The organism is Pontibacter populi, assembly GCF_040278685.1.
In the GTDB taxonomy this organism is placed as follows: domain Bacteria; phylum Bacteroidota; class Bacteroidia; order Cytophagales; family Hymenobacteraceae; genus Pontibacter; species Pontibacter populi.
In genome coordinates, this window is the sequence record NZ_JBEOKT010000009.1 from 57,672 (window position 1) to 115,342 (window position 57,671).

The 57,671-nt window shown below is 45.4% G+C and carries 49 protein-coding genes and 1 tRNA gene (2 of these 50 cut by a window edge); 25 read left to right on the forward strand and 25 right to left on the reverse strand.

Translation table 11 applies throughout. From position 1 onward, the window contains the following. Together ABS362_RS11565 and ABS362_RS11570 are read right to left on the reverse strand one after the other, a co-directional pair. A protein-coding gene (locus tag ABS362_RS11565; protein WP_350412637.1) for an LptF/LptG family permease crosses the window boundary here: on the reverse strand, nt 1-207 show its beginning. Its footprint begins 1,212 nt before the window's first position; 207 of the gene's 1,419 nt are visible here — the first part of the coding sequence; the start codon lies at nt 205-207; its stop codon lies beyond the left edge, outside the window. Between the two features lie 104 nt (nt 208-311). Continuing rightward, complete coding sequence (locus tag ABS362_RS11570; RefSeq protein WP_350412732.1) at nt 312-713, reverse strand: START-like domain-containing protein; 402 nt, start codon at nt 711-713, stop codon at nt 312-314. 139 nt (nt 714-852) lie between these two features. Here ABS362_RS11570 and ABS362_RS11575 point away from each other — a divergent pair. Then, nucleotides 853-926: transfer RNA gene (locus ABS362_RS11575), tRNA-Met, on the forward strand. Nucleotides 927-1,104: 178 nt separating this feature from the next. On the opposite strand, the gene ABS362_RS11580 is transcribed toward ABS362_RS11575, so the two are convergent. Then, complete coding sequence (locus ABS362_RS11580) at nt 1,105-1,560, reverse strand: YybH family protein (protein ID WP_350412638.1); 456 nt, start codon at nt 1,558-1,560, stop codon at nt 1,105-1,107. Between the two features lie 118 nt (nt 1,561-1,678). Beyond that, complete coding sequence (locus ABS362_RS11585; protein ID WP_350412639.1) at nt 1,679-2,203, reverse strand: YMGG-like glycine zipper-containing protein; 525 nt, start codon at nt 2,201-2,203, stop codon at nt 1,679-1,681. A 153-nt stretch (nt 2,204-2,356) separates the two neighbouring features. Between ABS362_RS11585 and ABS362_RS11590 the strand changes: the two genes are divergently transcribed. From ABS362_RS11590 to ABS362_RS11620, 7 genes are all read left to right on the forward strand, one after another. Continuing rightward, entirely contained in the window at nt 2,357-7,777 is a 5,421-nt protein-coding gene (locus ABS362_RS11590) for an alpha-2-macroglobulin family protein (protein WP_350412640.1), read from the forward strand. Between the two features lie 24 nt (nt 7,778-7,801). Next, the gene (gene pbpC / locus ABS362_RS11595) at nt 7,802-10,150 is read left to right on the forward strand and encodes a penicillin-binding protein 1C (RefSeq protein ID WP_350412641.1); all 2,349 of its coding nucleotides are present in this window, start codon (nt 7,802-7,804) and stop codon (nt 10,148-10,150) included. A gap of 48 nt (nt 10,151-10,198) precedes the next feature. Continuing rightward, entirely contained in the window at nt 10,199-11,338 is a 1,140-nt protein-coding gene (locus ABS362_RS11600; protein ID WP_350412642.1) for a putative sensor domain DACNV-containing protein, read from the forward strand. A 23-nt stretch (nt 11,339-11,361) separates the two neighbouring features. Beyond that, entirely contained in the window at nt 11,362-11,910 is a 549-nt protein-coding gene (locus tag ABS362_RS11605; protein WP_350412643.1) for a GreA/GreB family elongation factor, read from the forward strand. A 64-nt stretch (nt 11,911-11,974) separates the two neighbouring features. Continuing rightward, complete coding sequence (locus ABS362_RS11610; RefSeq protein WP_350412644.1) at nt 11,975-12,652, forward strand: response regulator transcription factor; 678 nt, start codon at nt 11,975-11,977, stop codon at nt 12,650-12,652. Next, complete coding sequence (locus ABS362_RS11615) at nt 12,649-13,923, forward strand: sensor histidine kinase (RefSeq protein WP_350412645.1); 1,275 nt, start codon at nt 12,649-12,651, stop codon at nt 13,921-13,923. The genes ABS362_RS11610 and ABS362_RS11615 overlap by 4 nt, the downstream gene beginning before the upstream one ends. A 75-nt stretch (nt 13,924-13,998) precedes the next feature. After that, nucleotides 13,999-15,270 (forward strand): SdiA-regulated domain-containing protein, encoded by a 1,272-nt coding sequence (locus ABS362_RS11620; RefSeq protein WP_350412646.1) that lies wholly within the window; start codon nt 13,999-14,001, stop codon nt 15,268-15,270. A 294-nt stretch (nt 15,271-15,564) separates the two neighbouring features. Here ABS362_RS11620 and rplT read toward each other — a convergent pair whose 3' ends face one another. The 8 genes from rplT to ABS362_RS11660 all read right to left on the reverse strand — a co-directional run bounded on the left by rplT (nt 15,565) and on the right by ABS362_RS11660 (nt 25,509). Continuing rightward, a complete protein-coding gene (rplT, locus tag ABS362_RS11625) occupies nt 15,565-15,909 on the reverse strand; it encodes a 50S ribosomal protein L20 (protein ID WP_350412647.1) in 345 nt (114 codons plus the stop codon). 96 nt (nt 15,910-16,005) lie between these two features. Then, entirely contained in the window at nt 16,006-16,200 is a 195-nt protein-coding gene (rpmI, locus tag ABS362_RS11630; protein WP_350412648.1) for a 50S ribosomal protein L35, read from the reverse strand. Nucleotides 16,201-16,223: 23 nt separating this feature from the next. Beyond that, nucleotides 16,224-16,748 carry a translation initiation factor IF-3 gene (gene infC, locus ABS362_RS11635; protein WP_350412649.1) on the reverse strand — a complete coding sequence of 175 codons (525 nt, stop codon included), beginning with the start codon at nt 16,746-16,748 and terminating at the stop codon, nt 16,224-16,226. A gap of 121 nt (nt 16,749-16,869) precedes the next feature. After that, on the reverse strand, nt 16,870-18,807 hold the full coding sequence (gene thrS, locus ABS362_RS11640; protein WP_350412650.1) for a threonine--tRNA ligase: 1,938 nt from the start codon (nt 18,805-18,807) through the stop codon (nt 16,870-16,872). A 31-nt stretch (nt 18,808-18,838) separates the two neighbouring features. Beyond that, nucleotides 18,839-19,954, reverse strand: a complete 1,116-nt coding sequence (locus ABS362_RS11645; RefSeq protein ID WP_350412651.1) for a tetratricopeptide repeat protein — start codon at nt 19,952-19,954, stop codon at nt 18,839-18,841. 112 nt (nt 19,955-20,066) lie between these two features. Next, nucleotides 20,067-20,846 carry a tetratricopeptide repeat protein gene (locus ABS362_RS11650; protein WP_350412652.1) on the reverse strand — a complete coding sequence of 260 codons (780 nt, stop codon included), beginning with the start codon at nt 20,844-20,846 and terminating at the stop codon, nt 20,067-20,069. Between the two features lie 54 nt (nt 20,847-20,900). After that, on the reverse strand, nt 20,901-23,654 hold the full coding sequence (locus tag ABS362_RS11655) for a DNA gyrase/topoisomerase IV subunit A (RefSeq protein ID WP_350412653.1): 2,754 nt from the start codon (nt 23,652-23,654) through the stop codon (nt 20,901-20,903). Beyond that, entirely contained in the window at nt 23,647-25,509 is a 1,863-nt protein-coding gene (locus tag ABS362_RS11660; protein ID WP_350412654.1) for a DNA topoisomerase IV subunit B, read from the reverse strand. Before ABS362_RS11660 ends, ABS362_RS11655 begins: the two co-directional genes overlap by 8 nt. 335 nt (nt 25,510-25,844) lie before the next feature. Here ABS362_RS11660 and ABS362_RS11665 point away from each other — a divergent pair, with 335 nt between their 5' ends. The 3 genes from ABS362_RS11665 to fbaA all read left to right on the forward strand — a co-directional run bounded on the left by ABS362_RS11665 (nt 25,845) and on the right by fbaA (nt 29,901). Next, nucleotides 25,845-26,999: an AI-2E family transporter gene (locus tag ABS362_RS11665; RefSeq protein WP_350412655.1), complete on the forward strand. Its 1,155-nt coding sequence runs from the start codon at nt 25,845-25,847 to the stop codon at nt 26,997-26,999. Between the two features lie 60 nt (nt 27,000-27,059). Further along, nucleotides 27,060-28,565, forward strand: a complete 1,506-nt coding sequence (locus tag ABS362_RS11670; protein ID WP_350412656.1) for an exonuclease domain-containing protein — start codon at nt 27,060-27,062, stop codon at nt 28,563-28,565. A 265-nt stretch (nt 28,566-28,830) separates the two neighbouring features. After that, a complete protein-coding gene (gene fbaA, locus ABS362_RS11675; protein WP_350412657.1) occupies nt 28,831-29,901 on the forward strand; it encodes a class II fructose-bisphosphate aldolase in 1,071 nt (356 codons plus the stop codon). 94 nt (nt 29,902-29,995) lie between these two features. Here fbaA and ABS362_RS11680 read toward each other — a convergent pair whose 3' ends face one another. The 3 genes from ABS362_RS11680 to ABS362_RS11690 form a co-directional block, all read right to left on the reverse strand. After that, a complete protein-coding gene (locus tag ABS362_RS11680) occupies nt 29,996-32,395 on the reverse strand; it encodes a glycoside hydrolase family 65 protein (protein ID WP_350412658.1) in 2,400 nt (799 codons plus the stop codon). Next, entirely contained in the window at nt 32,388-33,977 is a 1,590-nt protein-coding gene (gene otsB, locus ABS362_RS11685) for a trehalose-phosphatase (RefSeq protein WP_350412659.1), read from the reverse strand. The genes ABS362_RS11680 and otsB overlap by 8 nt, the downstream gene beginning before the upstream one ends. Before the next feature lie 156 nt (nt 33,978-34,133). Next, a complete protein-coding gene (locus tag ABS362_RS11690; RefSeq protein WP_350412660.1) occupies nt 34,134-34,319 on the reverse strand; it encodes a hypothetical protein in 186 nt (61 codons plus the stop codon). Between the two features lie 194 nt (nt 34,320-34,513). Here ABS362_RS11690 and pgi point away from each other — a divergent pair, with 194 nt between their 5' ends. Beyond that, on the forward strand, nt 34,514-36,163 hold the full coding sequence (pgi, locus tag ABS362_RS11695) for a glucose-6-phosphate isomerase (protein WP_350412661.1): 1,650 nt from the start codon (nt 34,514-34,516) through the stop codon (nt 36,161-36,163). Between the two features lie 10 nt (nt 36,164-36,173). After that, complete coding sequence (locus ABS362_RS11700) at nt 36,174-37,754, forward strand: hypothetical protein (protein ID WP_350412662.1); 1,581 nt, start codon at nt 36,174-36,176, stop codon at nt 37,752-37,754. Between the two features lie 254 nt (nt 37,755-38,008). Here ABS362_RS11700 and ABS362_RS11705 read toward each other — a convergent pair whose 3' ends face one another. Continuing rightward, a complete protein-coding gene (locus ABS362_RS11705) occupies nt 38,009-39,073 on the reverse strand; it encodes a DNA topoisomerase IB (RefSeq protein ID WP_350412663.1) in 1,065 nt (354 codons plus the stop codon). Nucleotides 39,074-39,200: 127 nt separating this feature from the next. On the opposite strand from ABS362_RS11705, the gene ABS362_RS11710 reads away from it, so the two are divergent. From ABS362_RS11710 to ABS362_RS11730, 5 genes are all read left to right on the forward strand, one after another. Next, the gene (locus tag ABS362_RS11710; RefSeq protein WP_350412664.1) at nt 39,201-39,605 is read left to right on the forward strand and encodes a hypothetical protein; all 405 of its coding nucleotides are present in this window, start codon (nt 39,201-39,203) and stop codon (nt 39,603-39,605) included. 83 nt (nt 39,606-39,688) lie between these two features. Further along, entirely contained in the window at nt 39,689-42,538 is a 2,850-nt protein-coding gene (locus ABS362_RS11715) for a M16 family metallopeptidase (protein ID WP_350412665.1), read from the forward strand. A gap of 183 nt (nt 42,539-42,721) precedes the next feature. Further along, complete coding sequence (locus tag ABS362_RS11720; protein WP_350412666.1) at nt 42,722-43,546, forward strand: M48 family metalloprotease; 825 nt, start codon at nt 42,722-42,724, stop codon at nt 43,544-43,546. Nucleotides 43,547-43,593: 47 nt separating this feature from the next. Beyond that, a complete protein-coding gene (locus ABS362_RS11725; protein ID WP_350412667.1) occupies nt 43,594-44,736 on the forward strand; it encodes an App1 family protein phosphatidate phosphatase in 1,143 nt (380 codons plus the stop codon). Nucleotides 44,737-44,873: 137 nt separating this feature from the next. Continuing rightward, nucleotides 44,874-45,803 (forward strand): toxin-antitoxin system YwqK family antitoxin, encoded by a 930-nt coding sequence (locus tag ABS362_RS11730; RefSeq protein WP_350412668.1) that lies wholly within the window; start codon nt 44,874-44,876, stop codon nt 45,801-45,803. Nucleotides 45,804-45,851: 48 nt separating this feature from the next. Here the strand turns inward: ABS362_RS11730 and ABS362_RS11735 are convergent, their stop codons facing one another. After that, on the reverse strand, nt 45,852-46,337 hold the full coding sequence (locus tag ABS362_RS11735; RefSeq protein WP_350412669.1) for a YybH family protein: 486 nt from the start codon (nt 46,335-46,337) through the stop codon (nt 45,852-45,854). Then, complete coding sequence (gene mtgA, locus ABS362_RS11740; protein ID WP_350412670.1) at nt 46,321-47,058, reverse strand: monofunctional biosynthetic peptidoglycan transglycosylase; 738 nt, start codon at nt 47,056-47,058, stop codon at nt 46,321-46,323. Before mtgA ends, ABS362_RS11735 begins: the two co-directional genes overlap by 17 nt. A gap of 155 nt (nt 47,059-47,213) precedes the next feature. Between mtgA and ABS362_RS11745 the strand changes: the two genes are divergently transcribed. Together ABS362_RS11745 and ABS362_RS11750 are read left to right on the forward strand one after the other, a co-directional pair. Next, nucleotides 47,214-47,849 carry an LON peptidase substrate-binding domain-containing protein gene (locus tag ABS362_RS11745; RefSeq protein WP_350412671.1) on the forward strand — a complete coding sequence of 212 codons (636 nt, stop codon included), beginning with the start codon at nt 47,214-47,216 and terminating at the stop codon, nt 47,847-47,849. A 141-nt stretch (nt 47,850-47,990) separates the two neighbouring features. After that, nucleotides 47,991-49,214: a metallophosphoesterase gene (locus ABS362_RS11750; RefSeq protein ID WP_350412672.1), complete on the forward strand. Its 1,224-nt coding sequence runs from the start codon at nt 47,991-47,993 to the stop codon at nt 49,212-49,214. Between the two features lie 4 nt (nt 49,215-49,218). On the opposite strand, the gene ABS362_RS11755 is transcribed toward ABS362_RS11750, so the two are convergent. The 3 genes from ABS362_RS11755 to ABS362_RS11765 all read right to left on the reverse strand — a co-directional run bounded on the left by ABS362_RS11755 (nt 49,219) and on the right by ABS362_RS11765 (nt 51,410). Continuing rightward, the gene (locus tag ABS362_RS11755; protein ID WP_350412673.1) at nt 49,219-50,124 is read right to left on the reverse strand and encodes a diacylglycerol/lipid kinase family protein; all 906 of its coding nucleotides are present in this window, start codon (nt 50,122-50,124) and stop codon (nt 49,219-49,221) included. A gap of 131 nt (nt 50,125-50,255) precedes the next feature. After that, nucleotides 50,256-50,543, reverse strand: a complete 288-nt coding sequence (locus tag ABS362_RS11760; protein WP_350412674.1) for a hypothetical protein — start codon at nt 50,541-50,543, stop codon at nt 50,256-50,258. Nucleotides 50,544-50,597: 54 nt separating this feature from the next. Continuing rightward, complete coding sequence (locus ABS362_RS11765) at nt 50,598-51,410, reverse strand: M48 family metalloprotease (protein WP_350412675.1); 813 nt, start codon at nt 51,408-51,410, stop codon at nt 50,598-50,600. Nucleotides 51,411-51,654: 244 nt separating this feature from the next. Here ABS362_RS11765 and ABS362_RS11770 point away from each other — a divergent pair, with 244 nt between their 5' ends. Beyond that, a complete protein-coding gene (locus ABS362_RS11770) occupies nt 51,655-51,852 on the forward strand; it encodes a hypothetical protein (protein WP_162426227.1) in 198 nt (65 codons plus the stop codon). An 87-nt stretch (nt 51,853-51,939) separates the two neighbouring features. Here ABS362_RS11770 and ABS362_RS11775 read toward each other — a convergent pair whose 3' ends face one another. Continuing rightward, the gene (locus tag ABS362_RS11775; RefSeq protein ID WP_350412676.1) at nt 51,940-52,749 is read right to left on the reverse strand and encodes a murein L,D-transpeptidase catalytic domain family protein; all 810 of its coding nucleotides are present in this window, start codon (nt 52,747-52,749) and stop codon (nt 51,940-51,942) included. A 250-nt stretch (nt 52,750-52,999) separates the two neighbouring features. On the opposite strand from ABS362_RS11775, the gene ABS362_RS11780 reads away from it, so the two are divergent. After that, the gene (locus tag ABS362_RS11780; RefSeq protein ID WP_350412677.1) at nt 53,000-53,401 is read left to right on the forward strand and encodes a hypothetical protein; all 402 of its coding nucleotides are present in this window, start codon (nt 53,000-53,002) and stop codon (nt 53,399-53,401) included. Between the two features lie 33 nt (nt 53,402-53,434). On the opposite strand, the gene ABS362_RS11785 is transcribed toward ABS362_RS11780, so the two are convergent. Beyond that, entirely contained in the window at nt 53,435-53,827 is a 393-nt protein-coding gene (locus ABS362_RS11785; RefSeq protein WP_350412678.1) for a hypothetical protein, read from the reverse strand. A 311-nt stretch (nt 53,828-54,138) separates the two neighbouring features. Here ABS362_RS11785 and ABS362_RS11790 point away from each other — a divergent pair, with 311 nt between their 5' ends. Then, nucleotides 54,139-54,369: a hypothetical protein gene (locus tag ABS362_RS11790; RefSeq protein ID WP_350412679.1), complete on the forward strand. Its 231-nt coding sequence runs from the start codon at nt 54,139-54,141 to the stop codon at nt 54,367-54,369. Between the two features lie 81 nt (nt 54,370-54,450). Here ABS362_RS11790 and ABS362_RS11795 read toward each other — a convergent pair whose 3' ends face one another. Continuing rightward, nucleotides 54,451-54,909, reverse strand: coding sequence for a DUF4199 domain-containing protein (locus ABS362_RS11795; protein WP_350412680.1), 459 nt, complete (start codon nt 54,907-54,909; stop codon nt 54,451-54,453). Nucleotides 54,910-54,945: 36 nt separating this feature from the next. Further along, entirely contained in the window at nt 54,946-55,413 is a 468-nt protein-coding gene (locus ABS362_RS11800) for a DUF4199 domain-containing protein (protein WP_350412681.1), read from the reverse strand. 330 nt (nt 55,414-55,743) lie between these two features. Here ABS362_RS11800 and ABS362_RS11805 point away from each other — a divergent pair, with 330 nt between their 5' ends. After that, nucleotides 55,744-57,369, forward strand: coding sequence for an ABC-F family ATP-binding cassette domain-containing protein (locus ABS362_RS11805; protein WP_350412682.1), 1,626 nt, complete (start codon nt 55,744-55,746; stop codon nt 57,367-57,369). A 7-nt stretch (nt 57,370-57,376) separates the two neighbouring features. Continuing rightward, a protein-coding gene (locus ABS362_RS11810) for a hypothetical protein (protein WP_350412683.1) crosses the window boundary here: on the forward strand, nt 57,377-57,671 show its beginning. 425 nt of this gene lie beyond the right edge of the window; the window shows 295 of its 720 coding nt (coding positions 1-295); its start codon is at nt 57,377-57,379; its stop codon lies off the right edge, out of view.

Genomic DNA, 57,671 nt, shown 5'->3' on the forward strand with positions numbered 1-57,671 from the left:
CACGGCTAACGGCAATGCCACCGGAGCCATGTTTATGCTGAAATAAAAGAGAAGTTCTCCGAAAACGCTGGCACCAAGATCTTTACCTACCAGTTCGTCGAGGTATTTGAGCATATACTGTGTGAGCAAAATAAACTCTACCACAGCAAAGGTTAATATGAACGGGCCGATGAACGACCGGATAATAAGTTTATCTAATTTCTTCATGAGAGCCAATAACCGATGCGTATTTGCAAGGCACTATGGGTTTATAGTGTAACGCCCATACACCAAAAAACGTGCAAAGATACGCAGCTGAACCAGACAGAACGTTACCCGCCTATTATTTCTCTCAGGTTTTGCATCAGGTGCTCCCAAAGTTCAGCCAATTCCTCGTGATCTTCTTCATCAGAGTAATCCACTACTTTCAGGAACTGTTCCTGAGTCAGTTCACTCGATTCGATTGAAAAGTCAATGTACGATGGGTCTGAAACATGCTGGCGGTTATCATCCAGGAAAAGAAAACGGACAGAACGGTTGGTCCGGTACCCGGTCATTTCAGCATAATGGTTGCTGCCATCCCACACAAAGTTAAATACCTTATTCTCCTCTACTTTTACATCGTCGCAAAACCATTCGGCTAAACCGCTGGCTGTGCTTAGGTAAGGGTACAGTAATCGGGCTGATGCATTTATAGGGTACTCTCCAACAAATTTTGTCTTAGTTGATCTCATCATAGAGCATAATAGTAAGTGATTGAGTAAGTATAGTGTTATTTTTTGATTCTATTAATATATCGAAAATAAAATATTTTTTTTCTGGCTCAGGTATTGTGCGGAATTAAATCTTTTTCCTACTTTTGCATCACAATTCGGCGGGGTAGCTCAGATGGTTAGAGCGCAGGATTCATAACCCTGAGGTCGGCAGTTCGATTCTGCTCCCCGCTACAACAAAAGCCTGCTGGTTTAATCCGGCAGGCTTTTTTGCTTTATCTCCAAACTATAAACTATAGTTAGTGAGGCAACTATACGCGCTATAGTTTTAGCTAACAAGCAGTTCTGTAAAATAAAAAGAGCGATCCCGAATAGTCAGGACCGCTCTTTTTATGTTTTATAGTTTGATGTATTACAGTTTTACCTGTACCGGCATGTCTTCCAGCTGGGCATAGCTAAGTTTCCAGTTACCGTCCTCCCCTTTTTTCCAGAGAAGTATAAAGTTACCTTCGCCTTCGCCACCCGGCTGTCCCGGTGCTTCTGGTTTTACATCTACTGAGAAAGTACCGGCTTCGTACGCTATGTTATTATCTATACCGGAGCTTACAACATTCAGTCTGAGGTCTTCTATTGTCTCAATGGTCTCATTTACCCATTTGTCAGCAACCTCTGACTTACCGCTATAATGAATCTCGCCCTGCACAAAGTCTACGTCTTCGGCCAGCATAGCTTCTACTTTACTTTCATCTTCGCTGTTCCAAGCATCAATAAATTGTTTATTCAGGTCCTGTACCACTTTAACGTCTTCGGTTTTCTGGCAGGATGTGAATAGGAATGCTACGGATAGCATTGCGATTAAGGATCTCATAATTTTAGTTTTTTAGTGTATACTTAAATACAAAAACACATATATATTTTCCGGCTTATACGGATTAAAAAAAAACCAGTCATAAATGACTGGCTTTTTTTATGAGTAGAGGTATTAATTACCAGCTTTTTCTTCTGTATTCAGAAGTATGATATGGTTTATCTTTATCACCGAAATCCGGGTTTGGCAGGAACATGTTCTCTGCTAAATAAGCCATAGAAGTACCATTGTAAGCCATTGCATTTTCATTAGCAACTAGGGCATTTGAAGTTGCAGGAGCTGCTTTAGCCGGAGTGGCTCTTCTGGTAGAAGTAGATGCCATACGGGCATTTGCTGCTCTGTTAGCTGCGGCTGCTCTGTTAGCTGCTGCAATACGCTCTGCTTCTTTTTTCTTCTGCTTGTTGTCGATTATTTTACCAACACCATAACCTGCACCTGCACCAACTGCTGCACCAACTGCACCACCTACTACACGGTTACGCTTATGGATGATTGCACCTGCGGCAGCACCTGTAGCACCACCAATTACGGCTCCTTTAGCCTGTGGGCTCCAGCCTGTACGTTCTTTCGTTTGAGCAGAAGCACTAAAGGCAACTGCAACTATCAATACAAGGCTTAGAGCTAAACTGATTACCTTTTTCATAACATTCAATTTTTGATTTGAAAACTTTATACGCAACTGAAATGGGTAGTTGCAATTCGTGTGCCAGAAATTTAATCTATTCTCTAACATTCTTTTTTCAAGTAAACTTTTTCTATATTTAAGTAAGATTATGGCCTACTTTTTTTCTACTCTATGAAAAAATCACCCTACTCACTCCTGTTATCCTTTAGGTTTATAGTTCTGATTGCGCTGCTATACGGCTGCAAAGGCAAAAGCGACGAATTACTTTTAGAGAGCCGTAACTTTGAACAGGAAATAGCACAGGAACAAAACCTGGTTTTTAAGTTTGATAAAGCGCTGATACCCGATTCGCTCCTGAACCAATGGGATACAATTCCTTATATCACATTCAGGCCTGCTGTGCCAGGGCAGTTTAAATGGACCGCTCCGGATGAACTGGTCTTCTCTCCTGCCCGCCCGTTTGCGCCAAGTACCAATTACCAGGCTGAGCTAACCGATAATCTGCTGCGCCATTCCAGGACCAACTATAAAATACCTAGCGGACAAGGCTTTACTTTTCACACACCTTACCTGGCGCTTACCAAACCAAAAGCTTACTGGACCCTGAACGAAAACAACCCGACTGAACTGGAAGCGAACCTGCTGCTTACCTTTAACTACCCCATAACTATAGCCACCCTGCGCGATAATTTACATGTGTACCAGGGCAAAACCGAACTACCCCTGGAAGTAGTAAGCAGCAACCTCGAAACTATAGTTGTGAAGCTAAAGCAGGTAAACCAGGCAACCGAAGAAGCTATACCTGTTAGACTTGCTATAAACAAAGGTGTAACCATGCCGGGGAGCACTTACCAGACACAGCAAACTATAGAACGCGAGATAAAACTGCCAAGCCGTAAGCAGATGCAAATAAGTGAAGTCGCCACTGCTTTCGAGGAAGGCCAGGAACGCATCTATGTTTTCACGACACAGCCCATAACCAACGACGATCTGCATAGCCTGGTAACTATAAACCCAAGGCGAGAATTTTCTATCGAGCGCCTGGATAACGGGTTGGTAGTGAAAGGAAATTTTTCGGGTGATGAGAACTATACTATAACTATAGATGAAAAGCTTGCCGGAGTAGCAGGAAAGGAACTGGGTAAAAAGTACAGGCACCCGGTTACCTTCCAGACACTGCAGCCAACTGTTGCCTTTGTAAACCAGAAAAGTATTTATCTGAGCAGCCAGGGCGCCCGAGATATAGCGCTTAACCTGGTGCAGGTGCCACGCATCAAAGTAAGCATCGGGAAAGTATATGAGAACAATATTCTGCGCTACCTGCAGGACGGTAAGATGTACGATGGCTACTATGACGAAGAGGCCGAAGAATACTATGAGAGTTCTTATTATGATGTAAACAATACCAACGGCAACACCATTTTTGAGCGCGAATACAATACAAAAGAACTACGCAAGAAAGGCAATACACACCTGCTGCACCTCGACCTGAACGATCTTGATTTTGACAGCCAGTTTAAGGGATTATATGTGATAAACGTTTCGAGTACAGATAAGAAATGGCTCAAAACGTCTAAGATCATATCAGTATCTGATATTGGATTGATTGCGAAGCAAGGGGGAAATGATGTAGTAGTTTTTGCAAACTCTATCCGGGAAGCTAATACGCTGGAGGGAGTTGAGATCCGGTTTATCAGCACCAACAACCAGGTCATCCATAAAGCCACTACCGATAAAGATGGCGTAGCCCGTTTTAGTAATATAGATAAAATGGCGCCTAACTTTATTATGGGGCTGATAACAGCCCGCCTTGGCCAGGACTTCAACTATATGCCATACAGCCAGACACAGGTAAACACGTCCCGTTTTGATGTTGGTGGCAAACGCCTGGGTGAACTGAACTATGATGCTTATATCTATGGCGACCGGGATCTGTACCGTCCCGGCGACACCGTACATGTAAATACTATAGTTCGCACCCCAGCCTGGGAAACCGTAGCCGGATTGCCTGTCAAAATTAAACTGCTGTTACCTAATGGCAAAGAACTCCGCAGTGTGAAGGGCAAGCTTAATAAAGAAGGCGCTTTCGAAACCAGGTTCTTACTTTCTACAGCATCGGTTACGGGCACTTATACTATAGAAGTATACTCCGGCAACGATGTGCTTCTGAATTCCCGCAAAATAGGTGTAGAAGAATTTATGCCCGACAGGCTGAAAGTAACAGCTACGCTTAATAAAACTGCTTTTGTACCGGGCGATAAACTGACCGTGAACCTGACCGCTTTAAACCTGTTTGGTCCGCCTGCTGCCAACCGCAACTATGAAGTACAGCTCAGCCTTAAAAAGAAATACTTCGAGGCGAAGAACTACCCGGACTATAACTTTGAGATCGAAACATCGGGCACAGTAGATATCCAAAACAGCGTGCGCCAGGGCCTGACCGACGCGCAGGGCAAAGGACAGGAAACCTTTGAACTGGCCGGTTACCAGGATGTAGGTTTGCTGGACGGCTCGGTTTATACCACGGTGTTCGATGAGACAGGAAGACCCGTTAACAGGCTGAGCAAATTTGATGTAAGCACACAAAAGGCATTTTACGGAATCCGCAGGTTTGAAGCCTATGTGAGTACCCGCCGCCCGATGAATATCCCGCTGATAGCTCTTGACCGTAACGGAAAACCTGTTGCAGCCACAGCACGTGTGCAGCTGGTACGTTATACCTACGAGTCGGTGATAGAGCGATACTCTGAAAACTATAACTATAAGTCGCAGCGCAAGGAAAACATCGTTCTCAACAAAACTATAACGATACCTGTTGGCGGCGGCAACTTTAACTTTACTCCTGTTTCCTCTGGAGAGTACGAACTGCGAGTAATGCGGCCGGGCGCTTATAACTATGTAGCCCAAGAGTTTTATGCCTATGGCTGGGGCGATACCGAAAGCACCTCTTTTGAAGTGAACACCGAAGGAGAAGTAGACATTGCCCTGGATAAAGAAAGTTATGCGGTTGGCGAGAAAGCAAAAGTACTTTTCAAAGCCCCGTTTGCCGGTAAGATACTGGTAACTGTAGAGCAGGACAAAGTACTGAGCCATTACTACCTTAAAACAGATAAAAAAGCAGCTTCCCTGGAGTTGCCTATAGTTAGTGTGCATTTGCCTACGGTTTATATCACAGCCACGGCACTGCGTCAGGTAAAAGATAACAGGATGCCCTTAACGATTGCCAGGGGATTTAAACCTGTTACTGTAACTGCAAAAAGCACCAAACTGAATGTAGCCATCACGGCACCAGAAGTTTCCCGTTCTAATAAGCTTCAGCAGGTAAAGATCAAAACTGCTCCGAATGCAGAAGTTACGCTTGCTGTGGTAGATGAAGGTATACTACAACTGAAAGACTATAAAACCCCGGACCCGCACGGCTATTTTTACCAGAAACGTGCCCTGGAAACAGAAGCCTATGATCTCTACCCTTACCTATTCCCTGAGTTAAGTAGCCGCTCCAGCGTTGGTGGCGATGGCTATGATCTGGAGAAACGTATCAATCCGCTTACTTCAAAACGTGTTAAACTGGTATCGCTTTGGAGCGGGCATTTAAAGACCAACAGCAACGGCGAAGCTATAGTTAGGGTTAGGATTCCGGAGTTTTCGGGTGCCGTACGAGTAATGGCTGTGGCCTACAAAGGCGGCGCTTTTGGTTCTGCGGAGAAAATGATGCGTGTTTCAGATCCTGTGGTTATCAGCACGGCACTTCCGCGTTTTGTGAGCCCGAAAGATACGCTGCTGGTGCCTGTTACATTGAGTAATACCACCGCTAAAAAAGCAACTGCCAGCAGTGCTATTTCTGTTACAGGACCGTTGCGTATAGTTGGCAGTTCGGCTAAATCAGCAACTATAAATCCTAACTCCGAAATGCAGGTAGTTTACAAACTGGTAGCCACGCCAACTATAGGTCAGGCAAAAGTAACGGTTAACGTAAATGCCCTCAGTGAGAAATTTACCAGCAACACCGATATTACGGTTCGTCCAACAGCACCACTCTCTAAAATAACAGAAGCCGGAACTATAAAAGCTGGCAGCACAACCGAAATCAAACTGGCCCATGATTTTATTCCTTCATCGGCTTCTTCTAAGCTGATCGTAAGCAATTCTCCGCTTGCCCAGTTTACAGATGATATTACGTTTTTACTGCGTTACCCGCACAGTTGCCTGGAACAAATAACTTCCACTGCATTCCCGCTGCTTTACTACACAGACCTGGCAAAATCGTTGCACCAAACCGGAAAGAACAGAACCTACAACCCGAACTACCTGGTGCAGGAAGCGATAACTAAAATAGAGCTGATGCAGCAATACGATGGCGGCTTTACGTACTGGCCTGGAGCCGAAAACACCGATTGGTGGAGCAGTGCCTACGCCACACATTTTCTTCTGGAAGCAAAAAAAGCAGGTTACCCGGTAACGCAACAGGTACTCGACAAAGCACTGACTTACCTGCAGCGCAAAGTAAAAGGTAAAGGTATGGAAGAATACCGCTACTATAATGCCAGCCGCAAGGTCGAAAGTAAGTACATTGCTTCGCGCGAAACTGCCTATTCGCTTTACGTGCTAAGCATTGCCGGCAAACCAGACTGGGCTACTATGAACTACTATAAAGCCCGGCCGGAACTGCTGTCGTTGGATAGCCGATACCTGCTGGCCAGCACTTACGCTATAAACGGCCGCCGCGAAAGCTTTAGCCAGATACTTCCCCGCTCCTTCTCCGGCGAAACCTCTGTTCGTGCGCTGGATGGCAGCTTCTATTCTCCGTTACGAGATCAAGCCATTTCACTGAACAGTCTGATCGAAGCAGATCCGGAAAATCCGCAGGTAACCACGCTGGCAAGGCATCTTTCGGAAGAGTTAAAATCGAAGCGCTGGTACAATACCCAGGAACGTGCTTTTGCCCTAATGGCACTCGGTAAGCTTGCTAGCCGTAGCGCAGGTAATGTCACGGCACAGGTTATTCAGAATGGTAAAGTGATTGGTACTTATAACGGTAAAGACCTGGAGCTGCAGGATAAGTTGAAGGCAGGAACTATAACCCTGAAAGGTACGGGCAAAGGAACACTCTATTATTTCTGGGAGATTGAAGGCATTAGCGAAAGCGGAAACTATAAACAGGAAGACAATTTCATGCAGGTCCGTAAAGCTTTCTTTGACCGTGATGGAAAGCAGATCACGAATAATACCTTTAAGCAAAATGACCTGGTTATAGTTCGGATCGCGCTGCAGTCGCTGGATGGCAGAACGATACCAAACGTAGCTATCACCGATATGCTTCCGGCCGGTTTTGAGATCGAGAACCCGCGTCTGATGTCTGAACGTGAATTCAGCTGGTTACAAAAGCAGGAACCTGCCACGCCAGACTATACCGACATCCGCGATGACCGGATCAATATTTACGCTACAGCCAAATCAAAAGAGCAATACTTCTTCTACCAGGTTCGGGCTGTATCAAAAGGCAATTTCCAGTTAGGTCCGGTGGGTGCCGATGCGATGTATAATGCCGAGTATCATAGTTATAATGGTGCGGGCGTGGTATTGGTTAAATAGAGTTATTTTTTTATTTCGAACGTAGTGAGAAATTTGAAGCACACCAACTATAAACTAAAGCAACTCCTGCACAAAAAAAACAGGTGGCTGCTAGGTACAGCCTTGGTTTTGCTTTTTCCTATAGTTGTGTTTATAGTGCTGAACAAACTTTACCCGCTCACTATAAATGTTTCCTATTCTCCTGTTATCACAGCGTCAGATGGCAGTGTGATCAATGCTTTCCTGAGTAGCGACGACAAATGGCGGATGCAGTTAGAGCCTGACGAAATAATTCCGGTGCTGAAGCAAGCCGTTTTGCTGAAGGAAGATCGCTACTTTTACTATCATCCGGGCGTAAATCCTGCAGCTATAGTTCGGGCTGCATTCAATAACCTGACAACTGGCAAAACAACTTCAGGCGCTTCCACTATAACCATGCAGGTAGCAAGGCTGCTTTACCCGAAAGATAGGACGTATCGCAACAAGCTCATCGAACTATTCAGGGCTGGGCAACTGGAGTGGAACTATAGCAAAGACGAGATCCTGCAACTTTACCTGAACCTGGTTCCTTATGGCGGTAACATCGAAGGCGTAAAAGCAGCATCAATTCTCTACTTTCACCAATCTCCAAAGCAGTTGAGCCTGGCGCAGGCTGTTACCCTAACCGTTATCCCGAACAAGCCTTCGTCGCTTAGAATTGGAGAGCAGAATGCCCGTATAGTTGATTTCCGAAACAAATGGCTGCGTTACTATAAACAGGAACAGGCTTTCCCGGAAACTGCCATACAGGATGCATTGAACGAGCCTCTGGAAGCCACGCGCTTGGAAGCGCCCAAAGTAGCACCGCACTTTGCCTACCGCATGTTCCGGAAATATAAAAGTCAGCCGATCATCAAGACCACTCTTAACCGGCAGGTACAGGAAAAAGTGGAGCAACTGGCTTACAACTATATGCAGCGCTTACGCTACCAGAACATCCATAACGCAGCCGTACTCGTCATCAACAACCAAACAAAAGTGGTGGAAGCGTACCTGGGTTCGGCAGATTTTTCGGAGGTGGCGCATAGTGGGCAGGTAGATGGTGTTCGGGCTATCCGTTCGCCAGGCAGTACACTGAAGCCATTTCTGTATGCCGCTGCTTTCGATAGAGGCCTGATCACACCTAAAACCATCATCAGTGATGTACCCATTGATTACGCCGGATATCGTCCGCAGAATTATTTCGGTAACTATAGCGGCAATGTAACAATTGAACATGCCTTGGCCACTTCGCTGAATGTGCCGGCTGTCAAATTGCTGGACCAGGTGGGTGTACATTCGTTTGTGCAGAAGCTACAACAGGCAGATTTTTCAGAAATGAAAGCAGAAGGCGATCAGTTGGGCTTATCATTAATTTTGGGTGGCTGCGGCGTAAAACTGGAAGAACTAACGGCACTGTATGCTGCTTTTGCCAACCAAGGTAACTATAGCCCGATCCGGTGGCTGCAGCACGACTCAACCATAGTTACCAGACAGGTCTTCTCTCCTGCTTCCAGCTTTATGATCAACCAGATACTAACGCAACTACTGAGACCCGACCTTCCGCATAATGCCCAGAACAGTTCGCACCTACCTAAAATTGCCTGGAAAACCGGCACCTCCTACGGCCGGAAAGACGCCTGGAGCATTGGCTATAATAAGAACTATACGGTGGGTGTATGGGTGGGTAATTTTTCCGGCGAAGGTGTACCCGAACTTAACGGAACAGACTCAGCCACGCCCCTGCTTTTCGATATTTTTAACGCGATCGACTATAACAGTTCCAATAGTTGGTTCTCCCCTCCTAAAACAATTGGCAACCGGGCAGTGTGCACAGAAAGCGGAAAGCCAGGCAATACGTTTTGCAATGACCAGGTGATGGATACTTTCATTCCGGGAATCTCACCGGTTGCCAAATGTTCGCACCTCAAAAAAGTACCCGTTTCAGAAAACGGAAAATATGCCTTCTGCACTACTTGCCAGCCTCAGTCAGGCGTTACTCTGAAATGGTATCCCAACTATGCACCCGAAATCCTGACCTTTTTTGATTCTGAACATATTCCTTACCAACGCATACCTGCGCATAACCCTAACTGCAGCCGCATCTTTCACGACTTTGCACCGGTCATCACATCGCCTACAGCAGAAATGGAATATATACTGGAACAGGAAGAACGCCAGAAACTGATGCTCCACTGCAATGCCCATAACGAGGTCAAACAGGTACACTGGTACATCAACGATAAATTTGTAAAGACTGCTGCAGCCAACGAAAACGTGTTTTTTGAACCGGAAAAAGCCGGTAAGTATAAAATTTCCTGCACCGACGACCAGGGGCGCAATACCAACAGCTATATTTCGGTGCAGTTCCTGTAGCAAACTATAGTTGAGTATACTTGTTAAGCATCAAAGCGTACTATCAGCATGACCTATAAAACGACATACCAGGCAGCTCAGTCCGTGGCAACAACTATAGAACAGCATTTTGCAGCTCAACTTTCAGATGCCCGGCAAGCCAGTTTTCAGAAGCTTGCACCAGCACCTTCAGCTACCAACATAGAGAAGCTTATCGATACGGCTTTCTGGGCAAGCCTGCAGCGTGAAGAAGGTCACGTCATCAAAATATCCCTGGCATTGCTCCCTCCTGAAGTAACCGAACAACCCGTTTTGTTTCAGCAGCGCTTACCCCTAACGGCATCCGTACTAACAAAGCTGGCTCCGGGCGTAGAACGGCCTGGCATCCATATCGGGGTTTGGCAGGAAAACGATGAATTGTACATTTGGGGAACTACCCGAACCATACCAAGTTTAAGTTTTGTGGTAGATGTTTCGGAGCCCGGATTGTTGGTTATAAAGCACCGCCGGCTGGATGGATTTGGAAAGTACGCGAACGTAGCCGTACTGAAAGGCGACCAGATAAAGATCGTAGACGAACAGAGTGCCGCACTGGAAGATTGTCCCGGCTTCCTGACCTCTTTACTGGGTTTCAGGACACCATTTACTGACATTGCAGCTAATGTGCTGGTGCAGCTTGCCGTATCTATGCGGGCACATAAGCGGGGTGGCTCCTTACTGGTTGTACCATCCGATACCGAGAACTGGGAAAAATCCATCATCAAACCGATGCTTTACTCTATTGCCCCATCATTAACCGGGCTTGCACAGTTGGTGCAGCATGAGGACGAAGAAAAAGCCAAAGGAACCTGGCAGGAGGCCTTAAAAAGAGAAGTAGATGCTGTTGCCGGGTTAACCGCTATAGATGGTGCCACGATCATCTCTGATAACTACAACCTGTTGGCTTTTGGAGCTAAAATAGGACGGGCATCGGGAAGCAAACCCGTAGATGAAATGATTGTGACGGAACCTATAGTTGGAAACACCGAAAAACAACTGCACCCGGCACAGAACGGTGGCAGCAGGCATTTGTCGGTTGCCCAGTTCGTGCACGATCAACGCGATGCGCTTGGGCTGGTCGCATCACAGGATGGCCGTTTTACGATCTTTTCGTGGTCGCCGTGCAAGCAAATGGTGCATGCCCACCTTATTGATTCGCTGTTGCTATAGGTTATAGTTTGTAACTCGCTTTTATGGCCTGCGTTCTTACGGGCATGAGCAGAGCATTTGTAAAAGAAGACGACTCCGGGGAAGCCCCGATCATTCCGCCAAGAGCAGCGTTGCCTCCGGGTGTAAGCAACTATGTAACACCGCGAGGCTTAGAGCTGTTACGCAACGAACTTACCGAACTGGAAGCAGCACGCAGCCAGGCCGAAGCTAAACGCGACAACGAAGCCGAACGAACCCGTCAGCTAACCATCCTGAACGGCCGCATGGCAGCCCTCAACTCGCGCATTGCAACCGCAAAAGTGATCGACACAAAAGACCAGCCTGCCGATCAGGTTCGATTTGGTGCTACGGTTACCCTCAAAACTATAAAAGGCAAAAAACCGGGACAGGAAAGAATCTTCACTATAGTTGGCGTGGATGAAGCATCGGTTGAAGAAGGCCGGATAGCATTTGTAGCGCCTATCGCCAAAATTGTGACTGGCGCCAAGGTAGGCCAGACGATAACGTTAAAACTTGGCAAAGACGAAGAAATAGCAGAAGTAACCAACATCTCCTACACCGATAATCAATAACTTTTTACTTAAAACAGATTTGCTCCAGAATCGGGTGGTAAGTTGTGAGCCTGAACCTTAAACTATGCGCATACTCATTATCGAAGATGAACAGGAACTGAACAACGCTATAGTTACCTACCTGCAACAGGAAGGCTATAGTTGCGATGCTGCCTACGATTTTAAAGAAGCCAGCCTGAAGATCGCGGACCTGCCTTATACCTGTGTGCTTGTAGACCTTAACCTGCCCCACGGTAACGGACTGGATATTGTGCGACTGCTGAAAGAAAACACCCCAGAAACCGGCATCATCATTATCTCCGCTAAAAACGCATTGGACGACAGAATTACTGGTCTTGAAATTGGAGCTGATGATTACCTCACCAAACCTTTTCATTTATCAGAACTGAACGCGAGGTTGAAATCTGTTATCCGGCGTCGGAATTTTAACGGGCAGAAATCGGTAAAGGCTGGTGTGCTGGAAGTATTTCCGGATTCGGCGGAAGCACAGGTACTTGACAAAAAACTGACACTGACTAAAAAAGAATATGACTTGCTGATGTACTTTGTTTCGAACCGAAACCGGGTGCTTACCAAAGACTCTATTGCCGAACATTTGTGGGGCGACCATGTGGAAGCACTTGACTCGCTGGATTTTGTATACACACACATTAAGAACCTGCGCCGCAAAATAATGGATGCCGGCGGCGAAGACTACATACAAACAGTTTATGGCCTGGGGTATAAATTTGCTGCCGAATGAGGATTCTGACCAAAACAAGCCTGTATTACCTGCTTGTATCGTTTGTTGTGTTTCTGATGGGCGGAATTGCCTACTATAACATTATGCAGGGCGAGATTTACGACGAGGTAGATGATCAACTGTTCACGGATAAGGAAAATATCCTGGCTTTTATACGCCGTACAAATGAACTACCGCATGTTACCTCGGGGGTTTCAGAAACTATAGTTGTGAAAGAAATTACCGATAAAAATCCAATCCTTGAGTCCCTCACCGATACCCTCATCTATAGTTCTTACGACGAAGAAAACATCCCCTACCGTCGCCTTACCTTTGCTGCTTACCAGAATGGCAAAGCGTACCAATACAGCATCTTGAAATCAGTGATGGACTTTGATGACCTGTTCGAGAGCACCGTATTTGCCATGGGCTGGACCTTTCTGATGCTTCTGGTAGGTTTGGGAGCTGTAAACTATACTATAAACAAATACACCTGGCGCAACTTTTACGACACACTTGGTAAAATAAAACGCTATAGTTTATCGCAGTACGGGCCCTTGCAGCTTAAGCCATCCGAAACGACCGAATTCCAGGAACTGAACCAGGTACTGCAGACCATGACGGACAAGATCCACAACGATTACCTGAACCTGAAAGAGTTTACCGAGAACGTATCGCATGAGATACAGACACCGCTGGCTATAGTTAACAGCAAACTTGAACTATTTATGCAATCCGGTAACCTGACACCTACACAGGCGAAACTGCTGGAAGAAATGCACAATTCGGTTAGCCGCCTCGCCCGTTTAAATAAGTCACTCATCCTGCTCACCCGCATCGAGAACCGTGAATTTAAGGAGAACGAAGATATCCCAATGCACGAATTCCTTGCCGAACAAACCGAACAACTACAGGAAATTATAGAAATGCATGGCCTTACCGTGGAGCAAACTATAGTGCAGCCTGTGCAAGTGCATTTAAATCGTGGTCTCGCCGAGATACTTGTTTCCAACCTGCTCATCAACGCCATTCAACATAATCAACCAGACGGTACCATTAAGATCATTCTGGATAAGGAAAAACTATGCATTAAGAACTCTGGTGAAGAACTGACCGAAACAGGTCGTAACCTCTTTGGCCGCTTTGTAAGTAGCAATAAACGGAAAGATTCCCTGGGTATTGGCCTGGCACTCGTAAGCCGTATTTGCACTGTTTACAACATGCGCCCAACCTACCGTTTTGACAATGGCATGCACGAGCTATGCATCAATTTTAACCATTTATCCCGCTAAAACTTTTCTTTCTACAGATTGTCTTCAGAATCAGGTTGTAAACTTCGATTGATATTAGACTAAAAGACAATCATCATGAAAAATTATAGCTTATACGCGTTTACACTTGCCGTTATGGTGGCTGGTACCGCATGCGACCCGATCTGGGATAAAACCGAAGTGCCTGAAGCTGTAAAAATTCAGTTTGCGGACCGTTACCCAACTATAAAACAAGCCGACTGGGATATTGAGGACGGAAATTTTGAAGTTGAATTTAAAGTCAGTGGCTTAGAGCGAACAGCTGTTTTCTCTCCTGACGGAAGGCTGTTGAGCTATACCGAGGAAATAGACCAGCGCCATTTGCCAAACACCATACTTAAGCAGGTGCAGGCGCAATACGCCAACTATAAAATTGACGAAGCACATCGCGTACAGCACAATGGCAATGCTAACTATGTAGTGGAACTGGAAGATAACATGCAGGAAATTGTGCTGCATTTTGATGCATCCGGTAAACTAATGGAACAACAAGAGAAAGCGGGACCAATTTCTAAGCAGGAAGCGTCGCTTCTTCCAATTATACATCAAACCGGAAGTCGCTCCGAATTAAATAAACCCCTAGCCCAATGGGAACTGCCAGATAACCTGCGTGAAGTTTCGGGAATTGCTATGCTGAGAGATGGTTTAATAGCCTGTGTGCAGGATGAAGAAGGCGCGATACACTTATGGGACCCTGAAAAGAAAACTATAGTTGAGAAGATTGATTTTGCCGGACCTGGTGATTATGAAGGCATTTCTATAGTTGAGGACGATGCCTACATACTGCGCAGCGATGGTTCTGTTTTCGAGGTTACTGATTTCCGGAATGGAAAAACTGCCGTTAAAGAACACAAATCTGTACTTGCCGGCACCCAGAATACCGAAGGCCTGGCGTACGATGCAACCAACAACCGACTCCTGATCGCCTGTAAAGGGTTCGACTCTACACTCGGTGACAAAAAGGGAATCTATAGTTTCTCTCTGAATGATAAGAAGATGCAGGTTGAACCGGCGTTTCAAATTCCATTGTTTCAGGATAACCTGAGTAGCATTACCAAAAAGAAAAAGAAAAGTAAATACGATGTGCTGCAACCTTCGTCTTTTGAGTATAACCCTGCAACCGGTGATCTGTACCTTATGGATGCTGTTAACGCGAGGCTACATATCATAAACGAGCAGGGCGAGGTACTTAAAACGATGATGCTGGATAAGAAATTACTCCGTCAACCAGAAGGGCTAACTTTTAGCCCTAACGGCGAACTATACATTGCCAGCGAGGGTGGTAAAAAAGGAAAAGGGATCATCGTGAAATACGCATCAGGAATTTAACCAGTCAGTTCGATAACAAAAAGCTCCTGAACTATAGTTGAGATAACTATAAAGCTTATTTAGAGTTTCCTATTGTAATATAGAAACCTGCCATTGTTGGTGTTTTCACCGACAACTATACTTTCACCAGAGAGCGCTTGCTAGTGAAAACACACAGCAAGGGCAACTTTTATGAATTTATCGTAAACTCAAGACAGGATCATAGTATTGGCAATCCCTATCTTCTTAAATTTTGCGGCAAACAAAAAGGGCTTAACCGAAGTTAAGCCCTTTCCTGTTATATAACGAAGTAAATTACTTTACTTTATCAACGATGCTCTTGAAAGCTTCCGGGTGGTTCATCGCCAGGTCAGCAAGTACTTTGCGGTTTAGGTCGATGTTAGCCTTTCTAAGGGCGCCCATTAAAGCTGAGTAAGAAAGACCGTGCTCACGTGCACCTGCGTTAATACGCTGGATCCAAAGTGCGCGAAAATCTCTTTTCTTCTGCTTTCTGTCGCGGTATGCGTAAGTTAAACCTTTTTCAACAGCGTTTTTCGCTACTGTCCAAACGTTCTTACGACGGCCAAAGTAACCTTTGGCCATTTTCATTATTTTCTTTCTTCTGTGTCGTGCTGCAACGACGTTTACCGATCTAGGCATTTCTTTACAGTTTTAGCGGCTGGTGATTACGTTCAATCTTTAAATAAGACCAGACACTGGGTTTATACTAATTAATTAACCTTCTAATTCCTGGAATTAGATTTGAAGCATTGCTTTAACTCTGTTCATGTCAGCTGAGCTAACAAGACCAGTGTGAGTTAAGTTACGCTTCTGCTTAGTCGTTTTCTTGGTCAGGATGTGGCTCTTATAAGCGTGCTTACGCTTAACTTTGCCAGTTCCTGTCAAAGAAAAACGCTTCTTTGCACCAGATTTAGTTTTAACTTTTGGCATGTGTATATAATTTATTAAACAAATTACTTTTTAACAGGAGCTGCAACCTTGGGAGCAAGCATCAGGAACATTCTCTTTCCTTCCAGCTTTGGTAACTGCTCCACTTTAGCTACATCTTCCAGTGCTTGTGCAAACTTAAGCAACAGGATCTCACCACGCTCTTTAAACACGATCGTTCTACCCACGAAGTGCACATAAGACTTAATCTTAAATCCACTTTCCAGGAAAGCTTTTGCGTGTTTTAGCTTAAACTCAAAGTCGTGATCATCTGTGTTAGGACCGAAACGGATCTCCTTCACAACCACTTTCTGAGCCTTGGCCTTCATCTCACGGGTCTTTTTCTTCTGCTCGTACTTAAATTTCGAGTAATCGATAATACGGCATACCGGTGGGTTAGCAGTTGGCGATATCTCAACCAGGTCAAGATTTTGCTCATTTGCTATTCTCTGAGCATCTCTGGTCGAGAATACTCCCTGCTCTACATTGTCTCCAACCAATCTTACCTCGCGGGCAGTTATTTTATCATTGACTTTGTATGGCTCCTCCACCTTTCCTCGTGGGATGTAGCGCTTGTTTGGCGTAGCTATGGTTTTACCTCCTTAAATATTTAAATTCTACAATCAGGGTGCGAATATCGCAATTAATCTATCAAAAAAGAAAATTCTTTCCTTATTTGTTCAACATTTCGGCTATTTTACTCTGAAACAGGTCGATAAAAGCATCAACCGTCATCGAGCCAAGGTCGCCTTCGCCGTGTCTGCGAACCGAAACAGCATTCTCTTCCTGCTCCTTCTCGCCTACTATCAGCATGTATGGCACCTTACGAACTTCTGCATCGCGTATCTTACGACCGATCTTCTCATCGCGGTTGTCTACAAACCCACGGATGTCCATCTCCGCCAGTCGGTCATATACCTGCTGTGCAAAATCCTGGTACTTCTCTGATATAGGAAGTATGGCAAACTGTTCAGGGCTTAACCATAATGGGAAGTTACCACCGCAATGCTCGATCAGAACAGCCACAAACCGCTCCAATGAACCAAATGGTGCACGGTGGATCATAACCGGACGATGCTTGGCATTATCAGCGCCGATATATTCCAACTGGAATCTTTCTGGTAAGTTATAATCTACCTGAATAGTTCCCAACTGCCATTTACGGCCCAGGGCATCGCGTACCATAAAGTCGAGCTTCGGTCCGTAGAACGCAGCCTCTCCCAATTCGGTTACAGTTGGCAAGCCTTTCTCGGTGGCAGCTTCTATAATTGCATTCTCAGCTTTCTCCCAGGCTTCATCAGTACCAATATACTTGGCCTTATTCTCAGGGTCACGTAGCGAGATCTGGGCAGTATAGTCCTCAAAACCCAGCGCGCTGAAAACATAAAGCACCAGGTCGATAACTTTTATAAATTCTTCTTTTACCTGGTCAGGGCGGCAAAAAATGTGTGCGTCATCCTGAGTAAACCCACGCACCCTTGTAAGGCCGTGTAGCTCTCCGCTCTGCTCGTAACGATAAACAGTACCAAACTCCGCCAAACGTACCGGAAGCTCCTTGTAAGAGCGCGGACGCGTCTTATAGATCTCACAGTGATGCGGGCAGTTCATCGGCTTCAGGAAGAACTCCTCCCCTTCGTTCGGCGTTTTGATCGGCTGGAACGAATCTGCTCCGTACTTCTCGTAATGGCCTGAGGTAACGTATAGTTCTTTGCTTGCAATGTGCGGCGTAACTACCGGCTGATAACCAGCCTTCACCTGCGCTTTTCGCATAAATTGCTCTAAACGCTCGCGCAATAAAGTGCCTTTCGGCAACCAAAGCGGTAAGCCCATGCCCACTTTCTCAGAGAAAGCAAACAGCTCCAGTTCTTTGCCCAGTTTACGGTGGTCACGCTTCTTAGCTTCTTCCAGGCGCTCCAGGTACTCGGTCAGTTCCTTTTGCTTCGGGAAGGTAACGCCATAAATACGGGTCAGCTGCTTTTTGCTTTCATCGCCACGCCAGTAAGCACCGGCCACGTTCATTAGCTTGGCAGCTTTTATAAAACCAGTATTAGGAATGTGTGGTCCCCGGCAAAGGTCAACAAAGTTACCTTGTTCGTAAAAAGTTATAGTTCCGTCTTCCAGGTCCTTTATCAGGTCAAGCTTATACTCATCACCTTTTTGTGTAAAGTAAGCAGTAGCTTCCTCTTTTGTAACCTCTCTACGTTTGAATTCAGATTTGTTGCGGGCCAGTTCCAGCATCTTCTGCTCAACCTGAGCAAAATCATCCTGCGAGAAGGTACGGTCACCTAAATCCACATCATAATAAAAACCGTTCTCTACCGGCGGTCCGATACCAAACTTTACGCCCGGGTATAGTTCTTCCAGGGCTTCGGCCAGCAAGTGAGCAGACGAGTGCCAGAAGGCATTTTTACCAAGGTCATCGTTCCAGGTGAGCAATTGCACCCTAGCGTCTTCCGTTATCGGGCGGTTAGATTCCCAAACGGTGTCGTTTACTTTAGCCGCTAAAACGTTTCTAGCCAGGCCTTCGCTAATGCTCGATGCAATCTCATGGCTTGTCACCCCTTTCGGATACTGGCGAACAGAGCCATCTGGTAATGTGATGTTGATCATGTATAGTTTTATTGACTCGTGATGTAATTCTTTATTCTATTGTATCTGCGCTGACAGGTTCTGCCACATACGCGGGTACCGGTCTTGTAAGCTCGGCCTTTAAACGGGCTATGCTATAATTTGCACCGGTATAACCTGGCTGTAACTCTACTAAACGCTGGTATTGTTCTAACGCTTTAATTTTCTCACCGGTTCGCTCGTAGGCGCTGGCAAGTATTGCTACGTACTTTATAGTATTGCCGTACTGTTTTTTTGCTTTCTCCAAATGTGAGATCGCTCCGCCATAATCTCTTTTCGCAAACAATAACTGCCCTGCCTGGTAATGCGCCTGGTGTAACGTGTCTGCCAAGTTAAGCGCTTTGCCATAGCTCCATAGGGCGCTGTCCGGTTTTTGTGTGCCCTGGTAAAGCTCCCCTTTGTAAAACCATAACAATCCATCCTTCGGCACTAACTTTAACGCTTCCTGCAGCTGTAAGCTGGCCTCGTCGTATTGTTTCTGGGTCAACAGTGTTCCGGTAAGTTCACGTCTTGCTTCAGCAAAATCAGGTGCCTCTTTTATAGCCAGTTTATAGTTAGCTGCTGCTTTCACGGTATCTCCGGTTGCTTCTGCTACCCGCCCCTGGTAATACAGCGCAAACTCATTATTAGGCGCGAGCTTTAAAGCTTTTTTACTATAGATGGCAGCATTCTCCGGCTGATGCAACTGTAGGTACAGATCACTTAACAGTACATACAACGAGAGGTTCTGAAACGAATTACGCTCTGCTTTTAAGGCCAGTGGCAATGCCTGCGCAGTTTCACCTTTCGCTCGCAGCACCTGCGCTTTCAGAAACAAATTTGCCATGTCAGACTTATTTAGCCTGATAGCCTCGTCCAGATCTGTTAAGGCTTTATCCAGCTCGCCTTTCTTTAAATATATTTTGGCTCTGCGTTTGTAAAGGCTGGCATCCTGCTTATTACGGCTTATCGCTTTATTCAAATTTGCCAGGTGCTGGTTAGGGTCATCTGTTACTTTATCCAGGTTTACCATCTGCTCGCCTGTGCCCTGGTTTAAATTGCAGCCAGCTATAGTTACCAGCAAAGCAAGCAGCAGAACAGGAGCCGTTCTTTTCCTGAAAAATAGTATATGTAAAACCAGACTACGCATCAGAACGCTAAATTAGGTAATATTTATGTAATTATTGACCGCCAAAACTATAGCTATAAAAGAAAAGCCTGCCACGTAATGCAGCAGGCTTTTATAGTTTATAGTTCAAGAGCTATTTTGAGTACTCCTGTAACATGATCTTACAACGTCGGGCTAATTCCATTTCGTCCTTGGTGGTAACATCTAAAGCTATAGCCTGCTTCAGGGTTTCCGTGCAGTACTCTTTGCTTTTCAACTCTTTATAAACGGTAGCCAGGTCATAATAATACTGGATATTCATCGGGTTGTATTTAATGGCTGTCTGCAACGCGCTGGCTGCTTCTTCATTTGTCGCTTCGCCGCATACACCACCAAAAAACATTTTAGCAGCAGTAGCTTCAGCAAAATTCAGATTAGCCATTTTAAAGTACCACCTACCCAGCAAATGCCAGACTCCGGCATGCTCTTTATTGTTTGCAATAGCCGCATCCAGGAAAGACTTCATTTGGGTAATACCAGCTAATCGCTGCTTAGGTCCTGAAACCATTGCCATCGCCCCCAATGAAACAGCCATTACATAGTTTGATTCTGCATCTTCAGGCTTCAGCTCATATGCCCGGCTGGCATACTCTTTTCCCTTTAAATAAAAAGCGATCTTGGTTCCTTCATCCGTTACCCGCTCTCCTATCCGGCAGTTCAGGAAACTAGCATTGCAAAGGGCTGTGTAGTTATCCGGAGCAACCTGAAGCACTTCCTCATACATGGCAAGGGCTTCGCTGTCCCGGTAACTTACCATCAGCTCTTTTGCCTTCTTAAGTAGTTGTTCGTTACCCACGCCTGCAACTGCCACTATAGGCGAAGCCGTCAGCCCGAGCATCAATACAAACATCCATACCTGAAGTTGTCGCTTCATAAACAGTTTAAAAGGAGAATTATGAAACAAGAAGACAGCTTAATTGCACAGAGATTAGAACAGATCTAACTGTTTCTTTTCTTTAAGTGCCTTTTTTGTACTATTTTCTTGTATGGTATCTTCTACGTCTACAATCGCTTCAGGTTGGGTACCGCTTGCACGGGCCGCCTCTTCCGCAAGCTCCTTAAGCTCAGATGGTAACGTAACCGGCTCGCGCCTGGCTGCTGCTTTCTTTGCTTTGGGCTTATCCTCTTCGTACTCCACCACTTCCTGCTTCGGAACCGACACATCGAAAATCTTGAAGTAATTTAGTTTGTTACCCATGGCTTTCCAGCCTTTCACATCAATAAACTCACTTAGCAGAATTTTCTCAGCTTCTTTCTCACCACGCAGGCTACGCTTGAATTTGATATCTGCCAAAGGTTCCGGATGCGTTGATACAGCTTCCAGTCTGGAGTTTTTGCTTTCTGAGATAAAAGTGAATTTCTTGCCGACTGTAGAGGTCTCTATTTTGAAACGCTTTACATAGTAGGTTTTATTGTCACCCTCGTAATAAATAGCTGAAACAACCAGTTCCGGATCGAATTTCTGCAGCACCTTGATCTTCTCAACTGAATAATGGTTACTCAGGTCAAATGTGGTCTGCTCGTATGTTCCGTCCTCGTAGATTACCAGGATCGTATCGTCGGTGTTGAAAGAACCAAGGTAACGGCCACGTGCTTCTGTGTTCAGACGACCTATCACTTCATCGTAGAAGATCTCACGACCACCTAACGTAGAATCGCCCAGGCTCTTCTGCACTACTTTCTTGATCGGGTATTTTGTTACAATGTTACCGTTAGAGCCTTTGCCCTTGATCATCAGCTCGGCAAAGTCAAAATCGAATTGCTTGTTGCGTGCTGTAGACTGCGGAGACAACGTAATGCTTACTACTTCTGATTCAGAATTCGGATTGGCTGTCAGGTAGTGTACTTTCGAGCCCTTCTCTCCTTTTGTAAGGTCGTACTCCTTATCGCGGGTAATAGACTTCACAGCAAAGCGTTTTGCAAACGAAATACCGGTCTTCCCATCCACGTAGATCATGTTATACACCATGTGCTCGTCGTTCTTGTTATAAACGCCGGCCATAATGATGTCTTTCCCCACAAAGGTCTTATCAGCAACTCTAGTTACCGTGAACTTACCATCCTTACGGAACACGATGATATCATCCATATCAGAGCAGTCGCACACGAACTCGTCTTTGCGCAAACTGGTACCGATAAAACCATCTTTGGCATTCATGTACAGCTTCTGGTTAGCAATGGCAACTTTCTGTGCAGTAATAACATCAAACGTTTTGATCTGTGTCTTACGCTCGCGTCCCTGGCCATACTTCTTCAGTAAGCCCTCGAAATAAGCGATCGCGTAACGGATCAGGTTGGCAAGGTTATCATCCACCTCAGCCATTTCCTCTTCCAGCTTATTGATGTATTCATCTGCTTTGAAAGAGTCGAACTTGGAAATTCGTTTTATCTTAATTTCCGTCAGGCGAACTATATCTTCTTCTGTCACCTCGCGGCGAAGAAGTTTCTTAAAAGGATCTAAACCTTTATCAATGGCCTGTAGTACTGCTTCCCAGGTCTCGCACTCTTCAATATCGCGATAAATGCGGTTCTCGATAAAGATCTTCTCCAGGGATGAATAGTGCCACTTATCTTCCAGTTCCCCTTTACGGATCTCAAGCTCGCGTTTCAGCAGGTCTACTGTTTTAAAAGTAGAGATACGCAGCAGTTCATCAACGCTCAGGAAATTTGGCTTGTCATCAATGATCACACAGGTATTTGGCGATATAGATACTTCGCAATCCGTGAAAGCGTAAAGCGCATCCATCGTTAAGTCCGGAGAAACACCCGGCGGTAACTGAACCTGTATTTCTACATCGGCAGCCGTGTTATCGATCACCTTTTTGATCTTAATCTTGTTGTTCTCGCTGGCCTTAACTATAGATTCCATCAGGCCGGTAGTTGTAATACCATAGGGCACATCACGGATGATGAGCATGGTCTTATCTACCTTTTCTATAGTTGCACGCACACGCAGCTTACCACCACGCATACCCGAGTTATAGTTGGTCACGTCTACCATACCACCGTTCGGGAAGTCTGGCATCAGCATGGTGCTACGACCTTTCAGCACATCTATCGAAGCCTTGATCAGTTCTTTGAAGTTGTGCGGCATTATCTTCGTAGACAAACCTACGGCAATACCTTCCACGCCTTGCGCTAACAGCAGCGGGAATTTTACAGGCAATGTTACCGGCTCATTCTTACGGCCGTCATAGCTCAGTTGCCAAACAGTTGTCTGCGGGTTAAAAACTACATCCAGCGCAAACTTAGAAAGTCGTGCCTCTATATAACGTGGTGCTGCCGCACTGTCGCCGGTACGTACATCACCCCAGTTACCCTGTGTTTCGATCAGAAGGTCTTTCTGGCCCATATTCACCATGGCATCACCGATAGAAGCGTCACCGTGCGGGTGATACTGCATCGTCTGACCGATCACGTTGGCCACTTTGTTAAAGCGACCATCGTCCATCTCTTTCATGGCGTGCATAATGCGGCGCTGAACCGGCTTCAGTCCGTCTTCAATGGCTGGTACGGCACGCTCCAGAATTACATAAGAAGCATAGTCGAGAAACCAGTTTTCGTATAATCCGGAGACAGGCGTAACGTTATGGATGACTTCTTCTTCGCCATCGGTAAACGCAATTTCCAGCTCTTCTTCCTCGTGGTTGTGCAATTCTTCGTTTATATCGTCGTTATGCATAAATCTCTTCAACTATATCTTTCTCAAACTTCAAATTCTCGATGATGAACTGCTGACGTTCCGGCGTGTTCTTGCCCATGTAGTAGCTCAGCATTTTCTGGATCGTGGTATCCTTCTGCAATATTACCGGCTTCAGCTTAATGTTGTCGCCGATAAACTTGCCAAACTCATCCGGAGAGATCTCTCCCAACCCCTTAAATCGGGTGATCTCAGGGCGTTTACCCAGTTTCTGGATGGCATCCTGCTTCTCAGATTCGTTGTAACAATAGATCGTTTCCTTTTTGTTTCTTACCCTGAAAAGTGGTGTTTCCAAAATAAACACGTGTCCGTTACGAACCAGATCCGGGAAGAACTGCAAGAAGAATGTTAATAGCAGCAAACGAATGTGCATACCATCCACGTCGGCATCAGTAGCAATTACTACGCGGTTGTAGCGTAAGCCTTCCAGGCCTTCTTCAATATTAAGGGCATGCTGAAGCAGGTTAAACTCTTCGTTCTCGTAAACTACTTTCTTTTTCAGGCCATAGCAGTTCAACGGCTTACCACGTAAACTGAAAACCGCTTCTGTATCAACGTTTCTCGATTTTGTGATAGAACCACTTGCCGAGTCACCCTCTGTTATAAAGAGTGTAGAGTTTAGTGCATTCTCGTGCTTGTCTTCGTTAAAGTGCAGGCGGCAGTCACGCAGCTTACGGTTGTGAAGGTTCGCTTTTTTAGCACGCTGGTTCGCCAGTTTTTTAACGCCGGCCATGTCCTTACGCTCACGCTCACTCTGCTCAATTCTTTTCTTCAGCGCCTCAAAGGTTTCACTATTCTTTCTTAAATAGTTATCCAGGTGCTCTTTTATAAAGTCATTGATGTACGCATTCACAGTCGGACCATCAGGCCCCATGTCAATTGATCCCAGCTTTGTTTTGGTCTGCGACTCGAACACCGGCTCCTGCACACGCAGTGAGATAGCACCTATGATAGAAGCACGAATATCAGCGGCATCGTAATCTTTTTTATAAACCTCCCGAATGGTCTTAACTATAGCTGTTCTGAATGCAGCCAGGTGTGTACCACCCATTGTTGTGTACTGACCATTAACGAAACTATAGTACTCCTCACCATAATCGTTGCCATGCGACAGCGCCATTTCAATATCCGGCCCTTTCAGGTGGATGATCGGGTAACGCATGCTCTCTTCATCGGATTTATTACGAAGCAGGTCCAGGAGACCATTTTCAGAATAAAACTTTTTACCGTTGAAGTTTATAGTCAGGCCAGCGTTCAGGTACACATAGTTCCAGATCTGGTTCTCCAGGTATTCCGGGTTAAACTGGTAGTTCTTGAAGATCGTATCATCAGGCGTAAAAACGGTAAGTGTACCGTTGCGCTGAGACGAATCTTGGATCTCTATATCTTCTGTTATAACGCCACGTTCAAACTCAGCAGCTTTCATTTTCCCATCGCGCACCGACTGAATCCGGAAGTAACTGGAAAGAGCATTTACAGCCTTTGTACCAACCCCGTTCAAACCAACTGATTTCTGGAAAGCTTTGCTGTCATACTTACCACCGGTGTTGATCTTGCTAACGCAATCGATAACCTTACCCAGCGGAATACCACGGCCATAATCTCGCACCTGCACCTTGTGGTCTGAAATTTTGATGTCGATCGTTTTACCGTAACCCATCACATGTTCGTCGATGGAGTTGTCGATTACCTCTTTCACCAAAATATAAATACCGTCATCGGCCGAAGAACCGTCTCCCAACTTGCCGATGTACATACCAGGTCTTAACCTGATGTGCTCGCGCGGCTCCAGCGAGCGAATGCTGTCTTCGTTATAATTATGCTCTAACTCTGCCATTCTGTAAGCGTAAGTGTATTTGTTTCGATGGAATTACTCGGAAATATAGGAAATATAAGAGACAAGATGCAATATTAGTTCCTGCAACTGCCGTTCCGCAAATTAACAAAAAATAATTACTAATTTTTTTAGTTTTTAATTTATAGTATAACTAGCTACTGCTTATCCTATAGTATATACAACTATAAAAAAGCGCTTACAGTTCATAAATCTAAATGAATTTAAAGTATTGTTTAAACTAATTTTTTTAGCATAAAAATATTCTAAAATTTGTATATTGGAAGATTACATAAATATTAATTACACTTGAGTTTAATGCCTTTATAACCGGCTGCATGGAAATAAAATTACCTGTTTACTTAAAGTATACCATCATTCTGCTTGGTATCATTCTCCTTATCTGGCTTATGCAAATGTTTAAGTCGTTGTTGGTGCCGCTTTCGTTCGCGATGTTGTTTGCCTTGCTGCTATTGCCATTAGTGCATGATCTCGAGAAAAAAGTAAAAATGCCGAGACCGCTGGCTATACTGCTGAGCATTGTGTTAGTAGTAGCCATACTGGGTATGGTTGTCTGGTTTATTTCGGTGCAGGTGCTTAGCCTTACTTCGGAGCTCGATACGATAGGAGATAATTTTGGAGACCTGGTAGATAAGGTGCAGCTGTTCCTGTTCAATAAGTTCGGAATAGTACCATCCAACAGAAGCGACCTGGTTCGTAATGCTGTGGGCGGCCTGCAGGATATAGCCACTACTTTCCTGGGCAATACTATTTCCATGACTACCGGAGCGCTGGCTGCCTTTACTATAGTTCCGATCTTCGTTTTCTGTTTGCTTTACTACCGCGACCACCTGCAGCAGTTCATGTTCCAGTTTGTGGCTAAAGACCGTCGCAGTGGTGTAATCCATACAGTGACCAACATACAGCAGGTGGTGCAAAGCTACATCTCCGGGTTGATGATCGTGATCGTTATTGTGTCGTTACTTAATGCAGCAGGGTTACTTTTACTAGGCGTGAAGTATGCGATCTTCTTTGGTATTTTTGCTTCTATACTTACCATTATTCCATATATCGGTATACTGATAGGTGCGATGTTACCGGCCTTATTTACGCTGGCTACTACTGGTCACTTGTTTGATGCCGTGCTGGTGGTGCTCGTGTTCATGTTTGTACAGTTCCTGGAGGGTAATTTTATAACGCCATTGGTGGTTGGGTCTAAAGTGAGTATAAACCCGTTTGCAGCTATAGTTGCGTTGCTTGTGGGTGGTGAGATATGGGGAGCGGCCGGCATGATCCTGTCTATACCATTCATTGCCATGCTGAAAGTAATTTTTGACGCTTATGAACCACTCAGGCCTTTTGGCTACCTGCTGGCTGATATTGACGATGTGGCCCCTAAAAAACACGCGAAAGTCACCAATTGGTTCATGGAGATATGGAACGGACTAGGGCGTGGCAAACACAGGGATGATGACCGGAACAATGCCGCTTAGGCAACTATAGTTACAGCCAGTGCTAACCAGATTTGCAGACTTTATTGTTAAAAACACAATTTGAAACGGATTACTAAAAATATTGGTTTAAGAGGAGAGTTGCCGGCACCCGCCGATACGACAAACGAAACAGACCTAAATCCGAGTCATTTGTACGCTATAATTGACATTGAGACTACAGGCGGACAGCCTGCGCAGGACAAGATCACAGAGATCGCAATTTTTATACATGACGGGCAGAAGATCGTGGACAAATACAACACGCTTATAAACCCGCAGCGGCCTATCCCCTATTTTATAACCCAGCTTACCGGCATTTCTGACGAGATGGTGCAGGATGCGCCTAAGTTTTACGAAGTGGCCAAAGAGATCGTGGAGTTTACCGAGGGTAAAGTATTTGTAGCCCATAACGTCCGCTTCGACTACTCATTTATCAAGAAAGAATTTGCTGACCTGGGTTATACGTTCCAGCGCAAAACGCTTTGTACCGTGCGCCTGAGCCGTGCTTTAATTCCGGGCCTGCCATCCTATAGTTTAGGTAAGCTCTGCAAAAGTATTGATATCGATTTGAAGCAGCGCCACCGCGCCATTGGAGATGCAGAAGCTACAGCCGTGCTTTTCGATAAACTGATCAAGATCAACCGCCCGGTGGTGGATGGCAACATGCACATGGCGGCCGAAAATACCTCGCAGTTGCTGAAACAGGAGATCAAAACGTCGTTGCTGCCTCCCAACATCAGTAAAGAACAGGTTGATAATCTGCCGATGGTGCCAGGGGTGTATTATTTCCATAACGAAGCCGGTGAGGTGATCTATGTGGGTAAAAGCATCAACATAAAAAAGCGCATCATCCAGCACTTTAACATCGACTATAAGAGCCGAAAATCGCTTGATTTCAAAAACAACATAGCCGACATCACTTGTGAGCTGATGGGCAATGAACTGGTGGCGTTATTGTTTGAGTCGGCGGAGATTAAGCGCATGAAACCGTTCTATAACCGGCAGCAGCGCCGAAGCGTGTTCAATACCGGCATATTTGTATACGAAGACGAGAAAGGCTACAAGCGGCTGACGTATGGCAGCATAAACAAAGCGGACAATGTGAGCATGACGCCACTTATTGCGCTATCGAACCACTACAAGGCTAAAGGCTTCCTGTATCATAAAGTAAGCAAGTTTAACCTGTGCCAGAAACTATGCGACCTGTACAAGACCAGCGGCGCCTGTTTCGATTACCAGGTGCACCAGTGCAATGGCGCCTGTGTTGGCAAAGAAAAGCCCGAGACCTATAACGTGCGCGTAAATGCAGCTATAGATTCCATAACTTACGAACACAACAGTTTTGTAATTATAAGCAAAGGCCGCGAGCCCGGTGAGAAAACTATAGTTGTAGTAGAACACGGCACTTACCTGGGTTTTGGTTTTGTGGATGAGACCTTCTCCGCAAGTTCACTCGAAGATTTTAAAGGCGCCATTACCCGCTACAACGATAACAAAGATATCCAGCAGATCATCCGCAATCATATGCGCAGCAAGCACAAGGATAAGGTTATAGTCTTTGAATAGTCTTTAAAGTTAGAAGGTTGGGAAGTTTGAAAGTTAAATAAAAGCTGTCTTGCGTTTTATCTGACTTCAATTTATAACCTTGCTGCGCGCTTTTTGATTTGAATAGCAATAAGCCATTCCCCATCTAACGCCCAAACTGCTCCACTTAACTTTCTAACTTATCCCTTTCTAACTTCTAAACTTCTTTGTTTCTTGTCTTTTATTTTCTTATTCTCGTTGCTAATTGACTTAGTAGTAAGAAATACCCTTAAAATAATTAAAATTCATGGAAAAAAGATTCAGACCAGGTGTTTTGTTCGGCGACGAAGTGAACGAATTGTTCCGTTATGCCAACGAAAATAAGTTTGCCCTTCCGGCTGTTAACGTTATCGGCACAAATTCTGTAAACGCGGTACTGGAAACAGCAAAGGCAGTAAACTCACCGGTTATTATACAGTTCTCGCATGGCGGCGCGCAGTTCTTTGCCGGAAAAGGCTTAGATAACGAAAACCAGAAGGCCGCTGTTGCCGGTGCCGTTTCTGGAGCGCAACACGTGCACCTGATGGCCGAAGCCTATGGCGTACCAGTAATCTTACACACCGACCACGCTGCAAAAAAATTACTTCCCTGGATAGACGGTTTACTGGATGCCGGCGAAAAGTTTTATGCACAGAATGGCAAGCCGCTTTATAGTTCGCACATGCTAGATCTATCTGAAGAAGAGATAAAAGAGAACATTGAGACCTGCGCCAGCTACCTGAAACGTATGGATAGAATGGGCATGACCGTTGAGATAGAATTAGGTGTGACAGGCGGCGAAGAAGACGGTGTAGACAATACAGGCGTAGACAGCTCACGTTTATACACTCAGCCAGAAGAAGTGGCTTTTGCTTACGAGGAACTGAAAAAGATCAGCACGCGCTTTACTATAGCTGCTGCTTTTGGTAACGTGCATGGTGTTTACAAGCCTGGTAACGTAGAACTTCGCCCGGAGATCCTGAAAAACTCGCAGGACCACATACAGCAGAAATATGGCACAGGTCCTAACCCGGTAAACTTTGTATTTCATGGTGGCTCAGGTTCTGAGAAAGCTAAGATCACAGAGGCATTAGGCTACGGAGCTATCAAAATGAACATAGACACGGACATGCAGTGGGCATTCTGGGATGGCGTTAAAAACTACTACGAGGGTAAAAGAGATTACCTGCAGGCACAGCTTGGCAACCCTGAAGGTGCAGACTCTCCTAACAAAAAATACTACGACCCAAGAGTTTGGCTGCGTAAAGGCGAAGAGAACTTTATTGCCCGTTTAAAAGAGGCTTTCGAAGATCTGAACTGTATGAACAGAAACGCTTAGAAACTATAGTTTATAGTTATAGTAAATAAAAAAGGTGAAGCTGAGGCTTCACCTTTTTTATTTCCCAGGCAATCCGGAAACTTTAAGCTATAGTTTATCTCCTGATATCAAATTTCCTTTTTTCACCTGTCTGCAACGTATAAACCTCCTTCCGGTAACCGATCCTGGTCTCCTTCGAAAAACTTTTAGCAAGCCGTACCGTCATAATATCGCTCGTAATATGCAGTGATATCCAGTGGTCACGGAAACGTACCTGCAACTTAAGGCACTGCAATTCTTCGGGTAATACCGGGTTTAGCCAAAGCACTCCATCCCGGATTTCGATACCTGTAAAAGCCCGCTGCATCAGGTCCACGGTTCCGGCCATAGCTCCCAGGTGAATGCCTTCCGCTGTTGTTCCACCCTGTATATCTTCCAGGTCACTTAACAAAGCAACTTCAAAATTATCCCAGGCTTTTTTGCGATCAGAGCGGGCCAGTACCCAGGAATGTACGATCTTGCTTAGCGTTGATCCATGCGAGGTGCGTTCTTCATAATAGGCAATGTTCTCCGGAATACTCTCCGGTTTAAAGGCATAGCCCAGTCGCTCAAAGATCTGGACCAGTCCCTCGGATGAGAAAAGGTAAAACAACATCAAAACATCGGCTTGCTTGCTGGCTTTATAGTTGTTCACGTTCTCACCTTCACTTTCCAGGATGCGATCCAACCGGATAGCTTTTCCATATTTGTTCCGGTAAGTTCCCCAATCAAATTCCTTTAGGGTATCATATCCCTCAAACTGCTCCATTATGTTCGTACCGCTTATAAACGGCACATACATGCGTTCACTTATCTTACGCCATCTTGTAAGGTCATCTTCCGAGATGTGTAGCTTCTGCAGCAACTCGTGCAGCCTTTGCTCATTCACTAAGCCAAAAAGGTCGAGAGCACACTGTATCGTCCAGGCTGCCATTACGTTGGTGTAAGCATTGTTATTCAAACCGATCTCTTTTGAGTCCGGATAGCCGGTATGGTACTCGTCCGGGCCAACTATATTATTTATCTCGTAGCGGTTGGTTGTGTTGTTGTAAGTGGCAATAGTAGACCAGAACTGTGCAATATCCAGGATCATCTCTGCACCATAAAAGCTCAGAAATTTCTTGTCGTTGGTTACCAGGTAAAACTGCCACACATTGTAGGCAATGGCTGAACTGATATGTCGTTGAAGAAAGGTATGATCAGGCAACCAGCGGCCGGACTTCGGATTGAGGTGAATAAGCTGACTTTCTTCGCGGCCGTTGCTGCCACTTTGCCACGGAAACATAGCTCCCTTGTAGCCTGCTGCTTTTGCTGCAAAACGAGCCTCAGGTAACCTTCTATACCGATACATAAGCAGCTCCCTGGTTATTTCAGGCAACCGCAGGTTCAGGAATGGAAAAATAAACAGCTCATCCCAGAAAATATGCCCACGGTATGCTTCGCCGTGCCAGCCACGGGCAGGTACACCCACATCCAGGTCCGGGGTGTGAGGCGATACTGTCTGCAGTAAATGGAAAATGTGTAGCCGAAGAACGGGCTGCGCTTTGTTATTACCTATAAGTTCCAGATCGCATCTATCCCATAGGCGTTTCCAGTACAACGTGTGCTCTTGCAGCAAAACATCAAAATCCTGTACTCGGGATATGTTGGTTTTAGCATCAGATAATGGTTCCGAAATAGCCCAATCGCGGGAAGTGTAAAGAAGTACAAGCTTTTCGAGTTTCAGAGCTTGCCCCTGCGTTACTTCTGCCTGCATCTGCTGTGCTACATAACTGTTCTTGGCTTGTAATTTCCTGCTAATACCTCCTTTAGTACCGGCAACTATACGGGTTCTGGCTACCTGCGCCATCCTGGTTTTGGACTGCACAGTTTGCACCACCAGGTACATGCAATCATCTTCAAAATGCCCCTGGTCAATGTGCTCCAGGTGCTGACTTGCAAGAGCCCTGTAACGGGCAACTCCGCTGTTTGTAACCTGTCCGTCTAATGCTGTCAGAAGCTCTATAGAACCAGACCAGTTAAGCGGAGTCAGTTGCCACCCGATTGCGGCCAGGTGAGGATTGGCCATGCTTACAAAACGGGTTGTTTTCAATTCAGACTCACGGCCTTGGGCATCACGGAAGTGCATTTCCCGGAGCAGCGTACCTTCATGCAGGTTCAGTTCCTGTCGAAAACGCAGTACCTCTACTTGTTTGATATGGAACCACTCCTCACCTACTTGCCGGAAAGTGATTGGTAGCCAGTTAGGCCAGTTTACAAGGTCTTCATTCTCGATCTTTTCACTGGCAATTTCTGAAGTAAGGCGGTTGTAGCCTCCTGCCAGGTAAGTGCCCGGATAAAAAAGATCAGGTTCAGCGGTGGTTTCCTCAAACGCGCCGCGTGTCGCAAAATAACCGTTACCCAGCGTGCACAGCGACTCCCGCAACATCTGTTCGGCAGGTACCCATTGGTCGTATTCTATGCTCCAGTCATGCATCGCGGCGGCTATTTACCACATCAGTCAGTTTCTGCAGAAAAATTCTTACTTCATCCACATCCTTCAAACTATAGCTGGCCGCAGTTTTATCATCATGGGCGCCTACCAGTATTCCTGTTCCTGTTCCCTGCAGCGAGGCAAACGCATCTTCATCTGTAATATCATCCCCGATATAGATAGGTAAAATATCGGATCTGTTCAGGTGCAGGGTATCCATCAGCCAGAGTACGGCCTTGCCTTTATGCCAGTTCAGGTTTGGTTTTAGTTCATAAATTTTCTTGCCCAGCCCTTTCTTTAACTGTGGGAAAAGTATTAAGACATCTTCTACAGCCTGGTCAACTATAGCTACCTGTTCGTCGGCAACGTTTCTGAAATGCACTGCAATGGCATACCGCTTCCGCTCAACTATAGAACCTTCCACATCCTTCAGTTTCTCTTTCAGGATCACATCTGCTTCATCCAGCGCAGGCAATGCTTCGGCAGCTCCGCCCGGCTCTATATGCATTCCATCAGGACCTGAAATATCGAACCCATGAGAACCGGCATAAAACAGATTCTCCAGGTTAACAAGCTGTGCAACATTCCGGCGATCGCGACCACTAACTATGGCTACCGTACAAACTCTTGACAGATGCTCTAAAACCTCACGCATTTCAGGACTTAGTACAGCCATTTCGGGTTGTTTAACGATAGGTGTCAGGCAGCCATCATAATCCAGGAAAACTGCAGGTGTTTTACTGTCCAGTAGCTTGTTAATGTGTGGCAGGATAGATGGAAGTTCGGAGGCTTCCCGTTTCTGTAGTTTTGTTCCAGATGGGTTTGTCATAGTTTCTTTATCAGTAGGAAAATTACGGATGACCAGGTCAGCTCCGTGTTGCTTTAATGCGTTGCCATCGTTTGTACGGTCAACGCCAACTATAAGTGCGAAATTACCGGCTCGACCTGCCTCTACACCCGCCAGCGCATCTTCAAAAACAGCTGCTTCATCTGGCTGCACGTCCAGTTGCCGGGCCGCCTCCATAAAAATATCCGGTGCGGGCTTGCCTTTTAATCCGAGCTCAACAGCAACTATACCATCTACCACCGCATCAAATAAGCCCTTTACTCCTGCCGAAGCCAGAATGGTTTTACTGTTTTTACTCGCCGATATGATAGCGGTACGCATTCCTTTCGCACGCTGTTGTGTCAGCCAGGCAATTGTATCCGGGTAAGCTTCAGCGCCTATAGTTGTAAGTAGTTCCTTGAAATAGATGTTCTTTAGATTTCCCAAACCGGCTATCGTTTCTTTTCCGGGTTCGTCTGTGGGTTCTCCTTCGGGTAAAACTATAGTCCGGGATGCCAGGAAATTTCTAACACCATCGTAACGTGGTATGCCATCAATATATTTCCGGTAGTCTGTTGCTATAGTTAGCGGGTAGTATGTTTTGTTTTCCCGTTTTCCGCGCTGCTGCAGGTAAGCATCAAACATGCGTTTCCAGGCCTGTGCATGTAGTCTGGCAGTTTGCGTTACCACACCGTCCATGTCCAGTATCAGTGCTTTTATGTGCTTTTGTCGGAGCGCAGTATCCAGGTTATCTTCCATGGCCATTTATACCACTATCAGGTACTAAAAGATAAACCAGAAACTATAGTTTTCAGCTAAACATAAAAAATAATCGCTAGCAATCGTTCAGCAATTTTACTTTTAGCAACTATAGTTCTGCTTCAAATTCATTCCAAAAATATACTACGCTATAGTTTAAGGAATACCTTCAGTGCGCTCATGTGCCGGAATATCAGGGCCTTGCTCTGGCCTTGTGTTGCGGTGTGCACCACCTATGCCATAGGCTTTGGGTTGAGGTGGCAGGCGCTTGCCATCATCTTCGCGTAAAGTTTGCTTTTTCCCTGGGTTGCCTGCCTGATCTTTTTTATCGTCTTCTTTCATAGCTTTTTGTTTACTTGTTCTTAGTTTTATGCCTGAGCACCAGCTGTCGTACCTATTATCATACGATACTTTACACCTTCGGTAAACTATACAGCTTTGTTCAGCAGGTTAAACCTGATCTTTATTCGTAACTAATACTATAAAAACAGAGTAGTTGAGCCAAGTGTTTAACTGCTCAGACACATCTCTTTTATATGCTTAAAAATACAGCGCCTACTACCACCGCTGCCTGGCAGAAACTGCAGGCACACTATAACCTTGTGCAACCACAAACGCTGCGCGACCTGTTTGCCAACGATCCGGAACGATACCAGAAATTGTCGCTGCAGTTCGAGGATTTTTTGTTTGATCTATCAAAGAACCGGATAACCCCCGAGACTCTGGACCTGCTGGTAAACCTGGCCGAAGAAATGGAACTGCCGGCTGCTATAGAAAGCATGTTCCGGGGCGAGAAGATAAACGTGACCGAAGACCGTGCCGTGCTGCACACTGCCCTGCGCAACTTTACCGATGCCGAACTGCTGCTGGATGGTGCAGATATCCTGAAAGATGTGCGCGATGTGCAGCAACAGATGAAAACCTTCTGCGACAACATCCACAACGGCACCCTGAAAGGCTATACCGGCAAAACGTTCAAGCATATTGTTAATATCGGTATTGGCGGCTCGCACCTAGGTCCGCAAATGGTTTGCGAAGCTCTGAAAAGCTACCAGCAACCCAACATGGAAGTGCATTTCATATCGAATGTAGATGGTACCGATGCAGCCGAAGTATTGAAGAAACTGGACCCTGAAACCACGCTTTTCATCATTGCCTCTAAAACATTTACCACCAAAGAAACTATAAGCAACGCTCACACAGCACGCAACTGGTTCCTGGAGCAGGCAAAAGACCAGGCGCATGTTAGCAAGCACTTTGTGGCCTTATCTACCAACACCGCAGAGGTTGAGAAATTTGGGATTGCACCTGAAAACATCTTCCGTTTCTGGGATTGGGTCGGGGGTCGTTTCTCCCTTTGGTCTGCTATCGGTCTGTCTATTGCCTGTGCCGTTGGCTACAACCGTTTCGAAGAACTGCTGCGTGGCGCCGAGGCCATGGACAAACATTTCAGACAAGCTCCTTTGCGACAGAACGTGCCAGTGTTAATGGCCATGCTCAGCATCTGGTATACCAACTTCTTTAACTGCCAGACGCACGCCATCCTGCCTTACGACCAGTACATGCGCTTGTTGCCGGAGTTTCTGCAGCAGCTTTTAATGGAAAGCAATGGTAAAAGCACAGACCGTAACGGAAAGCCAGTAACCTACCAGACGCAACCTGTAATCTGGGGGGCAGCAGGTACCAACAGCCAGCATTCTTTCTTCCAGCTTATTCACCAGGGCACCATTCTTATCCCTTGTGATTTTATAGCAGCTGCGGTTAGCAATAACCCAATTGGCGAACACCAGGCCTTGCTCATGTCGAACTACTTTGCCCAGACAGAGGCACTGATGAAAGGAAAGAACCAGGACGAAGTAAGAACAGAACTTGAGCAGAAAAACATGACTGCGGAAGACCTGGAAAACCTGTTGCCGCATAAACTTTTTGAGGGTAACAAACCAACTACATCCATCATGCTTCGCCAGCTAACGCCTTACAACTTAGGTGCTTTACTGGCTGTGTACGAGCATAAAACGTTTGTGCAGGGCATTATCTGGAACATCTATAGTTTCGATCAGTGGGGTGTGGAACTGGGCAAGCAACTGGCCACCAGCATCGAGAAAGAACTGCTAAGCGATAAGCAGGCTGAACACGACGCATCTACAACAAATCTGATACAATACTACAAACAGCACAGCAACTAAACCAGCAGGCATGCTCCCCCTGAAAAAGCATCTGGCAACTATAATTTCACTTGGTTTTTTACTGAGCGGATGTGCCGATGATGACTTTTTCCAGGGGGATGCACGCATTGCAAAAGACGCCCCTGCCGACAGCGTTTGGGTTACAGCCGGACGGCATTATAAAAGTGGCTGGCTACATCGTTTGTTTTGGGGAGATCATTACCGCGAAGTGTGGGCTGAACCTGTAAAAGTCCCTGTCTTTGATATGACACAGCTGCATGGCGGGCTTACCTTTTCAGAGAAAGGTGGCGGCTACCAAAGCCTTAGTTTTGAGCTGTTAGATTCGTTGGGGAGGCAATATGCGCTGCGCTCTATAGACAAAGACCCTGTAGAGGTACTTTATGATTTCTGGAAACCGACATTTGTTACCAACATCCTCCGCGACCAGACATCGGCAGCTAATCCTTATGGTGCCTTGATAATTCCAAAACTGGCCGAAGCGGCAGGTGTTTACCACGCCAACCCAAAGCTCTACTATGTTGCTAAAAAAGATACCAGTTTCGGGCCGTACAGCAACATGGCACAGGGTAAGCTCTTTATGCTGGAAGAGAAATACAAATCTGCTGCAGATCGGAAACCGGGCATGGAAAAAGTGTATGGTTTTGAGGGTTCTGAAGATGTGCTGAAGCTACGCTTTAATACCAACACCCATCATTTTGTACAGGAATCTTTTGCCCGCGCACGGCTACTTGACCTGTTGGTTGGCGACTGGGACCGCCACAAAGGCCAATGGGACTGGGCTATAGTCAAGCAAGGATCAGAAACCTATTTTGAGCCGATTCCGAAAGACCGCGATCAGGTTTTCCTGAAAATGGATGATGGCGTTGTGCCGTTTATTGCAACCAGTAAATTTTTAGCCCGAAAGCTGCAAACGTTTAACTATAACTTCACGGATGTAAAAGCACTTACAATAAATGCCGAGTTTATTGATAAAAGGTTTCTGAACGAGCTTACCGCTGATGACTGGCAGCGCATCGCCAAACAAATGCAACAGAGCCTGACTGATAATATAATTGAATCCGCTGTAAAAGACCTGCCCCCTCCTGCATACAAACTCATCGGCAAAGAACTGACTGAAAAACTAAAGAACAGGAGAAACCTGCTGCCTGAAGCTGCCCGGAAAATGTATGAGATACTGGCAAAAGAAGTAACTATAGTTGGCTCCGATATGGAAGAAGAATTTATAGTGAATCGGCTGGATGATGAACGCACCGAAGTAACTATAAAACGGCTACAAACAACAATAGCTCCGGCCCGCCAACTATACCACCGCATATTTTATAGTTCCGAAACAAACCTGCTTACACTACACGGACTTGCCGAAGACGACACCTTTATAGTGAAAGGAAATGTGAACGATGCCATTCCAGTAAAGATCTACGGTGGCCTTGGTGAAGATGAGATCACTGACAGTTCTGTTGTAAAAGGCAGGAAAAAAATGACCGAGATCTATGATACCAAACGCGGTAACGAAATAAATTTCGGAACCGAAGCCAAAGACCGCACCACCCGAGATGTACGGGTACATGCGTATGACCGGGAAGGAAACTGATGCCGCGGAGCGGCAGTTAGAAAGTTAGAAAATTTGGAAGCTGAAGTAATTGCCCTCGTCCCGAACACTTTCGGGATGTGAGTTACCCGTGGCGTCTCGCCACGTTGTACCATTTAGCCCAACTATAAACTATTAACTATAAACTCCTTCTTTAACCATAGTCTTACCTAATGCGGCTAGAGGCCGCCTGATAACTTTCACTCGCGGGTCGAGAGTGCAGGCTGAAGCGATTCAAATCTACAACTCATAAAACCCTAACCCGCTTTTTGCAGCATTTTCAGGACCATTTCTTCTGTGCCGGAAAGGTATTTATTTTTGGATTTTGTAGCGTCGTGGGTACGCAGGTAGTTCATTAGTTTATCTTCCCGGAACAGGTTAACTACTTCTGGGTGGATATAGTATTTGCTGCACACACTCGGAGTATTTCCCAGGCCTTTGGCAACGTCTTTCACGGCTGCTTTTATTACCTTTTCCTTTTCCAGTTCAGGGTTTTCTTCCAGCACATTTTCCAGGCATTTTACCATGCGCACAGAGCCTCCCCAGGTGCGAATGTCTTTGGCTGTAAATGGTTGGGCTGTGGCTTCCCGCAGGTACTCGTTCACGTCGCCAGACTCCAGTACTTGCCGTTCGCCGTTCTCATCATAATACTGGAACAGGTCGTACCCCGGAATATCCTTGCATTTCTTCACAAGCTGCGCCAGCCGGCGGTCCTTCAGGTCAATATCGTGCTCCACTCCTTTCTTGCCCCGGAACGTGAATTTCACCTGGCTCCCGTTTATCTTCACATGTCGGTCGCGCATGGTAGTTAGTCCATACGAGTCGTTGGATTTGGCATATTGCCGGTTCCCGATCCGGATCATGGCATTGTCCATAATAGACAGTACCAAAGCAGTTACTTTTCTGCGATTCAGGTGCTTAGATGCTATATCTTTCTGTATCTGTTCGCGCAGTTTAGGCAAAGCTTTTCCGAACGACAGCATCCTGCCAAATTTGGTATTATTGCGGGCTTGTTGCCACTCCGGGTGGTAAAGGTATTGTTTACGACCTTTGGCATCACGGCCGGTCGCCTGCAAATGTCCTTTTGCCAGCGGGCATATCCAGACATCGGTCCAGGCCGGTGGAATAACGAGTTTGTTAATACGCTCCAGTATCTTTTCGTCAGTTATGCGCTCGCCTTTGGCATTAAAGAAATGGTAACCTTTGCCAGCTTTTTTGCGAGTTATACCTGGTTTTTCATCGCTTGTATAGCGTAGCCCTGCCTTTTCAGCCGATCTGGCCGGGTCGCCGTGCAGCTCGTGTATCTCGTTCTTCTTTGCCATCTATCGTTATTTACCTGCACATCATACTATAGTTATACCTAAAAGTTATAGCAGTAAACTATAGTTTATGCTATACTTTGCGCTACACCTGTTAATTTGCAGGCGCTAACTATAAAATTTACAACCCATGCATAAAAATATATCTTACCTATACGCATTTTATGGTGCTTTCCTGATCGGGTGTGGCGCGGTAGCTGTAGACATTGCCGGCGAACAAGCCAATACTGCGCTCATAACAGGAGGTATAGGCGGATTTATAGCCCTGACTGCCGGCCACTTTTTAAAGCGCGGAAAAAGGTGGGCATTTATAGTTGGCGCCGGTGAAGCTGGTTTGCTAACGTTACTGCTGGGCTGGCGCGCAGGTACTTATTTTATCCGGTTGCTGACGATGGTGCAGGAAAGCGGCAACGCAACCACCACCGAAACAGCCGGCATGGCCTTTCTGCTGACCACTGCCATGCTTATTATCTCTCTGTTAACACTTACTGTTTCCGTGATGTTTGCCAAACAGGTATTGGTCGATACAAAATAGTGTTTGGTCTATTTTGCTGTAGCATATTAAACCAGTTGTGCCTATCTTAGTCAAAGATACCAATCACAAACTAATCTAATCATATGCTACAGAAAATTGGCTTGAGCATTGTACTAACTGCCAGCGTTATAGGCGCTGCCGATGCACAAACTAAACTCGTAGAGAAAGTAACCAAAAAAGGCGATGAGCTGGTTATCCCTTACGAGAAGTATAAACTATCCAACGGTCTTACCCTGATCGTGCACGAAGACCACTCCGACCCGGTAGTGCACGTGGATGTAACGTACCATGTTGGCTCGGCCCGCGAAGAAGTTGGCAAGTCTGGTTTCGCTCACTTTTTTGAGCATATGATGTTCCAGGGCTCTGATAACGTAGCCGACGAAGAACACTTCAAGATCGTTTCGGATGCAGGTGGAACACTGAACGGTACAACAAACCGAGACAGAACAAACTACTTCGAGACAGTACCAAGCAACCAGTTAGAAACTGCACTTTGGCTGGAAGCTGACCGCATGGGCTTTTTATTGGATGCCGTTACCCAGAAGAAATTTGAAGTACAGCGCGAAACCGTTAAGAACGAGCGTGGCCAGAACTACGATAACCGCCCGTATGGTCTGGTATACGAAAAAACATCTCAGAACCTTTACCCGTTCGGTCATCCTTACTCCTGGACAACCATAGGTTATCTGGAAGACCTGAACCGTGTAAACGTAAATGACCTGAAGAACTTCTTCCTTAGATGGTATGGCCCGAACAACGCAACTATAACAGTTGGTGGCGATGTAAAGCCTGCCGAAGTGGTGAAGCTGGTTGAGAAATACTTTGGTTCTATTCCTGCCGGCCCTGCTGTGGAAGATATGAAACCAATGGTAGCCCAGTTGGAGAAAGACCGTTACATCTCGTACGAAGATAACGTTCGTTTCCCGATGCTGCGTATGACGTTCCCGACAACGGAATCTGGTCACAAAGACGAGCCTGCTCTGGATGTGTTAGCTGAGATCTTAGGACAGGGCAAAAACTCAATCTTCTACAAGAATATGGTAAAAGAGCAGAAAGCACTACAGGCATCTGCTTCTAACTCCACTTCTGAGCTTGCTGGTGAGTTTGGCATTACTGTAATGGCATTCCCAAACAACAACCTGGCAACTGCCGAAGAAATGGTCCGCAAGTCTATCGCTGAGTTTGAGACCCGCGGTGTGACTGAAGATGACCTGCAGCGTTACAAAGCATCTGCAGAATCAAGCCTGATCAACCGCCTGGCAAGTGTTAGCGGCAAAGTATCGCAGCTGGCATCTTTCGAAACGTTTGAGAATAACCCGAACTATATTCAGGAAGCCCTTCGCCGCATACAGGCCGTTACCAAAGACGATGTGAACCGCGTTTATAACCAGTATATCAAAGGTAAGCCAGCCGTAATTCTAAGCGTAGTTCCAAAGGGTAAATCAGAGCTTATCGCAAAAGCGGACAACTATAAGGTTGATACCCAGAAATCGGTAGCCATGCCGCAGGAGTACGGTAACCTGAAGTATACTAAAGCAGTTGACTCTTTCGACAGAAGCAAGCGCCCTACTGCGGGTCAGGCAACTGCCGTAACAGTACCAAACTACTACACGACCAAGTTCAAGAACGGCCTGGAAGTTATCGGTACTAAATCTGATGAGATCCCGACGGTAACCTTACAGTTAACTATAGCTGGTGGCCACAGATTATCTGCTGCTAACCCTGGCAAAGCTGGTATCGCGTCGCTTACAGCATCTATGCTGAACGAAGATACAGAGAACTACACTTCAGAAGAATTCAGCAGCGAGCTGGACAAACTGGGTAGCTCTATCCGCATTGGTGGTGGTGCTGAAGATACCTATATCTTGGTTACAGCTCTTAAAAAGAACCTGGATAAAACGCTTGCTTTGATGGAAGAACGTATGTTCCGTCCAAAGTTTGCGCAAGACGACTTTGACCGTTTGAAGAAGCAGCAACTGGAAGGTATTGCCAACCAGGCAACACAGCCTACAGCTATTGCAAATAATGTTTATAGCAAGCTGCTTTTTGGCGAAGGGCATATCGAATCTATCCCAACTTCGGGTACTACTGAATCGGTGAACAGCATTACACTGGATGATGTGAAGCAATTCTACAAAGCTTACTACTCACCGTCTGTATCTGAACTGGTTATAGTTGGTGATATCTCAGAAAAAGAGATACTGGGTAAACTGGACTTCCTGAAGAAGTGGGACAAGAAAAAGGTAACATTACCTGCTGATGACAAAGCGCCTGCAATCGCTAAAACTAAGATCTACTTTGTAGATAAGCCAGATGCAGCTCAGTCTGAGATCAGGATCGGTTATGTAGCTATGCCATTTGATGCAACTGGTGATTACTATAAAACCAGCCTGATGAACTTTGCATTGGGTGGAGCCTTTAACAGCCGCATTAACCTGAACCTGCGCGAAGACAAAGGCTATACATATGGTGCTCGCTCAGGCTTCGGTGGCAGCAAGTATACAGGTCCGTTCACGGCATCTGCCGGTGTACGAGCCGATGCTACAGCCGCTTCGGTTGTTGAGTTCATGAAAGAGATCAACGAATTCAAAACCAACGGTATCACCGAAACTGAACTGCAGTTCATGAAAAACTCTATCGGCCAGTCCGATGCGCGTAAGTATGAGACGCCTGGTCAGAAAGCCGGCTTCCTGGGTAGAATCCTGAGATTTGATCTGAAGAAGGACTATGTAGCCAAGCAGACGCAGATACTGAACAACATCACGAAGAAAGATATTGATGCACTGGCAGCTAAATACCTGCCTTCAGATAAGATGCACATCGTGGTGGTTGGCGACAAAAAGACTGTTATGCCAGAGTTACAGAAACTGAACTACGAAATAGTAGAGCTTGATACAAATGGAAACCCGGTAGGGACATCATCCGTAAAATAAGCCATACTACACACTGGAAAGCCCCTGATAACCTCAGGGGCTTTTTTTTACACTATAGTTTATCTCCTACTCTACACAAATTTTGCAACCCGTTACACCAGCATATGCGTAAAGGGGCTAGTCTGCATTTTAAGGCACAGACTTTGTAGTGCGATTGCACTATATATACCAAACTTATTACACATGAAGCTTAAAAAATCTTTACTCACCCTTGGCCTGGCAGTTGCCAGTGCTTTTACATTTTATAGTTGCGGCGACGATGGTGTCGTGCTTTTCTCGATTGAAGATGATGTGAATCTTGGTAACCAGGTAGCAAACCAGGTAGACTCTACATACCGTGCACAAGGCAAACTACTGGAAAGAAATGCCGCTAACCAGCAGGCTTATATGCATATGGACCGCATCGTGAACCGTGTCCTGAATTCAGGCGAAGTGCAGTACCGCCAGGAATTTACCTGGGATGTGAAGATCATAAAAGACGATGAGCAGCTGAACGCTTTTGCTACGCCGGGCGGACATATTTACGTATTTACAGGCCTGATAAAATACCTGAACGACGAAGACCATTTTGCTGGTGTTATTGCCCACGAAATTGCCCATGCCGACCGTCGCCACAGCGTAAAACAGCTGCAGCGCCAGTACGGCATTAACCTGCTGCTTTCGATAGCGCTCGGTAACAACCCAAGTGCTTTAAAGGAAATAGCGGGCCAGCTTTCCGGTACATTAGCAGGTCTGAAGTTTAGCCGCGATGCAGAGACCGAGGCAGATAATTACTCTGTAGAATACCTGGGCGGCACAGACTACTATGCCTGCGACGGAGCTGCTGGTTTCTTTATTAAAATGAATGAAGAAGCAGCCCAGGGCACGCCTCCTGAATTCCTGAGCACACACCCTAACCCTGAAAACCGTATAGAGAACATACAGCAAAAGGCTAAAGACGATGGTTGCAGCACAGCTACTGCTCCTGACAATGACTATACAGCATTAAAGAATGCATTGAGACTATAACACTGAAAGCCTGCAGCCACCTGCAGGCTTTTTTTAACCTTTAAACTATGAAAAACCTGAAGCAGACAGGCGCCAAGGCCATACTTAAAGCAGAAGAAAAAGTGGATATGCTTACGTTTAAACTGAAGCGTAAACTGAACATGATGCAACCACTACAAATAGTACCTTACCGCAGCTATGGCACCCCTACCAGGCTGTATGTGAAAGGTCGCGTGTTGAAAGACAAAGGAATCAGGCACTCAGAAGAGAATGATACGCTATGGGAAAACCTGATGAACATGTATCGTCGTTTTGAGTCGGATGAGGTGCCTAATGCCCGTGTGCAGCTTTGTTTTAATAACCAGTACCACGAAATAACCTCCGATGCGGAAGGCTACTTCGTACTGAACCTGGCCCCAGAAAAGCCACTCGAATTACAGGACATCTGGCATACAATAGAACTTAAACTGATAGATGCTCCGGTTGATCTCCCTGAAGAGATCAAAGCGACCGCCCATGTGCTGGTGCCTCCGCCCGATGCCGAGTATGGCGTGATATCAGATATAGACGATACCATTATGCGTACCGGTGCTACAAGCCTGCTCGAGAGTGGACGCAACGTGTTGCTGAATAATGCGCACACACGCATTCCGTTTCATGGAGTGTCGCAATTTTACAAATCGTTGCAACTAGGGCGAAATGGCAAACGCAACAACCCGTTCTTTTATGTTAGCAGCAGCCCCTGGAACAACTATGATCTGCTGTATCATTTCCTGGAGCTGAACGAGATACCACAGGGCCCGCTCCTGCTCCGCGACTTTGGCATAGATGAGACCAAACTAGGCCACTCCGACCACATGAGCCATAAGTACAAAGAGATCGAAAATATACTCATTACTTATCCAGAACTCGATTTTATACTGATAGGCGATAGCGGACAACAGGATGCAGCCATTTACAGCGAAGTGGTAAAAAATCACCCGGGCCGCATCATGGTTATTTATATTCGGGATGTAGCCATTGAAAAGCACACCAAAAAAGTGGTAGGCATTGCCGATGAACTTAAAAAAGGCGGCGGAGACGTTGAGATGCTGCTGGTAAAGGAAACTACCGAAGCTGCAGAACATGCTGCCAGCAAAGGCTTCATTTTTGTTGAGGAAGTAAAAGAAGTTGAGGAAGAAGCAAAAGTAGATGAAGCTGGAGACAAGTAGATGACCTTAAACTATAGTTCAGGAGCCGGTAAACTATGAAGCTATAGTTTGCCGGCTTTTCTTTATATAACTGTTTAACTAAATTTAAACTTCAATCATTAACAGCTGCTACCACCTTCAATAAATTTTACTTAAAAATGCGCTTTCTACAAACATCTCTGATTCTTTCTTTACTTTTTACAAATATAGTCACATCTGACGCTCAGGAGCTTACAAGAAAGAGTACAAAAGACTACAATATATTCGAGAAGTACTTTGTCTTAAAAGCTGATAAAGAAACAAAGCATGGGCAATATCTTTCGTATTATAGTGATTACTTTTTTGAAGATTATATAATCGAGTTTGGAGACTATGATAATAATTTGAAGACAGGTAATTGGTTTTCTTTTTACCATAGAGATCCAAGCAATTTTTTAAAAGCAGCTGGTAGTTTTGTAAAAGGTAAAAAGGAAGGAGCCTGGAGCTACTATTATATGGATGATTCTGTAACGCTATACACTTCTTTCGGAACACAGAAAACTACCAGGATCATAAGACCCAAAAAGGCATCAGAAAGATATCAGTTCGAAGTATCACCGGAGAAATATAAGATGTCATCAGCTGGGAATTACAGTAATGATGCTAAATCCGGTATTTGGGAATATTATTCAGTTTCAGGCAAGCTCATACATGTTTATGACCATACTGCAAACAAGCTTATAGAAAATAACCACAAACAACCCGATTCGACTTTAATATATCTGGGTGGTTTAGATCGCTTTTTTAATTACTATCGTGCTGCGCAACATGATATGAATTTACAAAAGCCAATTGCCATAACAAAACCAACACAAGCTGTTTATGAAATTGGAAACGATGGAAATTACATATTAACCGAAAGTTTTGGAGATAAAAGCTTTCTAAATCATGTAGATAAAATAATGAATTCTATTCCACAGGAATGGATATTTCAGGATGGTACAGTCAAAGAGAAGATACAAATAATTTATACAGCTACTTATCCTAAAGTGGAAAAAAAGGCTCCTTTCTCTATTAATCTAAAATTCGTCCCGGTTATACAGGAATAATTTAGCTAAACTATTTTTATGAATTTAAGGGGGACAATGGACTAATACTTAACTCGAATGATCTGCCACAATTTTCCAGCCATCAGCAAAGCGCTGAAATATCACCGAAAAATGGCCTTCTAAATTACCTTTAGCGGCCTCGCGCTGCAGGTGCCACTTCCCTACTACCAGTATATTATCTGCAGCGAGTGGTCTTACTTCTTTCAGATCAAATGTAAGCTTACCCATTGCCGATACATCGGGGTAGCCACGCTTATAGTTGTCGAGGGTTTGCTGCCAGCCATAGGTCAGGCCGCTCTTGCCAATAAACAACAACGAATCCGATTTCCAGTATCCCTGCATGTAGCCTTCCAGGTTTCCGTTGCTCCAGTGCTCAGCCTGTTCGGCTAATACTTGTTTAACCTCTGCAATGGCCTGGTCCTGAACTATAGTTTGCTGTTGGTTTGTAGCCACAGGGTTGGCTGTTTGGCAAGCTGCAACTATAAACTGCAGGCCAACTATAGTTAGTACAAAAAAGCTATTTCGTTTCTTCATATTCGGGCAGTATGGTTTTAATGTAAGTGGTGCCACCTAAACGGCCCATAGCACGGGAAATGCGGCCACGCTTGCGCAACACAAAGCCGCTTGGGTTTTTAGCACTGTATTTAATAGGATTTGGAAGCACGGCAGCCAGCAATGCAGCTTGTTTGCGGCCAACATCTTTGGCAGGTTTGTTAAAGTATAGTTGGCTGGCGGCTTCTACTCCAAATACCCCATCGCCCATTTCTGCAATATTAAGGTATACTTCCATTATCCGCTCCTTACCCCAGATCAGTTCTATCAAAACAGTAAAGTAGGCCTCCACGGCTTTACGCAGATAACTGCGCCCGTGCCATAAAAACACATTTTTGGCTACCTGCTGGCTTATGGTGCTACCGCCTCTTATGTTTCCACCTTTCTGATTTCGCTTAAAGGCATCCATAATGGCTTCCATGTCGAACCCATTGTGCTGCAGGAACAACTGGTCTTCGGAGGCAACTACGGCAAGCGGCAACTGGTCCGACATTTCACCCAGCGACACGAAGGTATGTTTTATAGTTGGGTCGTTCTTGTCAGCTTTTCCGGCTTCGGCGCGTCGCTTTACCATATGCAGCGTAGCGGGCGGATCTACCCATTTGTATACTAACACCCAGGCAATACTCAGCAGAAAAAGGCTTAGCACCAACTTTATAAACAACAACTTTAGCTGGCGCAGGCCAATACGCTTCTTACTCATACAAGTACTTCCGGTTAAGGGCGCAAAGGTATAGTTTTCGGCACATTTTTTCAGCTAAATTTTGCACTGCACCTAACTGATTTATAGTTGCTGTACGTATGTTTTAAACAATACTGCCCAATCACTGATTTCTATAATACAAACGGTACAGAACTATGTCAGAATACCTGCCCTTATTTCCGCTGAACATCGTGGTTTATCCCGGCGAAAAACTGAACCTGCACGTTTTCGAGCCCCGGTATAAGCAACTGGTGCTAGACTGTATCATGAGTGGTAAAAACTTCGGAATACCGACCTACATTCAGAATGGCGTGGGGCAATACGGCACTGAGGTAGAAATACTGGGCGTAGAAAAGAAATACGATAACGGGGAAATGGACATCAGAAGCAAAGGCATCAGGGTGTTTAAAGTGCTGAAATTTGACAGAACGGCACCGGGCAGGCTGTATGCCGGAGGCGAAATAGAAGAAGTTGTTTACGAGAATGATGAAGACATTATTACCAAGACCCGGATACGGGAATGCATGCAGCAACTATACGCGGCCCTTGGTCTTAAAAGCTTGTCTGTAGATCTGAGAGAAGATTTTACAAGTTTTGATATTGCACACCAACTGGGGCTTAACCTGGAGCAGGAATATGCCCTGCTGCAAATGCAACGCGAAAGCGACCGCCAGGAGGCCATACTACTGCACCTGCAAAATATACTGCCTATAGTTATAGAAACCGAACGCCTGAAAGAACGCGTAAAGCTCAACGGCCATTTCAAATCCCTCACCCCACCAGAGTTTTAATAATTAATAATGAGGAATAAGTAATGAACAATTAGTAATCAAGAATGGATAATGAGGAATAAAAAGTCACTTTCTAACTTTCTAACTTCCAAACTTTCTAACTCTTAAACTCTCTAACTCCCAAACTCCTAAACTTTATAAATGCTTCTTTACTTCCTGATCATATTGCCTTCGCTTTTTGCTGTTTTTCTGCTGTTCAGTTACTGGCAGGAATGGAAGTACCGCCGCAAACCTTACTATAAACTGGCAGATGTGGGCTGGCGACAAACCCCGCTCCCACCTGCTTCCGGAAAGCTGTTTTCGCTGGCCATGCTCGGCGATGTGGGCGCAGTTGCAACTGATGGCACGGATCCGGTTCTGAAGATATTTGAACAATGGCAGCAGGCTAATTCCGATGCTGGTATGTCTGTTTTTCTGGGAGATAATATTTACCCGGTTGGTCTGCCTCCTGAAGGTCATAGGCACCGTGCCCTGGCCGAATCGCGTCTGCAAACTATATTAAAGCAACTTCAGCAATACAAAACCGATACTATTTTCCTCAGCGGAAACCACGACTGGAACAAGGGCCGGCCAGATGGCTACCAGTATATGCTGCGCCAGGAAGCATACATTACAGAAGCACTGGGAAGTAAAGACACCTACCTGCCGCACAATGGCTGCCCCGGGCCGGTGGCTTTGCAGCTGGCTGATAGTTTATTACTGGTAATTATAAATACGCAGTGGTGGGTGCAGCGCGGCGAGAAACCATTGGGCAGCAACTATAACTGCCCTTATTCCGACATAGAAGAATTTTACATAGAGTTGAATAGCCTGCTCCGCCGAAACAGGCACCAGCGAATTATAGTTGCGGCGCATCACCCGTTGTACAGCAATGCCCTGCATGGCGGCAAGTTTACCATAAAACAGCACCTTTTCCCGCTAACTGCCGCCCATAAACGCTTCCTGATACCGCTGCCTATCCTTGGTTCGCTTTACCCGTTCTACCGTAAGTTCTGGGGCGCTTCAGAGGATATGTCGCATAAACGGTACAAGCGAATGCGAAAAAGGCTGCTGCAGATCTTCCACAGGTACCAGAACATTATTTACGTGGCAGGCCACGACCATAACCTGCAGCATTTCGAAAAGCGCGGAAACCATTACCTGGTAAGTGGTTCTGGTAGCAAAACATCGTTCGTAAAAAAAGGTGGCAGCGCCACCTTTACCCTGGAGCAACCGGGCTTTGTAGTTTTAAACTATTACCAGAGCGGGGAAATATGGCTGGAGGTACATGTTACGCCTTTAGCAAATACTGACACTACCCCTGACTTGGTAATATTCCGGAAAAAGCTGGAAAGTATAGTGGTACCGCAACAGCAGCCGGTTTAAACCTTTACTCAGCTTCAGGAACTGGCAAAACTACTTTCAGACTTTTAGGTTTTATAGTTATCCTTACTTCGTTACCGAGTTCTACAGGCTCGCCGTCTATGTGCATTACTTCATGCTCCGTGTTATGGATCACGGCGCTGCGGCAACTGAGTTTGCGGGTATAAACAGAATCGTCTATGCTATCGGTGTATAGTTTGTATAGTATGCCCAGGGCTGCTGTTTTCGGGAAACGTTCTATCAGGCAGATCTCGAACCGGCCGTCGTTTAAGATACCTGTGGGGTTTATATTGGCGTTGCTGCCAAAGGCATTTGCATTGGCTATAGTTACCATAAAAGCCTCCCCTTCAAAGCGTTCGTTGTCTGTATCTATAGTATAGAATTTGGGCTCATAGCTCAGAAACTCCTGCATCGCGATCCAGGCATAGGCTCCCGGGCCGCGCGTTTCGCCATCGCTGAAACGCTTAACCACCAGTGCATTAAAACCAAGGTCTGCTAAATGAATGGAAGGATGACCGTTTATGTCCAGCGTGTCGATGTTGCGTATGACGTGACGGTGTATCAGCTGCAGCGCTTCTTCCGTGTCCTGGGGTATGTTCAGGTCTTTTGAGAGGCCATTGCCCGACCCAAGCGGAATAATACCGAGTGGTGTTTTAGTGCCTATCAGCAAAGCGCCAACCTGGCTTACGGTCCCATCTCCACCTACTGCAAAAACAAGATCAGGTTTGTTCTCTTTTATAAGCGATTTGATCACTTCCACATCTTCATCGCCAGTGGTCTTGTAAAATATATGGTTGATCTGGTGTTCTTCGCATACAGCTATTATCTCTTCCTCCAACTCTTCTTTATCTATATCGCCTGCGATCGGATTGATCACAAATAAAATATTCTGGTGTGCTCTGTTATCCTGCATAGAGGTAGTTAAGTATTTGTTGCAATACCAATGATACGGTTTAAAGCTGATTTGGTAGGACACAAAAAAAACTAACCTGCAAATAGGTTAGCTTTTTCTGCGAGCCGAATCAGGGCTCTTGTTGGCAGATCTTACTTACCAGACTTAGATCCTGAAGAACCAGATGATGAACCTGATTTAGAGGATGAGCCTGAAGCTGAACCTGATGCGCCACCAGAGCTTTTAGAAGTGGTAGACTTGTTCGCACTTGTCTTAGCTGAGGTTGACGAAGAAGATCCTGACTTAGAAGATCCCTTTGGATTGTCGTTTTTAGTAGCCATTGTTAATGTAGCTTTCAGTTTAAGTTTGTTTTGTTTAGCAGGTGTTCCCATGGTTATTACCATGTAGCGCGGGTTAAAATGCAGTAAACTGCAATACATATATACCACAGGTTTTATGTAAGGTTGTACATCCTGTTACTTTTCTTACGCATTTTATGGTGTAAGGCCTGCCGGCAAGCGCTCCGGAAACTCTTCCTGTATTGCCTGCTCTATTTCAGCTATCCGGTTGCCGGGGTTCGGGTGGGTCTGGGCGAACTCCGGTCCGCTGGCGCTCCCACCGCTTGCCTCTTCCAGTATGCGCATTACTTCCAACATCGCTCTTGGGTCATAACCGGACTCTCCCGTTAATCTTACAGCCAACCTGTCGGACTCCAGCTCATCTTCACGGCCATAGCTCATGTTCAGCAACTTCCCGATCATGGCAGCTGCAATGGCTCCTGTCTGTGAGGCCGGGTTGTTTGGGTCGTAAGTAGCGATGGCGGCGGCACCGGTAAGTCCCTGGGTTAGTTTGGCCTTTGCCAGCTGCTCCGCTGAGTGCCTGGCAACCACATGGCCGATCTCGTGGCCCAGTACGCCGGCCACCTGCCCTTCGGTGCTTAAGCGGCGCAGCAGGCCGGCCGTTATAAATATCTGGCCACCGGGCAAAGCAAAAGCGTTAACTGTCTGCTCATCGGCAAGCAAATGGAAATCGAATTTGTAAGGCGAATTACCTGCGTCAGTTTGCTGCACGATCTGCTGGCCAATTTCCTTGATACGGTTCGCTGCTTCCTTGTCAGGGTGCAGGCCACCATACTGCGATGCCATTTCGGGGGCAGCCTGCAGGCCTAGCGCTATTTCCTGCTCCACGGTCATATCCACATGTTGCTCTTCGCCTGTAAATTCGTTTTGCTCGGTGTTACACCAATACGTTACCAGCGATACCGCCGCGATAAGTATGGCTATTATAAATTTTATTAATCCTCTCATATCCGGTATGCCTTTTAAAATCCTGACTATAAACCATATTATAATTTGTAATATGACTATGGGGTATATACGCCGATATGTAAAGAGAATGCTATAGTTTAAGAGAGGAATTATCTTAAAAAGTGCGTCTATAGTTACTCACTTTCATTTTCATATAAAACTGCTATACTTAATTATAGAGTTACCGTATTATCTTTTACAAAAGCAGCTATAGAGGCCGCTTACATACTAAACAAAGAATAATATGAATATGAAAAGGACGTTTGGTGCCTTGTTAACTATATTGGGCATCATAGGCATCATTTGGGGAGCATATGCTTTCCTGATGGGTGGTGATGGTGTGGCAGTTGGTAAATTTTCAGCTGCTGTTCCGTTCGTTATCGGCTTGATCTTCTTCTTTTCGGGGATCAGCCTGGTTAAGACCACCAAAGACCAGACCTAAGCATAACTACTAAAAACAAAAATGCCCCTGCTTTATCGGCAGGGGCATTTTTGTTTTTACAATATGTGGCCGCAGCCAACTATAGATTTATATGTTCTTAGCAAACACAGACAGGTCAGTAGCAAAGCTTTCTACTGCAAGGGCCTCATCCAGGTAATTCGATCTGTAAGAGGCATCATTGCTGTGCACATACATTACAGTCTCATTCTTGATCGTTTGGATTACTTCTTTTGATATCTCTGTTGGTAGCGCCGGACAGCCCAAGCTTCGGCCCAGCCGGCCATACTGCTTTACAAAATCGGAAGTAGCATAATCAGCTCCATGTACCACTATAGCACGCTCACGGGCATTGGTGTTAAAGCCTTCGTCCATTCCATCCAACTTCAGCGACAGGCCGTGCTTGCCATAGTAGGTCTGGTCGGTTACATAAAAGCCGAGGCTGCTCATGTAAGAATTTGGCTTGTTAGAGAATTTTTCAGCTTTATCGTTGCCGGTATTACGGCCATGTGCCACTAAGGTGTTAAATAATACCTTTTTAGATTCCAGGTCAATCACCCACATGCGCTTTGCACGACTCGGCTTTGTAAAATCAACTATAGTCAGGATATCCTGTGCCGGCGAAATAGCTTCGCGCCGCTTTAAGTTAAGGAAACCGACAAATGCTTTTTTGAATACAGGGAAAGAAAGGCCTTTGCTCTCAAGTTTTGCCTCCTTGTAAACCTGCTCCAGGTGCTGCGAAAAAGCCATTTCTTTTTCTTCGAATGACATACCACCTGCTATAGTTGTGGTGGTGGTGGCTGCTGTTACCGGAATGATAGTTTCACCCACTGGGTTCGCTTCCGGTGAACTGAAAGATACAAGGCTTAATGCTAGTAAGAGGATAGCTGGTCTCAACATAGGTTTATAAGGTTCTTTAGTAGGGGATTCGTTTTGTAACAGGTAAAACCGTAAAAATTGTTCCATACGGGCAAAAAGAGCCTGGTAAATTTCTAAGTTTACATCCAGATCTGTTTATAGTTCAACGTGCACGGTGGCAGTTAAAGTATATCAGGTTGTACTTATTTTATAGTTTAGCCCGATTTCTTTTCGTTGAGTTAATTTAAGGCTTTTAAATGTATATTGAAGTTATATATTTTATTTTTGTGGCATGAAGAAGCTCAACTCCCTCCTGTATCTGACTATATGTGTACTGTCCCTTGGCTGCGGCTCCCCGGAAAGCATGAAAGATTTTGACAGCGCTGCCTGGAAAGCCGATAAAAATGCCTGCAAAGGCGACCGTGCCAGGCTAGCTCCTGAGTTCGAAAAGATCCGCAACGAGATGGTGGAGAAAAAAGAATATGTAGTGCGTAACGTATTAGGCAAACCTGATAAAGAGAACCTATTGGAGCGAAGCCAGCGCATTTATTATTACTATATCGAAGCAGGCGACCAGTGCCAGGATGCCAGCAAACTATCTGATGCAAACCGCCTGGAAGTAAGAATCAATTCCTTAGGCAAAGTATCGGAAGTAAACTATAGCCACCCCGAAAAATTAAAAAAGCCCGAGTAAGACCCGGGCTTTTTTAATTTTTCTCTTATCTGTTTAATAATTTTCCAGTTCGCTCAGATGTTGTGCATGTTGCCTGCCTTCCAGCTCCAGAAACTTGCGGAACTGCTCTGATGAAAGCACCCTGGTAAGTGCCTTATCGTTTTGCAAGTGTACCTTCTGTATCAGTTTATCGGTTGCGCCCGCTGTTGCTGTTTTTTCTGTTTCCAGTAATTGCTGGTAGCGCTGCTCGTTCAGTTGCTTCACTTCTTCGCGCTGCGGCGCTGTCAGTTGCAGTTCGCGTTCCATTTCTAAGGTCAGCAAGGCCGGGCCGGTAACTTGTACCTCCAGTACTTTTTTATCCAGACCTTCGTCGCCTTTAGTAATGCGCTGTGCAAAACCTGCCGTTGTAAGTAGGCCCAGGGCCAAAGTAAGTATATATATCTTCATAAAGTTTCTGATTTTGGATGCCTGTAAACTACAGGATGTGTTACTAGCTACTTCAACGCAAAATCCGGGATCAGGTTTTCTTGTTTTAGTATATTTTTAATAGTTAGCCTCACTTATTTTTTTCTTTGCAAGCAAATCAAAATATAATTATTTCAAACTACACCAACACTGTATAAAGAATCTGATATATAAAACGTGTTAATGGTAACATAGCCTGCTCAAAATGGTATATAGGCATATACTATACAGTTTAGTATTTTATCAAGCAGTAACTATAACCCGCACCAGGCAGGTGATATGATCCGTAATGTATGAAAACGCAACACTATAACCCCAGCACACTGGAAGTAGACTTTGCAAAAGCTTTTCATGAACTCAGCCCCCAGTTAGAAAATAAGATAGACCGGGCCCAGGTAATTGATATCAAAGCAGAGCATAACATAGACAACCCACAACTTACTTTCCGACTTAAGGATAAGGAAGGCGACATGCATGAAATAGTAGTACAAATCATTCAGCGACCAGACCATATAGTAAAGTGAATGAATCAGGACGTTTACAAAAAGTAAAGACCTCAGAATTTAGTTTCTGAGGTCTTATTTTTTTAAAGCTTTTATGGTTTTTCAGGGACTGTTGGGCACTGTGTGGTCCGGGCGCTTAAAGAACTGCATGGCAATGAACCCGATCATTGCCCCCGATATCACGCCTTCAAGCATCAGTACCATAAATATCACCAGGCCGGGCGTGCTGGATATGCGCTCCCCTACTAACCTGTTGTGCGTCAGCACATCAAGCAGCGAGTTATCAAATGTCTTAATGTAGATCAGCATAAAAGCCGAAAAGATGATGGTTGCCACCAGCGAGGTGATAAAGGCCAACCCTAACCCGCTTAAATAACCAAAATGCTCTTTCTTAACTTTTTTGAATCCGCGTAGTGCCATCACGATGCCAATGGTCAGGATAACGGCATTCAGGAATCTTAACTCAACTATATTCGAAAGCCCTATCATCTTCATGATAAAGAAATAGCCTATCAGGCCGGCGGCCGTGAGCAAGCCATACTTCAGGCCAATCTTTTCCATAGTTCAGGTTCTTAATAAGGGTTTTAGGTAAATGATTTAAACGCGCTCCGGCATAGAATGGTCTGCTCTTTTAAACCACTGCATTGCAATAAAGGCTATAAAAAAGCCAGGTATTGTGCCGTATATGATAGTCAGGATAAATAACCATACCAACGAAATACTTTCCGGGAACAGCGAACTGGCCTGCAGGTTCTCGATATAAGTAGCCCGGTAAACCGAAATATATAGCACCAGGAAAACTGCCAGCAGCACCGACGATACTACACCCACTGTGGCACCTATACCAAGCCCGTTAAAATACTCTACTGTATTGTTTATTTTTTTATACTTCGAGATGGCAACGATAATACCAATAACAAGGAATATACCACTTAAAAAGGAAAGCTCAATTACATCCTGTAGTCCCAGTACTCCCATCAGCAGGAAGTAAACGATGTGCGCAACTCCTACCAGAATGCCATACTTAATTGCTATTTTCTGATAAGATACTTTTTCAATTGCCATAGTACGTAGATTAATTTATATACAATACTTCTCTTATAATGAACAGTTTAACAGTAAAAATGGTTATTAAATAACGCCCTGAGGCGGTTTTAGCAATACCTGTGTACTGCTAACTGAATATTATTTAAACAATATACTATAGAAGTAAGGGCGGCGTTGTGATTTGATGCAAAAATTTTGCGGCTCCCAACTGAACTGATTGTTTTAAAATCAGTTACCATTTGATGAATAAGTACTTTTCGTAAAAGCCGCAACGTACAGTTCAGCAATCCCGACATTTATTTCGTAGTTTTGCAACAAGAATCAATTTTAATTCTCTAACAGAAACGCATGATCAGTACTAACAATGTAAGCTTGGGATATGGCAAGCGCACATTATTTGAAGATGTAACTATAAAATTTATACCTGGAAACTGCTATGGTTTAATCGGAGCCAATGGTGCGGGCAAGTCTACTTTCCTGAAGATCCTTTCAGGGGAGATCGAACCTAACACCGGTTCGGTGGAGATACCAGCCAAAGCACGTCTTGCCGTTTTAAAGCAGAACCACTTTGCTTACGATGAGTACCCTGTATTGCAGACTGTAATTATGGGCCATAAGCGCCTGTTCGATATAATGCAGGAAAAAGACGCTATTTATGCCAAAGCTGACTTTACAGATGCAGACGGCGAGCGCGCAGCCGAACTGGAAGGCGAATTTGCCGACATGGAAGGCTGGAACGCAGAATACGAAGCTGCCGAATTACTGAGCGGACTTGGTATCAGTGAGAACCTGCATTACTCATTAATGAAAGACCTGAGCGGTAGTGAGAAAGTACGCGTGCTATTGGCACAGGCTCTTTTCGGTAACCCGGATATCCTGTTGCTGGATGAGCCTACCAACAACCTGGACGCTGAATCGATCATGTGGCTGGAGAATTTTCTGGGCAACTTCCCGAACACGGTTATAGTTGTATCGCACGATCGTCACTTCCTGGATGCGGTTTGTACGCACGTAGCCGACATCGACTTTGGTAAGATCAAAATGTACGCCGGTAACTATGGTTTCTGGTACGAGTCGAGCCAGCTGGCCCTTAAGCAGCGCTCCGATGCCAATAAGAAAACAGAAGACAAGCGTAAAGAACTCGAAGAATTCATTCGCCGTTTCAGCGCCAACGCTTCCAAATCAAAACAGGCTACCTCGCGTGCCAAGTTGCTGGAGAAACTTACTGTGGATGATATTCAGCCATCGTCGCGTAAGTATCCATACATTGCCTTTAAGCCAGAGCGCGAAGCAGGCAACCAGTTACTGAACGTAGAGAACCTGAGCAAGTCTGTAGAAGGCCAGCCTATTTTTACCGATGTAAGCTTTATGGTTGATAAAGGAGACAAAATTGCGATACTTGGTCGTAATGACGTTGCCGCAACCATGTTCTTTAAGATACTGGCCGGTGAAGAGCAAGCCGATTCTGGTGACTTTAAGTGGGGTACAACTATAAATGCCGCATTCTTTCCGAAAGATAACGCTGAGTATTTCAATACTGACCTTAACCTGGTAGACTGGCTTCGTCAATACTCTGTGGAGAAAGACGAAAGCTTTATCCGTGGTTTCCTGGGCCGTATGCTGTTCTCAGGCGAAGAGTCGCTTAAGAAAGCCAACGTATTATCGGGTGGTGAGAAAGTGCGCTGCATGTTCTCTAAAATGATGCTGCAATCTGGTAACTTCCTCGTAATGGATGACCCTACCAACCACCTGGACCTGGAATCGATCACGGCGCTGAACAACTCACTGAAAGATTTTGACGGTACGGTTCTGTTCGCTTCTCACGACTTACAGTTCGTAGATACTATAGCTAACCGCATCATCGAACTTACACCGAATGGCATGATTGATAAGCGCATGACCTACGAAGAATACCTGCAGGATGACAACATCCGTGAGTTACGTAAAAAAATGTATCAAACAGCAACGGTTTAACATGACCATGTCTGCGAAACAGAAACCATATTATGCAAAGTGCCTCCTGGCACTTTGCATTTTTGCTTTTACAAGCTTTGCTGCAGTGGCACAGGTAGAGCCTGATTCTGTAAAACGTAAGCCAGCTTTACCTACAGGCCCTCCGGGTACTGAAAAGCCAGTATATACTCCTAAACCGCAGCCGCAACCACAAACACAGCCTCCGGTGCAGCAGCCGCAGGTAGAGCAGCAAGAGCCTGAAGAAGCAGATAGAGAGCAGCAGGAGTTTATAGATAAACTATATTTTGGTGGAAGCTTTGGCT

Excerpts from the sequence above, each read along its gene's own strand:
- ABS362_RS11610 (WP_350412644.1), top strand. The coding sequence starts at position 11,975 with ATGCGCATACTCATTATCGAAGATGAACAGGAACTGAACAACGCTATA.
- ABS362_RS11795 (WP_350412680.1), bottom strand. The coding sequence starts at position 54,909 with ATGGAAAAGATTGGCCTGAAGTATGGCTTGCTCACGGCCGCCGGCCTG.
- mtgA (WP_350412670.1), bottom strand. The coding sequence starts at position 47,058 with ATGAGTAAGAAGCGTATTGGCCTGCGCCAGCTAAAGTTGTTGTTTATA.
- ABS362_RS11715 (WP_350412665.1), top strand. The coding sequence starts at position 39,689 with ATGCTACAGAAAATTGGCTTGAGCATTGTACTAACTGCCAGCGTTATA.
- ABS362_RS11650 (WP_350412652.1), bottom strand. The coding sequence starts at position 20,846 with ATGAAGCGACAACTTCAGGTATGGATGTTTGTATTGATGCTCGGGCTG.
- ABS362_RS11680 (WP_350412658.1), bottom strand. The coding sequence starts at position 32,395 with ATGCATGACTGGAGCATAGAATACGACCAATGGGTACCTGCCGAACAG.
- ABS362_RS11720 (WP_350412666.1), top strand. The coding sequence starts at position 42,722 with ATGAAGCTTAAAAAATCTTTACTCACCCTTGGCCTGGCAGTTGCCAGT.
- fbaA (WP_350412657.1), top strand. The coding sequence starts at position 28,831 with ATGGAAAAAAGATTCAGACCAGGTGTTTTGTTCGGCGACGAAGTGAAC.
- ABS362_RS11710 (WP_350412664.1), top strand. The coding sequence starts at position 39,201 with ATGCATAAAAATATATCTTACCTATACGCATTTTATGGTGCTTTCCTG.
- ABS362_RS11785 (WP_350412678.1), bottom strand. The coding sequence starts at position 53,827 with ATGAAGATATATATACTTACTTTGGCCCTGGGCCTACTTACAACGGCA.
- rplT (WP_350412647.1), bottom strand. The coding sequence starts at position 15,909 with ATGCCTAGATCGGTAAACGTCGTTGCAGCACGACACAGAAGAAAGAAA.
- rpmI (WP_350412648.1), bottom strand. The coding sequence starts at position 16,200 with ATGCCAAAAGTTAAAACTAAATCTGGTGCAAAGAAGCGTTTTTCTTTG.
- ABS362_RS11665 (WP_350412655.1), top strand. The coding sequence starts at position 25,845 with ATGGAAATAAAATTACCTGTTTACTTAAAGTATACCATCATTCTGCTT.
- ABS362_RS11615 (WP_350412645.1), top strand. The coding sequence starts at position 12,649 with ATGAGGATTCTGACCAAAACAAGCCTGTATTACCTGCTTGTATCGTTT.
- ABS362_RS11775 (WP_350412676.1), bottom strand. The coding sequence starts at position 52,749 with ATGTTGAGACCAGCTATCCTCTTACTAGCATTAAGCCTTGTATCTTTC.
- ABS362_RS11730 (WP_350412668.1), top strand. The coding sequence starts at position 44,874 with ATGCGCTTTCTACAAACATCTCTGATTCTTTCTTTACTTTTTACAAAT.
- ABS362_RS11700 (WP_350412662.1), top strand. The coding sequence starts at position 36,174 with ATGCTCCCCCTGAAAAAGCATCTGGCAACTATAATTTCACTTGGTTTT.
- ABS362_RS11660 (WP_350412654.1), bottom strand. The coding sequence starts at position 25,509 with ATGGCAGAGTTAGAGCATAATTATAACGAAGACAGCATTCGCTCGCTG.
- ABS362_RS11770 (WP_162426227.1), top strand. The coding sequence starts at position 51,655 with ATGAATATGAAAAGGACGTTTGGTGCCTTGTTAACTATATTGGGCATC.
- ABS362_RS11750 (WP_350412672.1), top strand. The coding sequence starts at position 47,991 with ATGCTTCTTTACTTCCTGATCATATTGCCTTCGCTTTTTGCTGTTTTT.
- ABS362_RS11725 (WP_350412667.1), top strand. The coding sequence starts at position 43,594 with ATGAAAAACCTGAAGCAGACAGGCGCCAAGGCCATACTTAAAGCAGAA.
- ABS362_RS11745 (WP_350412671.1), top strand. The coding sequence starts at position 47,214 with ATGTCAGAATACCTGCCCTTATTTCCGCTGAACATCGTGGTTTATCCC.
- pgi (WP_350412661.1), top strand. The coding sequence starts at position 34,514 with ATGCTTAAAAATACAGCGCCTACTACCACCGCTGCCTGGCAGAAACTG.
- ABS362_RS11780 (WP_350412677.1), top strand. The coding sequence starts at position 53,000 with ATGAAGAAGCTCAACTCCCTCCTGTATCTGACTATATGTGTACTGTCC.
- thrS (WP_350412650.1), bottom strand. The coding sequence starts at position 18,807 with ATGATCAACATCACATTACCAGATGGCTCTGTTCGCCAGTATCCGAAA.
- ABS362_RS11690 (WP_350412660.1), bottom strand. The coding sequence starts at position 34,319 with ATGAAAGAAGACGATAAAAAAGATCAGGCAGGCAACCCAGGGAAAAAG.
- ABS362_RS11760 (WP_350412674.1), bottom strand. The coding sequence starts at position 50,543 with ATGTATTGCAGTTTACTGCATTTTAACCCGCGCTACATGGTAATAACC.
- ABS362_RS11580 (WP_350412638.1), bottom strand. The coding sequence starts at position 1,560 with ATGAGATCCTTAATCGCAATGCTATCCGTAGCATTCCTATTCACATCC.
- ABS362_RS11590 (WP_350412640.1), top strand. The coding sequence starts at position 2,357 with ATGAAAAAATCACCCTACTCACTCCTGTTATCCTTTAGGTTTATAGTT.
- ABS362_RS11605 (WP_350412643.1), top strand. The coding sequence starts at position 11,362 with ATGGCCTGCGTTCTTACGGGCATGAGCAGAGCATTTGTAAAAGAAGAC.
- ABS362_RS11620 (WP_350412646.1), top strand. The coding sequence starts at position 13,999 with ATGAAAAATTATAGCTTATACGCGTTTACACTTGCCGTTATGGTGGCT.
- ABS362_RS11805 (WP_350412682.1), top strand. The coding sequence starts at position 55,744 with ATGATCAGTACTAACAATGTAAGCTTGGGATATGGCAAGCGCACATTA.
- ABS362_RS11655 (WP_350412653.1), bottom strand. The coding sequence starts at position 23,654 with ATGCATAACGACGATATAAACGAAGAATTGCACAACCACGAGGAAGAA.
- ABS362_RS11645 (WP_350412651.1), bottom strand. The coding sequence starts at position 19,954 with ATGCGTAGTCTGGTTTTACATATACTATTTTTCAGGAAAAGAACGGCT.
- ABS362_RS11790 (WP_350412679.1), top strand. The coding sequence starts at position 54,139 with ATGAAAACGCAACACTATAACCCCAGCACACTGGAAGTAGACTTTGCA.
- ABS362_RS11765 (WP_350412675.1), bottom strand. The coding sequence starts at position 51,410 with ATGAGAGGATTAATAAAATTTATAATAGCCATACTTATCGCGGCGGTA.
- ABS362_RS11755 (WP_350412673.1), bottom strand. The coding sequence starts at position 50,124 with ATGCAGGATAACAGAGCACACCAGAATATTTTATTTGTGATCAATCCG.
- ABS362_RS11735 (WP_350412669.1), bottom strand. The coding sequence starts at position 46,337 with ATGAAGAAACGAAATAGCTTTTTTGTACTAACTATAGTTGGCCTGCAG.
- ABS362_RS11585 (WP_350412639.1), bottom strand. The coding sequence starts at position 2,203 with ATGAAAAAGGTAATCAGTTTAGCTCTAAGCCTTGTATTGATAGTTGCA.
- ABS362_RS11800 (WP_350412681.1), bottom strand. The coding sequence starts at position 55,413 with ATGGCAATTGAAAAAGTATCTTATCAGAAAATAGCAATTAAGTATGGC.
- ABS362_RS11600 (WP_350412642.1), top strand. The coding sequence starts at position 10,199 with ATGACCTATAAAACGACATACCAGGCAGCTCAGTCCGTGGCAACAACT.
- otsB (WP_350412659.1), bottom strand. The coding sequence starts at position 33,977 with ATGGAAGATAACCTGGATACTGCGCTCCGACAAAAGCACATAAAAGCA.
- ABS362_RS11705 (WP_350412663.1), bottom strand. The coding sequence starts at position 39,073 with ATGGCAAAGAAGAACGAGATACACGAGCTGCACGGCGACCCGGCCAGA.
- ABS362_RS11570 (WP_350412732.1), bottom strand. The coding sequence starts at position 713 with ATGAGATCAACTAAGACAAAATTTGTTGGAGAGTACCCTATAAATGCA.